Source organism: Paenibacillus sp. W4I10 (genome assembly GCF_030816325.1).
Taxonomy (GTDB): domain Bacteria; phylum Bacillota; class Bacilli; order Paenibacillales; family Paenibacillaceae; genus Paenibacillus; species Paenibacillus amylolyticus_B.
Genome location: NZ_JAUSXX010000001.1, coordinates 6,862,907 through 6,920,577, shown reverse-complemented (window position 1 = coordinate 6,920,577; position 57,671 = coordinate 6,862,907). Strand labels below are relative to the sequence as shown.

Here is a 57,671-nt window from a genome sequence, read left to right as displayed (position 1 = left end):
TGAACATCAGGTTCAGTACATACAACTACTACAGACACCTCGGTTACTTGATTCCGCTGCTTCCACCGCTAATGTTGGCTTCATAGACATAACGCTGTCCGAACAGATATACCAGCACCATCGGAATGGTGAGGAACAGGGAAGCAATCATAACAAGGTTCCATGGCGGCATTTGCCCGCCACCTACCGTAGTCAACAGCTGCACCCCAAGTGCCAGCGGCATTTTCTCCGGATCATTGATATAGATGAGCGGCCCCATGAAGTTCCCCCAGTTATAGGAGAATGAGAAGATCGCAATGGCCGCGAGTATCGGATAAGTCAGTGGCATGATGATTTTCCAGTAGATTCCCGGGTGCCCCATACCATCGATCATGGCGGCTTCATCCAGTGATTTTGGAATACTCATGACGAACTGCCGAATCAGGAATACGTTGAACGCCCCGGCGAAGAAACTCGGTACAATCAGCGGGTAAAATGTATTAATCCAGTCCAGGTGACGGAAGATGATGAACTGCGGTACCATCGTCACCTCACCCGGAATCATCATCGTACTGAGCAACACGATAAACAGGAAACGGCTGCCTTTTGCCTTGATTCGGGCAAAGCCGTAGGATACGATCGAAGCTGATAATACCGATCCGACAATCGTAAAGACGGTAATGATGACCGAGTTTTTGAGATACGTGCCAAGATTGTTATTCGTGAAGATGGTATAAAAGTTCGACCATTGGAACTCCATTGGAACGAAGGTAAAGGCTGATTTGACGGTTGTTGCGTCACTTGCCAGTGCAATGGATATCATGTACAGGAAAGGTGAAGCAAGCAGCACCCCGACCAGAATCAGAAAAATATAGGATATCGTCTTCTCCACAGTCGATGGATTACTCATTGGCTTTTCCCTCCTCGTAGTGCACCCATAGCGCCGATGAACGGAATACAACCAGTGTCAACGCCATGATGATGATGAATAGTACCCAGGCAATCGCCGATGCATATCCCATTTTGTAGAACTGGAACGCATTCTGGAACAAGTAGGGAACGACCATCTGACTTGAATTATCAGGTCCCCCGGCAGTGACGATGAAGACCTGCGCGAAGGTCTGGAGCGCCCCGATCATCCCGGTCACGAGATTGAAGAAAATGACGGGAGTCAGCATTGGGAATGTAATATGGAAGAACGATTGTGTACTTTTCGCACCATCGATGGCAGCGGCCTCGTACAGTTCCTGCGGAATGCCTTTCATCCCTGCAAGCAGCAATACCACGCCGCCACCTACACCCCATAAGGACATGAGAATCAATGCAGGCTTAACCCAGTTGGGATCAAGAAGCCAGGCAGGACCCTCAATACCAAAGATCGCGAGTGCCTGGTTGATCAATCCTTCCGTCGGTGCAAGCAAGTGAATGAAGAGTAATGAACTTGCAACCACCGGAACAACGGAAGGCAGGTAGAACAGAATCCGGAAGAAGGTAATCCCTTTGATCTTCTTGTTCAGGTAATATGCAATCCAGAGCGAGATCGACATGCCCAGCGGAATGGATATCAGCGCATAGAAGAATGTATTGCCGACGGATTTCCAGAAGATCGGATCATCGGTCAGTAACGTTTTGTAATTGTCGATACCGATGAACTCAGGGGACTGGAACAGATCCCAATTCGTGAAGCTCATATAGATGGAAAACAGGATCGGACCCAGAGTCAGCCCCAGAAACCCGATCAGCCAAGGCGAGATGAAGATGTAGAACCATTTCCCGTCCTTTTTTCTCACGTTAAGCCCTCCCATGACGCAGAGAGCAGATGGAACCCGCATTCACGCCGATTCCACCTGTCCTGCTGTCGCTGCTATTTGTGCCTGTTCAGAAAACCCTTTATTTGTAGAGTCTTTCCAGCCCACTCTGAATTTCGGTTACGGTATCATCAAGCGATGCTTTGTTGTTGAAGTACACACCCAGCTTATCGTTAATGAGCTTCATCATTTCGTTCCATTGCGGGTTGAATGGTTCGGCATAGATCGTCGATTCACTGAACGCAGCCATGTTAATTTTTTTGCCACCATATTCAGCATTGAGGAATTCATCACTGGACAGACCCGCTTTGGTTGCAGGAGCATCCTGACCGGCTTTGACCATTGGCATCTGTGCTTCTGGTGTCGTCATTGCTTCAATCACTTTGAATGCCTCTTCCTTGTGTTTGGATGCGTTGGTAATCGTTAACCCGTTGAAGAATGCGTTTGTTTCGCCCCATACCGGAGAAATATCCCAGTTGATGCCTTCGACCTTAGCAAGCGAACCAATGTTCCAGAAACCGGTTGTTTCCATGGCGATCTTGCCTTGTGCAAACAGCGGATCGGCTCCGATATTCCCCATGTCGGCAATCTCAGTTGGCGTTGGTCCCGCACCGTGGGTGAAGGTCAGATCATTCATGAATTGCAATGCTTTCCGCACAGGCTCTGTATTGAAGGTTGGTTTGCCACTCTCATCAAACAGTGAGCCACCGTTCTGGTAGATGAGCTGCATCCACTGCGGCCACCAGCTACCCGGGTAGTAACCCCATTGAACCGTTTTGCCGTTCTCCTTCACCGTCAGCTTCTGAGCAGCCGCCATCAGATCGTCCTGCGTCCAATCTTTGGTTGGGTATTCCACCCCGGCTTTATCAAACAGATCTTTGTTATAAAAGAGGACCATTGCGCCTGCCCGATCCGGCAAACCAAATTGCTTGCCATCATACTTCATCAGGTTTGCAATATCATCGGAATAACGCTCAGACATGTTCACATTGTTCGCCTTAATCATGTCATCCAGCGGTATAATCTGATTCTTGGAGGCGTAGGCCTGATAGTTCTCGGCAATCATCATGATGTCCGGTGCCGTTCCCCCAGCGATCATGGTCTGTACCTTCTGGTCATAATCCCCTGCAACCACGTTCAGCTTCACGTTAATATCGGGATACGTCTGTTTCACAATGTCGAGTCGCTCCTGATAAATTTTCTTCTCATCCTCCGAGCCCCAGATCGTCATGCTCAAATCAACCTTGCCACCGGACTCGCCGGAAGAACCGTTTTTACTCCCGCTGCTACAGGCTGTCAGACCCATTACCATGACCAGCATCAATAACGAAATGACCTTTAGACTTCTTCTCATACGTTACGCCCCCTTGATATAATGAATGGATGACTACACTGAAACCCGTTTCATGAAATGGGTTTCATTAAGCTGAAACATAAAACCCGTTCCACTTTATGAAAGGGGTTTCATTCACGCACTCATTATATTTCACCCTTCGAGGAAATGTCAACGCTTTCTTTTCCAATTACAGGCCCTTTATCTTGCAGCAGGTCCTGTACTTTGACGCACAATCAGCTCCGGTTGCAGAATGATCTGCTTCTTCGGTTTGCCTTGGTTAATCAACTCATGCAGTACATCCACAGCCTGTTTGCCAAGCTGATACGTGTTCTGGGATACGGTTGTCAGTTCCGGTATAACGGCACTGGCGAGCGGTGTATCATCATAACCCACAATGGATATATCCTGTGGAATCGAGAGCCCATGCTCAATCGTCGACTTGATGGCACCAATCGCTGTATTGTCATTGACGCAGATGACTGCGGTTGGCGGATTGTCACGATCCAGCAATTTGGACATCTCCCGTTTGCCGTCGTCGATGGAGAAGCTGCCGAGCAGTTGCCGTTCTTTTGGTATTTCGAGTCCATGCTCCCGAAGTTTCTTCTGCACAGCTCTGACCTTGACCATGGTGGTGGACAACTCTTTCAGGCCGCCAACAAAGGCGATATCGCGATGCCCCAGTTCAAGCAAATGCTCAGCTGCAAGGGCTGCCCCTGCACCTTCATCCGTGTACACCCGGTGGAACCCGCCTTTGGCAATATTGCCATTGACCAGCACGATTGGCATACGTTTGCCCATATCAATCAATTCCTGAGCCATGTCATCCGGACAGACCTGCATGTTGATTCGCCCGCCGAGAAAAATAATCCCGTCTACCCGCTTCTCTCGCAGGATGGACAAATATTCAGATTCCCTGTTGTAGTCGCCTGCGGTATTACACAGAAAGAAGGTATACCCCAATCCGCGAGCCTCATTCTCCGCACCCCAGAACACTTCCGGGAAGAAGGGATTGGTAATGTCCGGCAGAATGATGGCAATGGTACCCGTCTCTTTCTTGATCAGACTGCGCGCCTGCGCATTGGGCTGAAACTGGTGTTTTTCGATGATGGACATAATCTTCTCTCGGGTGCTTGCACGCACAGGTGCCGTATCATTCAGTACCCGGGAGACCGTCGCTACAGATACATTTGCTTCCTTGGCGATGTCGTATATGGTGATCGGTGTCATAGCGGAACCTTCCTTTTTCTCTAATTTTCCCTATTTTCCCTGCTTATCATACCAGATAAGGAATGCCGATGAAATGGGTTTCATTGACGGGCGAATGATTTCACACTGAACCCATAGAAGTTCCCGGTATGACAATCATACGTGAATTATTCGTTGCATTGCGCATTAGCGTCAATATTTTTACAGGACATGTTTGCTTTTCTTTATTTCACCTTCTAATCTGCGTTTATGGTCCATATATTAAATTGTAAGCGAATTCATTGGAGATTAGAGGAGTGTGAACAACGTCATGATCATTCAAGTCAGTCCGCTGGCAGAAGCAAGACTTACTGAAAAGCTGGGAGATCGACCAGGCTATTTCAAATTGTTTTATGATACCGATGGATGCGGTTGTGACGGAATTGCGGTACTTCTGATCTTAAACGAACCGGATAGCGATGATGTTACCGTAGAAGCGGGGTCGCTTCCCTTTGTAATCAACAAACAGCAGCAGATTTACTTCGAACCCTGTCTGCGTCTGCAATCCGAGCACAGTTTCCCTTCATTCCGACTGAGTAGTGATTCCATGATCTATGGCAGTAATGTCAAAGTCCATGATTTACGAGATACCGCAGACGTAGCCCCTCAGCCCACTGGATGGTTTGTACGATAAACGTTGAATCAGCATTATAATTAAACCTCCCAATCCCTGATGCTCCGTGGGACGGGAGGTTTTTTATCCAATTTTAATGAGTTCATTAGGCATTATTTTCGTAAAGATTTCATATTCGTGCAGTGCCTCTGTACCTCTGCCAATCTATTTCCAACCATTTTTCAGGACAAAAGAGGTGGAAATTTGATTAATTAATATGGACTTTAGTTTAATACAAATAATTACAAGCAAACCGTATACTTAGATAACCACATATGAATTTGGGAGATACACAAAATGGAATACCTAATTAAAGATATAAGTCTAGTTATACCAAAAACACGGTTAGACAATGTATCCGTTTAGAAGTGTCGAGGAGGAAAATTGAAACTTATGAAGTTACCCACAATCCTGAACGTAGTCCGCATCTTGTTGAGTATTAAGGTTATATACCTTATTGTTTCTTTCAGTGTATTTCTCTATATTTTCAGTCAAAATCCTGAAGCCTTTGCCGGTTATCAAGTGAACGGCAATGATTTGATTAATTTCTCTAATGAAATTACTGGGAGAATCATATTTTTGATCATTCCTAGTTTGCTTGCTATCATTTGCATCACCAAACGACAATTCAGATCGACTGTTACGTTCCTGAGTATCGCTTTATTTATCGGACTACTGAATGAAGGACTATTAACTGGACTTATTCAACTATTCGCCTTGTTAGTTGTGCTCTTACATCGACCAAGTAAGATATTCTTAAAGCGCCAGGATTCAAATGACACAGAGACACAATATATCGCCAAGAAGAGCCTGACTTAAACGTCTGGCTCTCTTTTGCTTTGGTTTATTCACAAACAAATCCATTAATCGTAATTATCTACCCGACAACTCAATGTAACTAAAATTACTTCACAAGAATTTCAATTGGATTCGTGGTTAAAGAGATATCCGCGGTCATATCCACAATGAGATTTTGTTTCCCTTTTTTGGTTACCATAAATTCATCTTCAACCTCAACCACTTGACCTGATTTAAATTCAGTTACATATCCCACATCCGTATAATTACGCTCCTCGTTACTACCGGAGAAGGAGAAACGAATTATAGGTTTTCCATGGGAAACTTCAACGGGTTTCATACCTCTATATTTCAGAGTTCCTTTTACTTTCATTCTCTCACCAGTACCTAAAACAGTTGGTGTTGTTACTTCGAGAACGAAATCAGATGTTATTACTCATTTTATTAACTTCATATCACCTCTCTTATACTCTAACGAATGATACGTTTCAATTACTCTTCTCTTTCAAAAAACAGTTAGAAAACGTTTCCTTGATTTCTCTGAACTATCGTTTCCCGTTAGTTCAATAACTGGGACTTATTTTATCTCTCTTAAAAAGGCAATTACTAGTTCTGTCCCTCGATATCTTATCAATGTTGTATCGAACGTACTATTACTTTCTTAGAATATATTGTTGTATAATTTAAAGTATGGAAAAATTCTTAACAGATTTAACCAAAATTCAACCAAATGGGTTCAATCCCTTACGGACGTTAGTGGTATAGCTACATAGGTTTAATCCTTTTGTTTGGCTGGCGCGGCAAAAAATGGCCTTCGATCGGGAAATGGCCTGTGATGCGGTCGTCCTTGAAGCGCTGGGTAGCGGGAATCTTTTTCATATGGCATGACACTTCTTATGCTATCTCGTTTTTTTCCAAAGCTCTCATCCACGGATTAATATTTCATTTTTCTTCAACAACAAGAATGAGACGAAACGGAGAGTTACAATGATTACGAAGTTTAAACAAGGTTCATACAAACTGTTTGCCACGGCTATTTTGCTGATATTAGTTTTAAGCGCAGTTTTGGTTACCAACGCCATTGTCGATTCAAATGCTTCTCAAGCAACGGATTCAAAGGAAGAAAATACGGTTTCCTCCTTTCAGATCGACAGAATGATTCCATCGTTCAAATGGTTTCATAATCTGGACCGGGCGCTCGCTTTTTCAACGTTTGACTTTAAAGTGCCTGATTATCTGCCCGAAGGGTATCGCCTAAGAAATGTGGATTTAAATGAGAATTTCAGTAAAGCCAATAAAGCAGACTGGATTGAATTAGCTACGATCACTTTCGTATCGAACTTTGGCCAACAAGACGAACAACACTTTGAAGTACAAGCTTCCAAAGGAAACGGCACTTTGCTGGAGCATCAATTATTGTGGGGGGCTTCATATTCCCAAAAACCAGACCTTGCTCCTTCTTACCAGCAAGTAAACCTGACATTAGGCAGTATGAAGGGTATTATGTACACCACTACAAGGCCCAAGTATAAGAAAAAACCTGAAAAAGCCAAAAGTTTTGTATGGCAGGAAAACGGTGTAACGTATTCGATCAATTATTTTAGCGCTGATCTTACACAAGAAGAGCTGGTGAAAATCGTTCAGTCATTTGCTTTGCCAGAACAAGTTCAATATGTCGATTATAAGGGTGAGGGCAATTCATTCCCTTTATATGATATGACGGATTTGCAGGAAGCAAACCATATTCTTGGCTTTCCAGTGAAATTCCCGTTTGCCATATCAGACTATGGTCTTAAACTTTCCGATTCGATTATGCAGCAAGCTGACGATCAGAACACCGGGTTCTCCATCAGACCGGACACAGACGCCTTGAAGAATAGTTATCGCGTTCCTTACAAATCCCCCATTTATGAAATAAATGACATGATTGATTATTATCAGAGCAAAGAGCCTATTGTGGATGTGAACAAGTTGTCGTTCATGCACAAATTGGTGATTAACGGTATCGAAATATCGGCATATAAAGATAAGGATCATATCTATTGGGAGCCTATCCATTCGGATAACAATCAGTTGAAGTTCAAAACTCAAACGTATTACATGTGGAAGCAAGACGGTATTTATTATGCGGCTTTTTTCCTTGGGGTGGACAAACACCAGGAAGAAAATCTTAAAGCTTTAGTAATCGCTCCTGTCCAATAACCAGGAAAATGAGGTCAACATTATTAGAATTAGATTAGCACTTAAGGAGGATCAATTCGTCCCGTCGGTCATTACGTTGAATTATAAGTATTGGAGCGGAGGTTTTCAGCTACCGGCTGTGCTACGCGTTGCTTGGCTGGGAGGCAATGGCCGCCGAAGCGGCGAAGGAGATGTTATTCCGGATTTGGAGGGACGACTTCACTTTCGATTGTCCATCTTATACACATCCCATCTCGATAATTTCCAATTATAATATATTAATATATTGCCATCATTTCTATCATATTGCTAATTTTTCTTGTAAGGCTAAGTTAACGTTCCCCTTAGCTGAACAAAAACAACCGATCAGGTGAACTGCACCTCCATTGTTAGTCGTGTTTAACAAATGGAGTGCAGTTTACAAATTGATCGGCTACTTTCTGGGGTTTATTGTGCTATCGTATCCCTCTAGTGTAACAAATGACGACTGATATAATTTACTACTCCAGTATCATCGAAAACCGAAGTGCTTCTCAACTTCCATTAACATCTGATCTTTATTGGATTGAGATGTTCTCATAAACCATTTTAATTGATACTGCTCTGCTTGTTGCAGGTAATGATTCGATGCTCTAACCACCGTGTTTAATGTTTCGTCCCGTGCACGTTGTGGATCTGATAAACCAGGAAACAAATCTTCCATGCCTCTCAAATGATCTCGATCTAAATAATCTGCTCGAATGAGGTCATCTTCTGCAAACATATAAATAACTCGGTTGGGGTCAGCAATCTCCCTTAGATAAGCAGGTTCCATAAAAGTATCTACTACGATCGGCTTCTCTTTCCCCATCTGTAACAAATCCAAGATGATAAATTCCACACTCTCGTCAAGCACGGAATTTAACCAGTGACTTCTATCATTCCCTCGTCCTAAAAAGAACCATTCCCAATCAATAAAATGTCGTAATATTGCGGGATGATCCTGCGGATTAGCCTTTTTTTGATAATCGAACGTGTGGTCATCTGAAGAATAATAATTCATATTCCATTTTGAAGAAAGTAACTTTGTCATCGTGCTTTTTCCGCCGCAAGGGCCTCCACATATCCAATAAACATGATCTAAATACTGTCTTAATAGTCGGTATGAAATTTTCATGGTATGAACATCTCCTAGTTTAAGATTATTTTCTTATAAAGGAGAACATCTCTTCTTGTTTGCATTACACGTCCAGGTCGCTGGCATTGCTACACCACCTTTCAATTTCCATTTTCTCACAAATTTAACCAGTTGTGAATCTTAGCTCATTTACAAAAGTCATATTCCTCACTAAATACACACGTTCACCGCAGCATTTTGTACAATATGCTTAAAAATTCGATCTCTTTTAGCCTCTTTATCCAAACTCTTCTTTACGCCCACCGCACTTAATGTTAGATTTTATAACATATAATAACGAAAGCGAGTGGGTTGAAGATGGATCTGCAACAGTTATTGACTATCCCCATTCTATCCAAAGCAAAGGTAATTGCCGGACATCGTGGACTAGATCGTTTGGTGCAATCGATTAATATTATGGACGCACCAGATATTGTACAATTCCTGAAGCCAGGAGATATGCTGCTGACCAACGGTTACATCCTGAAAGACCGACCCGAAGCTCATCTTGGATTCATTACTGACATGCATGCAATTGGTTGTGCAGCGCTTGCGGTCAAGACACAACGCTTCTCTCTTGAATTATCTCCGCAACTGCTTGAGACAGCCGACAGGCTGGGCTTCCCGATCATTGAGCTGTCGGAGATCGACAATACACTCGGTGAAATATTTCAACAATCAATCAGCGCCATCCTACAGAACAAAACCCATGAGCTCCACTATGCCTTATCTATTCACAAACAATTTTCCACGATGGTTATGCAGGGAAAAGGCATCCCCTCCATCGTAGATACGTTGTCTCAGTTGTTATCTTCACCCGTACTGCTGCTTGGCTCCAAGAAGCAGATTACAGCCAGCTCCCATTATGCAGAACAGATGGATGACCAATCTCTCGCCGCACCCTTACTGACATTTATAGATGAGCACCCTTCCTTCCATACCACAATCTCAATCTGTCTGCTTACCGCTGAGAAATATCGACATGCCGAGTTTCATCCCATCTTCACGGATCGGCACGAGGGCTATTTGATCGCACTATACGACAGTTCCGCAAGCTCCAAGCTCTCCACTCTGGCACTGGAACAAGCCGTCAATGTAATCGGTCTGGAGTTAACCAAGAAGCAAGCGGTCAAGGAACGCTCCCGTCGTTACAAAAATGAATATTTCTCCGATCTCATTCAAGGCTTCATTCGTTCAGAACAAGAAGCGCTGCATCGCGGCAAGAAATACGGGCTGCAGGCAAAAGGAAGTTCCGTTCTCATCATCGCCAAGATGGATGAACCTTTAACGAACAAACCCAATCACATTCTCACTCCCTCAGGAGAAGAGCGGTTCATCTCGGAACGAGACGCTAATTACGAGCTGATTAAGCAGGAGTTCACCAAACTGGATCTTTCTTTTGTCATGTTCACCAAGAATGACCAGTTCGGCATACTTGTCTTTTTGTCCGAATCGTCTTGGGATGAACACACCGTTATTCAGCAGCTTGAGTGGACTGCGGGCAATCTGTATATGGAGTCGCAGCTTAGTCTTTCTTTCGGAATAGGCAATCCCTACACGAATGTACTGGATATCGGGCTTTCCTATAAGGAAGCAGTCAAGGCACTTCAATCCGGCTATCAGATGCGAAAGACCCGCTTCGCCCATTCCTATCAAACGATGGATATAAGTCGCCTGCTGCGTATGATTCCCCACGATGAAATGTTGCAGTTCCATCAAGAAACCTTTAAACCCTTCGAAGGCCGAGATCCAAACGAGCGCAGCGAACTTATGAAGACCTTGTCCTCTTTCTATGAGAATCATTGCCAGATCGTCGATACAGCGAAAGAGCTGTTTGTACATCGCAATACAGTGATCTATAGGTTGGAAAAATGCGAGAAACTAACCGGCAGAAACATCAAGGACCCGATGGAGAGCCTGCGCTTTCGACTTGCCTTTGCACTTGAGTCCCTTCTGAAGCTTAATCCACCTCCCAGTGAAGTTAATCATACGTCTCGAGCTTAGAACGTGTCATATATAATGACACGTTCTTTTGTTTTTCTTATCATATCCAATCTTCAATTGTTCATTTTAACTGATTTAATTGTATTTTTATGTTCAAAGTAACTAATGACAACAGAACCCACAGTCTATATGATTAGGAATATATTCATGAATGTCATGTTAATTAACATCAATTCACATCAAGAACCGAACAACCATCAGGCTGTAGGAAAGGGGCTACCTGTCATGGCTATACAGATACAAGGCGTATCCAAATCATTTGTCAGTGCAACCGGAGAAGATATTCAAGTACTCGCTGAGGTTTCGATGCAAATCAAGAAACAGGAGTTCTTCAGTATCGTGGGACCGAGCGGCTGTGGCAAGAGTACGATCTTCAATATTATCGCGGGTCTGCTTAAGCCAACGAACGGCAAGGTTATCGTCTGTGGCGAAGAGATCGATCAGACCACCGGGCATGTCGGCTATATGATGCAGAAGGATCTGCTGCTGCCTTGGAGAAGCATCTTGGACAATGTCACGCTAGGCTTGGAAGTGAAGGGCATGTCCAAAAAGGATCGCGGCGATATTGCCATGGATTATCTGGATCGCTACGGCCTGGCTTCATTCGCAGAAGCCTATCCCTCCACACTATCAGGCGGTATGCGCCAACGTGTAGCCCTCATACGTACCCTCGTTACCCAGCCCGACATTATATTACTGGACGAACCCTTCTCCGCACTTGATTATCAGACCAGACTCATTCTAGAAGATGAAATCTTGTCCATCCTGAAATCCGAGGGCAAGACAGGCGTGCTTATCACACATGACATTGAGGAAGCCATCGCCATCTCCGATCGCATTGCTGTCATGAGTAAAAGACCAACGACTGTAAAACAGGTGTATGACATTGGTCTCGCCTCGCAATACGGTTCAGCACTGAAAGCCCGCTCCGACCAGAAGTTTAAACAGTATTTTGAATCGATCTGGGCAGAGCTTGATATCCAAATGGGGAGGATCAGCTAATGAAGAGCACATCACCTGAAATTACCCTTGCCGGAAAACCTGCTGGAGTTGTGAAGAGCAAACGCAGACAGCCCACCTTCTCCAAAGAATGGCTGATGACGATGCTTTGGCGGTTCATTATTGTAGCGGTCATCCTGGTGATCTGGGAATCCGCTGTTCGTTTGGAGCTGGTTAACGGATTCCTCATGGGATCACCAAGCGCAATTCTGGATGCCGCCATCACGATGGCCAGCTCAGGGCAACTGCTTACAGACGCTTTTGCAACGGTGAATGCCACTGTTATCGGCTTCGTAGCAGGAAGCTTAATCGGCTCGTTGGCAGGATTGCTCATGTGGTATTCCAAATCTGTTGCCCGTGTACTCGATCCCTTCATTGTAGCCATGAACGGTATCCCGAAAATTGCCCTTGCCCCCATGATTATTATCTGGTTCGGTTCAGGCATCTTCTCCAAGATTGCTCTCGCCTCTGTCGCAACGTTTATCGTAGCGCTATTATCCGCCTACCAAGCGACTCATCAGATAGACGAATCCCAGATTAATCTGATGAAATCCTTCGGTGCAAAAAAATCACAAATTTTCCGCAAAATTATCGTTCCTTCCTCTCTGCCATGGATTATCTCAGCTTTCCGGATCAATATCGGTCTGGCACTGGTATCTGTTGTAGGCGGAGAATTCATCTCTTCTGACAAAGGACTCGGACACATGGTATTCGTCGAAGGCAACCTATTTAACCTTCCGGCCGTATGGGTCGGCGTGTTCATGCTAATGCTTGTCGCAATGCTCCTCTATACCTGTGTCGGTTATATTGAATCCCGTCTTCTTCCATGGAACGACAACAAGACCAACAGCAAAACCACATCTGTCTAAACTGACCCGCAACGACTAACTTAACTACAACCATTAAAGGGGCCTGGTGACTAATGCGTACATTCAAAAAGATAGCTATTCTGGCAACGATGACGATGATATTGACCACACTACTCAGTGCATGCGGAAGCAATGCCACAACACCTGCAAGTGGCGGAGGTACATCCAGTAATGAGGGGCAAGATGCTGCGAAGGTGGATAAAATCATGGTGTCCGAGGTGTATCACAATCTGCTCTACCTTCCGCTCTATGTAGCGAATAACCAAGGATTTCTAAAGGAGAATCGCATCGAGTTGTCCTCCATCCGGGCTGCTGGAAGTGGACCAACAGCATTGTCATCGGTCATCTCAGGCGAGTCAGCGTTCTCATTTCATGGTCCTGAGCATGTCGCATTCGCGAATGCAAAGGGCGGCGATGCTCGCTCATTGGTCCTTCTGTCCGGCAGTGCTCCTGTATGGGCGGTTGCACGAGAAGGAGTAACCGTGAACTCAACAGCGGATTTCAAAGGTAAAACCATCGTTGTGGGCTTGGCACCTACAAGCTCGAACAGCTTACTGCGGAAGCTGTTTGCTGATAATAACATCGACATCAACAAGGATGTGACGATCACAGAGGTTCAAAATGGCTCCGAGCTTGGTGCTGTATTAGCAGGCAAAGCTGATATTGCTATCGTTTACGAACCACAACTGGATCAAGGCGTTGCTGAGGGACTGCACATTGTCCATGATTTCACGAAAGATTATCCTGACTTCGCCTTTGCAACGATGAATACAACTGCAAGCTTCATTGAGGAGAATCCTGACCTCACCCAGCGCTTCGTCACCTCCATCGAGCAAGCCCTGGACTATATTCAATCAAATCCTGATGGTGCCAAAGCAGTCGCTGTGAAGGAGTTCCCCAATCTGGACAAAGAAGTCGTGGAACAAGCTGTACAACGTATGATTGACAGCAAGGTATACCCTGCGGAGGGGCTCATCAATGAATCCGCCTTCGGGACGGCAATGGATATGCAGCGCTTCATCGGCAATCTGAAGGAAGACCTCGCATACGAAGATATTATCGATTCAAGCTTCACCAAATAGAGAGAGAAAGGTTGATTACTCTGAATCAAGACGACTATCTCACACACCGCCGTACGGAAAGTGCCAAATATGCGGACGGAGTTATTACGAGCGAGGAGCTTGCCCTATTTACAGCAGACTTGGAGCTGATTCGAAACTTCAAGCTGCCAGAAGAAGTAGGTCCCAATCCCCCGCATAGGAGCGTGCCTCTGCGATGATTACGAAACCACTGAACGAGCTGACGATTGCGGAAGCCGCAACATTGATTAAAAACAAGACGATATCTCCTGTTGAGCTTACAGAGTCCTATTTGAAACGAATTGAGAATGTAGAGCCTGCTGTGCAAGCCTTCGTTACAGTCACTGCGGAACAAGCCTTTCAGGCCGCAAAAGAGTCTGAGCGTAAGCTAATGAATGGCGAATACCTCGGCCCTCTTCATGGCATTCCCTACGGAGCGAAAGACATTATCCATACCGCTGGCATACGGACCTCGGCTGGATCAAGCACCTATCCTGACTTCGTACCCAAGGCAAATGCTACTGTCATTGATAAGTTGCAGGCTGCCGGCGCTATCCTCCTAGGTAAGACAACAACAACGGAGTATGCGTTCCAGGGAGGAGAGCCGCCAACCCGCAACCCGTGGAATCTAGAACATACCCCAGGCGGTTCCAGTTCAGGCTCCGCCGCTGCTGTAGCGGCTGGTATGGCCTCCTTCACTCTCGGAACTCAGACCTTTGGATCTCTGCTCAGACCCGCAGCTTACAACGGATTAACCTGTATGAAGCCAACTTACGGCAGGGTTAGCCGTAACGGTGTCATCACAGCCAGTTGGAGTCTGGATCATATTGGCGCCTTCACTCGATCCGCACAAGATAACGCAATCGTTCTGGAAGCGATGGCCGGGCAGGATGAGCCGGACTCCTTCACACTGCCTCACGGCAAGCCAGACTTAACAAGCGCTCTTGAGCATCCTGTTTCAGGAATGGTGATCGGGCTGCCAAGCAACTTCTTCCAGACCGATGAACCGGCAATCTTGTTAGCGGTAGAGTCGGCACTCGCTGTACTTGAGAAGCTGGGCATGCAATGGAAAAAAGTAGATCTGCCTTCTTATATGGAAGAGACCATTGCTGCTCATCGTACGGTTATGCGGGCAGAAGCTGCCGCCTTCCATCAGGAACGCTTTGCGGAAGCCTCCGATCGCTACGGTCACACGATGCGGGAGCAGCTTGAACTCGGCTTTCAAACGAGTGCTGTTGATTATTTGCAGGCACAGCGCATTCGAACGATATTCCGCAGCGAGATGATGATGCTTTTCGATGAAGTGGATGTGTTATTGACCCCATCCACGCCGTATGTGGCCCCCTATGGCTACAAGACCGGTAGTCCCATTTTCAACGGACCTTTTACCAATACAGGGCTACCTTCCATTACCCTCCCCATCGGGTTTGATACCACCTCAGGGAAGCCATTACCTATCGGCATGCAACTTGCCGGTCCACTCATCCGAGAAGACCGCCTGTTGTCCATCGCTCATCATTATCAGCAGGTTACGAACTGGCATCAGTTAACACCCAATATACACCCTCACTAGGAAAGGAATGATAACTACTATGTCTACCATCATACATGCCAGTACAGCACCCAAGTTCCCACTTCCTTTCTCCCACGCTGTCCGTGCAGGAGATATGGTCTACGTGGCAGGTCAGGTAGGCGTTGATCCACAGACCCTTGAGCCTATCGGCGGCATTAAGGAGCAGACGGAGCAGTGCATCCGCAATATTGAGGTGATCCTGCAAGAAGCCGGACTTACACTGGATCATATCGTGAAGGCAACGACTCATCTGGCACGCGTGGAGGATCAGCCCGAATACAACGAAGTATATGCGCGAATGATTAAGCAGCCCTATCCCGCCCGCATTACTGTATTCAGCGGGTTAGGCCCTTATTTAATTGAGATGGAAGTGCTGGCGTATGCGCCTTCCATTCGAGGAGAGTAACACATCACAAAAGAGCACCTGTAGCCATAAATGGCGACAGGTGCTCACAGCACGCCTTTCACTTCCTTGTTATCACCGTAGATCGGCATCGCAAAGACGGTCCCCAGCGTTCCCAGAGATTCAGAGATCACACCTTCGCTCACATAGTTGTGCCCTTGAAGTGCCTGCTGAAAATAGGTGCGTTTGGCACGTTCCCCACCGACCACTTCGGGATTGTTTGCTGCAACCACAACGTCTTCCCGATCCAGGAGAATTATAACATTGCTGCCCTCCATTCCTGTCAGGCTATCTGCCAATATCCCATTGGCCTTGTTCACCAGTTCGCTATTTTCCGAAAAAACGCGTCATCACTCTGTCCTGCTGTATCTCGAATCTCCAGCAAGTCTTGGAATGTCCGATGTGTTGTGATTAGAAACGTGGACTGCTCCTCCAGACTTAGTGAAGTAAATAAACCTGCTCCAATCCGGTCAGAAGTTGACTGGATCTCATCTTTGCTTTTGTCCAGTGTGATCTCCTCTGCCACTTTGTAACACAGCACAGCCGTCACGGCCAGTACGATGCAGACCAGAATACTGATCATCATTGGCAATTTGAACCGAAAAGACATGTTGGTCAAGCGTTGCCTCGCTTTTGCTAATAACATGAATACATTCACCATCCATCCTTATTCTTGTTGGGTCCAATATAATATGGATTAACTTTATATCGATTGTTATTAAATAAACGTCCAGTGCCGGTAACGCTTTCAAAAATATTTCCCTTATTCTATGGAAGCGGATAACTGTAGGTCAAAGGCCGCTGTTGACGATTGGAGAATGTAGACTTTGGGTTAATACAAAATATGACATCAACATCGGTTAATGTCTGTAATACATATCGTCCCCCGATTCTGACCATCGTATGGATCTCAAGACGAAGCTATAAGCTAACCATAACGTTCATGAGCCTAGCTCTATTGTTTGGCATTGTGTTCTTTCAGAATTCCCTTGTCTTGTTTCACCTTCATGTTGCTCTGTCTGTTGCTCCACAAGCCCAGCAAGGTGTATCTTAAGCAGGAAGGTCCTTCGCGAGATGACAACCAGGAGAATCTGAGGTTATAGGTTCGAAGTAGAAAAGGAGAAGTCGTATGGTAAAAACAGCTTTACCCACACTTTTAAATGTCGTGCGCATTTTATTGAGTGTAAAATTGATCTACGTGATTGTGTCCTTTATCGTGTTCCTCATGGATTTTAACCAGAACATGGAGGCTTATCTTGCTTTTTCACACAAAGGAGATGATCTGGCTTACGCCTCTGGCATAATCGTAGGCAGAATGTTGTTTATGATTGGACCAAGCCTGCTCGCCGTTATATTCATTACCAAGAGAAAGTTCAAGCTCACCGTCACATTTCTAAGTTTGGCGCTACTTGTTGCTATTCCCAATGAAAGTAACCTGTTTATCCTGATTCATCTCTTCGCCCTGCTCATCGTGCTCTTGCACCGTCCAAGCAAGTTGTATCTGAAACGGATGTATACTGGTGGCAATGAGGCAGCGGTTGAACAATCTTAAAGTGCTCGCAAGATATGATCTGGAATATACCGTTGAACGTACAATAGATGATGTTAAAATAAAAACAAGGACTTTCCTCAGAAGTACAGGAAGGTCCTTGTTTATTACATTCACTATATAAGTGAACTTCCAATTACAGTGCCGCTTGATAGATTTGCACGACATCTTCACGCTGCAATTTTTGGAAGAATCCGAACGGACCGAATCGCATCGCTTTATCAGCCATCGCGTCAATCTGACTGTCGTCGATGTCATAGTCAGCCAGACGGCTAGGGGCACCAATAGAAGTCCAGAAATTACGCAGTGCTTCGATGCCTTCTTCAGCCACTTGTTTGTCTGACTTTCCATTAGGATTGATATCAAATACATTAACAGCCAAACGTTTGAATCGATCTACATCCACATCCAGATTATGCTTCATCCAGTGCGGGAACAGAATGGCAAGGCCTCCCCCATGAGGAATGTCATACACGGCCGACACAGCATGTTCAATATTGTGAGATGCCCAGTCTCCAGCAAGCCCCATATTCAGAACATCATTAAGCGCCATTGTTCCGCAGTAGAGAATGGTTTCGCGCAGTTCATAATTTTCCGGATCTTTGATCAGGCGAGGGGCTGTATCGATGACGGTACGAAGAATCGTCTCACAGAATCCAAGCTGAACCGGTGTATTGGTATCCAGATGGAAATAATGTTCAAACACATGCGACATCATGTCCACCATGCCGTATACAGTCTGATCCAGAGGTACGGTAAAGGTGTTTACCGGATCAAGAATCGAGAACGCTGGGAATGAATACTCGCTGAACCATGCCCATTTCTCCTGCGTATCCTGATTCGTAATTACTGAACCGTTGTTCATCTCGGAACCGGTCGCTGCCATTGTCAGAATTGTACCTAGTGGAAGTCCGCCTTGCGGAGTTGCTTCGCGCACAACAACATCCCACATGTCTCCATCGTATTTGGCCCCTACTGCGATAGCTTTAGCGCAATCAAGTACACTGCCACCGCCAACCGCAAGAACCAGATCAATATTATGTGTTCTGCATAGTTCTACACCCTTATGAACCGTAGACAGACGAGGGTTCGGTTCCACACCAGCTAGTTCCGTCACCTCTGCCCCGATTTCATTCAACTGACTGATTACCTGATCGTACAGGCCGCTGCGCTTGATGCTTCCACCACCATATACAAGCAAAATACGCTTTCCGTATTTTGGAACTTCGGTTTGCAGTGCTTGAAGTTGCCCTTTGCCAAAAATCAGCCGGGTCGGATTATAAAACTGAAAAGATCTCATAACGTATGTTCCTCCAAAGAAGTCTGAAATTTTGTGCATCCACCATTATAATTCTCTTTATTCGTAAAAACAAATACAGGTAAGAGGGAGATAACAGATGAGCATGGAGTCTATCACATTACAACAACTAATAAAACAAACCATTCATCAATATGTATCCTCGGATGTTCACATTCGAAGTATCAAAAGTAACCCTGTCGGTACGGGATCTCAAGCCGTTGAATTGCTTCGACATTATATTGAATTCCTTGTAAATGGAGTGAACAGGGATATTTCTCTCGTGACCAAGAAGGCCACGTTTATTGAACGCTCTACCTTGTTCAGATTATTTTTACAAGGAGCAAATGTACCTTATAGTTTAACAAATGAACCTCATAACAAGGATCGCAGCCTGATCTGTATCCAGGATGTGGACTACCAAACCGATTATAGTCATTTGGATATAAATCTGCTTCAGAATAAAGAATTACGAGCATTGGCTTACATACACGGAACGAATATGGGGGCAAAAAAAGAATTGCCCTGGATATCTAATGTGGATCGATCTCATATCGTTGATATGATAGAAACTCGTTGGAGACCTTCTTGGAAAAACGCCATAGAAAGTCCATCATTCATTGAGGAATTTGGCTCAACGCTCATTGGGGAGATTGAAGCTGTAGCAAATAGCATCGTAAATGATCTTGAAACTCTTATCGAGGACGAACATACGCATACGCTGATTCATAATGATCTGAATCCCGGCAATGTATTGGTACACAACAATGAGGACGTTTATTTTATCGATTGGGAGGAATCAAGGTATGGCTCTCTGTTCTTCGATATCCCTCTGCGCTGTGCACATATGAGACAAGTTGAGATCTATCGTGAGACTCTTAGTTCTCAAGGATACGATATTCCACAAAATCAATTTGAAAAGTACTTCTCCTCGGCATCCCGATATCTCGGAATTCGTTATATGAGTTGGAACCTTGGAGTTTGGCAACACTCCCCCCAAGCCAAAGACGACTTAAAAAAGTATATGAAAATGGTGACCGAACCTTTGTACTCCTGATCCCTTCATTTCAGATTGGACGTAAGATAAATTCAGTTTTCCTGAACCCAAACAGCTCCTGCCAGCAAATTGGCAGGAGCTTATACGGCAGGAATTCAGCGTGAACATCGCATGCTTTCTTGAATGACATACACGCATGATATTCCCTCAAATATTAAAGTTTCATTACTTCCCTTTTAACCCAACTCGGTAATCCGCTGTCCAATTCGCGGAAACAGCCCAAAGGCATTCTCGTAGAACACTTTATCATGATGTTGCTCCGGTACAAGTCGGCGGACAAATTCGGCATACAGATCGATGGGCGCAAGCGGCCAGTCGGTGCCAAACAGCATTTTCTCATAATGATCCGAATAGACCAAGGCCCGGCGGAAATGATCCATGAATAAAGGCTCGTTCATGAACCGTTCAAAATGGGGCCGATCCCCTACCACAAGACCAGACAAATCCGCATACACGTTAGGATTCTTCGCCACCACTTCAGCTGCATCCATCACCCATGGATCACCCAAATGACAGATCATAAAGTTCACACCGCGCTGCTGCAAGGCTAATTCATCCACCGTCAACGGATGCGAATATTTGAGTAATCCATTCATGGAGTACGTGTCACCCGTATGAATCACGACAGGCAGGTTGTACTTGGCTGCGAGTTCATAGACCGGGGTATAGATTTTGTCATACACATAGTGATGATAGTATCCGGCATAGAGTTTGATTCCGGCTACCTCGGGGGATTGCAGTCTTGCTTCAATCCGGTCAAGCTCGTCCTGAGCGTTTTTACCGTCTAGCGCATTAGGATTGATGCCCACGCATTCCATGAGGAATGACGGAACATTCTCTTCCAGATCAAGTCCCATCGGGTTAGGGGAACTGGAATCCGGGAACGCTCCCTTCGTCTGCTCCGTAACCCCCATTCCGATACCCATAATGACATCGTTTTTATCAAACTCCGCTTTAAGACCAGCGGCAGAGTAATCCACTTTGGACAGATCAATCGCTGTTCGGTGAAAGCTGTCGATGTCCGACAGATGAATGTGAATATCAATGATCGGCATGTGAAGCCTCCTTTTCATCGGTAGAAGTTACAAAATTTAGTTTGAGAAGGTCCTGCACATCCGCTGAACTTAGCGGGATTGGCCCCAGGACAAGATATGTCGGCTCCGTCCAGACCGTCTCCCCGTGATGAAGTGTCAGATGATGATTCACGTGCAGACCCGTCACCTGATTATTGGCAAAAGCCCAAGCACTCTGGTTCGGGTAACGATGGACCGCATGCAGCATGTTTTCACGCGAAACCGATCCGACTCGCAAAAGGTCTTCCAGTGGCAGGCCCACATCTACTTTGCCTAATGGGAATCGATCTTTGCCCGGTTGTTCGATCCATCCTTCCGCATATACAGATGAAGGCTGGAGGAAACGTTCCTCCGCAAGCGAGTAATCCGTAAGCGTCAGGCCACTTTCGTTTGTCACCGCAAGCAGCGTGCAGAGCACAGGAACACCCGGCAGCATCAGATAATGCTGGTGAATTGTGATTCCCCGATTCGCTTCATGCTTCTCAATCCGGGTGGTCAGTTTAATGCCCTTCCAGACGTTGCCATATTGATCCTTCTGCTCTGTCCAGGAAGCGACTCTCTGTTCCAACTGGCGGCTGAAACCATTCATGCCCGGGATCGCCACTCCCAACCCGCCGTACCATGGATTCCACCATGAGCGTGGAGCCGGTTCAGGGTACGAGCTGTCCAGCCATTCGTCTCCTGCAACTTTCAGAGAGTGTACGACACTGCCGAATTCTGGAGCAACGGCGATCGACAATACGCCATTGTCTACAGTGTATACAGGTCCAGAAGAACCTTCTTCAATCTTCTGCTTCACCTCTGTTCCGGTCTGCGGGAACCAAAGCGCCGTTCGCACCTGAATCCGATCTTCGCCCCGGTATAGCCCACGAACTTTCCAACCACTCACGTGATGGTGGCGGTTCACTTGGTCTGGTGAAAATGTCAGCTTGGCGGAGTTTAGATTCTGTTCCGGATTGAATTCCTTCGCTTTTGCCATAACCTCCGGTTCGCTACCCTGCTGTACATACAGTTCCAGCTTGCCTGCAAGCGGAACCAGTTTATGTTCAGTCAACGTTGCTTGCAGCACATCCGGGGCAAATGGATTCCCTTCACTGAGTGTCAAATCCAGATGACTGTCTAGCAAAGGAATGAACGGGTTACGCTGCTTCCGGGCAAATGCACGGAAATCATGCCATTTGGCGAACGTGTTCAGAGCAAACACCGTTTCCTTGGTTCGTGCTACAGCCCCTGGCTCCAAACGGCCCAGATCATGCTGCAAACCCAGCGTGTATTCCGGACGAAGCAGCTTCAGGGAAGGGTCCCAATAGATCCCGCACGCCCCATACTCTTCTTTGCAGAACAGCCAGTTCTCCGTGATCTGTGAGCTATTCCAATGGTTCGGATCACCTGCATAATCATCGCCCATATCCACGAAGCGCCCCTGATAAGGAAGGATCAACCTGTTACCATAGAACCCGAAGTTATTCATTAGATACAGGTCCTCTTCCCAGGCGGTATCTCGTGTATTTTCCACCTCGTGGTGGAATTCGGCGATTCCATTCGCAGAGAGCTTAACCACAGACTTAATCTGCAGGCCCGGGAAATCCTCCGAGTCATACAGCGCTTCAAGAACCTGACGTTCCCCTTCGGGATAGATATTCACTTCTTTGGCTTGTTTCTTGGATAATTCTTCGGCAAACGGCTTACCCAGCTTCGGATAAGTCCACCAGAACGAATGACGGGAGCCCGGGTATTCAATCCACATATTATTATCTTGCTTACTCATATGAATAGAGAATGCGCCGTTAACGGCCACCCATTGATCCTCAATCTGCCCGCCATATTTCCCTTCGATTCCCTTCATCAGGACAGAAATTTTGCTTGTAAAAGAGATTGCATGGTTCCCCACGGGGACAGCCGTCACTTCTACTTCCTGGAAATATAGACCATATGAACGCAAGGTGAAGGGCACGGGCACAGACAATTTGCCTTTGGCAGGCACCGTAAAGCGTACCGAACGTTCCGCCCATTCGAGGAATTCATCCTCCGGAAGTTCTAGACTGAATTCTGTTTCTGCATCCACATTATTTTCCACATTCAGAACCAACTCCGCCGGGATACCTGGATAGAGCTCCTTTACAGGCAAAACGGTCTTGATCTTGGCCGGAAATTTCGGGGCAATACCTAACCTGAACTCCGCTTTCTTCCCACCGATCAACCATGTGCTGGCAACAACGGGATGGGTTTTATTGTTATTCTGTTCCTCTGTAATCGGATCAAGGTGAAACTCACCTTCCACGGTAATGGTTTCTCCCGGAGCAACTGCTCGTACAACGTCCAGCGCAAATCGAATATTTTTGTTATCCTGACCCTTGATTTCGATCGCCAGTTCTGACGCAGAAGTGTTCTTAATGCGATAGCGAACCATATAGCTGGAACCGAAAACCAGATCATGATCATCGACCTCTGTAGCGATCTCGTAATCCGGTGTTTCGAGGGCAGTCAGCCCGCGACCCGACTTTTCAAACTCAGCCCGCAGGGAGACCTCTCCCTTTTTCCACGTATAGTCAAAGAAATCAAACCCACGCTCCCGTCGGCCATCTGGCTCGACGACGAGTTCACGCGTGCTGTCTGCATACCAATCCAGCTCCTCAAAATAAGGAGCGAGTGCTTCGGTCTGCAAGATGGTGGGAATGAAATTCATCAGATGCACATTCTCATCTTTTTTCTCCCAGAAGAATCCGCATTTCTTGTACATCGGTACAGCCTTCGTATTGCCTGCCCATGTGAACAGATCCAGGCGGGGCCATCCAGCCTCTACGGTCTTACGCACAGCATTCAGAATCAGGTTACGTCCAACCTTATACCCGTGATAGTCTGGGCGTACGTTAAGCAGCGGTACATATAGCGCTCTCTCGTCATATCGATAGTGGGCGAAACTGCAGAAGCCAACCACCTCTTTCTCATGAACGGCTAGAAATGCATGGAGATTGGACGAACTCTCCATCTCCCGACGAACTGTTTCCTCTGTCCTAAGGTTGGTGCCACCTCCCCAGCTTTCGTTACTACGGTTCCACATATCCGCGAGTGCGGCAGCGTAAGAGACATCGTATTCAATAATATGGATCTGATCAATAATCGAAGTTAAGGTCATGTTCTGATCTCCTTCTCTGTATGTATAGGATGGTGAAGAAGCTAGTGATAGTCTTATCATACTATATTTGGAAACATTTTCAGAGTGTTATATTGGTGTTAGATTGTTAGAGGCGATCAGTTATCTTATGTATGGTCTAACATATCCCGTCGTGACGGGCTAAATCGGATATGCATGTGAACTTTGACAAGCTCTATTCGCTATTGTTACTCTTTGTAAAGGAGTGTTTCTTATATTAAAAATAGAAAGATTCGTGGAGGGAAAGCATGACGGAGTGGATCACGCAATTTATACTTTTTTTTAAAGATTTATCGTACGCAGGTCTCGTTCTTGCCTTGTCGTTTGAATTCGTACCTGCTGAACTCGTACTGCCCATGGCGGGATATTGGGTGTATCTTGGAGATATGAAGCTGTGGCTGGCTATACTGGCGGGTACCGTAGGTGGAACGTTTGGACCTCTGACGTTATATGCCCTGGGACGTTACGGCGGCAGACCGATGGTCGAAAAATACGGCAAGTATTTCTTGATTCGCCCCCATCATCTGGACGCTTCCGATACGTTCTTCGAGAAATATGGCAGCGGGGTCGCCTTCTATGGACGTTTTGTACCTGGCATTCGGACCGTGATCTCCATCCCTTGTGGAATGGCGAAGATGAATGTGTTTAAATTCAGTATCTTTACATTCTTGGCCATGCTTCCGATCACCTCATTGTACATCTACTTAGGCTTTAAATTAGGCTCTCAATGGGAGCATGTGGATGAGATTGTTAAGCCTTATATCGTTCCGGCAGCGGTGGTTTTCTTAGGCGCATTTGGATTGTACGTGCTTTTGAAACGTTGGAAAAGAAGAACGGCTCAAAGCGAGTCATAGGCTTGCTGGGAAAATGCAGTCTGTTAGTAGAGTATCTGATATATGTTTAAAAAATCCTTACTCTGCATGGCATGTGGTTACGATTTCTGAAGATACTGCGATAGGTGATATACCGTACTAATCTAACTTGGTTATTCATATGCAAAGCCCCGCCGATCCTAAGAATCTGTGGGGCTCTATCAGTTTATGAAATTTCAAACTAGTTACCTAAGTACATGGTAGATACGTTAAAATGTTGAGTAATCCATTCAGAATCGATTATATTTTTTCACTTTTTCTGGATTTATCGACATTAAGCAAATGAAGAAGGAAGCACTGTTTCTTTAGTTACAGCACCTACTCTGTATGTATAGGTGAATACATATTTCGAGTTTTAATTCCATTTTTCAACATTCGTGATAAAATCAATATAGTTAAAATAAACTCATAAGTTAAATAAGGAGTATTCCAAGATGAAGGCTATTATTATTGACGATGAACTTTTAGCTTTGTCTTATTTAGAGCATCATTTAATGAAGATGGCTAACTTCAGTCTTGAAATTATCGGTAAATTTACAAACCCCTATGACGCCATAGATATAACAAAACATACAAAGGTGGATATTGCTTTTATTGATATTGAATTACCAGAGATGAATGGCATTGAGTTAGCCGAAAGATTGATGGAGCATGAACCTGGTTTGATCGTTGTATTCGTCACGGCCTATCAAGAATACGCTGTAAAAGCCTTCGAAGTGAACGCCGTTGATTATATTTTAAAACCGGTCCGTTTTGATCGATTGTCCAAAACGATGAATCGGATAATCAGTAGCAATACCGTGAGCGTTAATCACGCTGATTCTCTAAAACCACTTAAGATGACGTTGTTCAAACAAGTCATGATTGAAGAGCCGCAGACACCAGGCCACTTTTCATTAATCCAATGGAGAACCACCAGAGCGCAGGAACTTTTTTTGTATCTACTTCAGCACAGAGGGCAGCTAGTTCGCAAATCATTTATCGTGGACTCGCTATGGACTAATGTAGATGTATATAAAGCATATTCACAACTTTACACAACGATTTACCATATTCGCAAAAGCCTCAACCCTTATGGAAAAAGGTTTCAGATCAAGAGTGCGAATGACGGCTACGTATTGGAGCTAGAGAATGTCATCCTGGATGTAGCAGAGTGGGATTCTTCTCCGGTCGTTAAAGATATTTCGGAAAAAAATCTGGAAACCTACCTTAAGAAAATTAACAGCTATACAGGTGATTATCTGCAAGAATACGATTACTGGTGGGCAGAGGGAGAGCGACAAAGACTCAAACAATTATGGCTTAATACAGCTCTATGTGTAGGACAGTGGTATGAAGATCAACAGAAATTTAGCGAAGCTTTGACAACATACTTACAAATCAACCGTCTCAATCCGGCTGAGGAAAAGTCTTCATTTGCTTTGATGAAGCTCTATGACAAGATGGGCGAACCAATAAAGGCTTTAGAGTGTTATCAAAAACTCGTAGCAGTACTAGAAGAGGAGTACGATATGCCCCCGCGAGACGATATTGAACAATGGTTTAGGGGGTTGGAAAAGAAACAGAACCGCTTAAAATCAGCACTTTAAGGCAGTTGTTGTCTTATGCCAATTCCTTAGGAGAGTCTGGTTTTTTTATTAATCCACTATACCGTATGATAAAGGATTGTTAATGTTGCCATCATTCATTCAGATTAAGAAAAACATATTAAAATATAAGCTGACATGGCTTGTCCTAATTTACTTAGCAGCTTTAATCGGAATGAGGCTGTTGTGGTATACGGAGTACTCTCCTCCAAGTCAACCTCACGCAGTACAAGGGGAACTTGATTTATCTAGTTGGCAATTTGATGATAGACAGACGATCACACTAAACGGGCAATGGAACTTTCACCCCGATATCTTTCTTTCTCCCCGTATATCCTTTAGTGACAGGCTTAGTATTGCAAATCCAACAAAGGTTCCCGGCACTTTTAATGATACGAGTCCTGAAGCCAATTTTGGAAGTTATCGACTTCGTGTAACTTTGCCTAAATCTAATACGTCCTATGGCATTCATATTCCTGAAATTAAGACTGCTTATCGCTTATATATTAACGGTAACCTGTTATACGAATCAGGTCACCCTGATGAAACTTCAATTGGAACGATCTCTAAGGTCGTACCGTATACAGGTAACTTTACAGTGGAGCAGTCAAACATTGATATTGTGATTCACGTCAGCAATTTCCACTATCATAACAAAGGCGGAATTATTCAATCCATCAAATTTGGAACTTCCGCTGCAGTCATGAAAGAAAAATATAATAGTGAGAACATGCAGCTGCTAGTCGGCATTATTCTGTTGCTCCACATGTTATATGTCGTTATCCTGCTTTTCGTCGGCCATCGAAAGAAAGAGCTTTTTTATTTTGCCGGAATTATTATATTTGCCTTGATTGTTACGTGGATGGACGATGACAGAATGCTGCTTCAATGGCTTCCTATAAACTTTGAATGGGCAATACGGATGAGAATCATTGGATACTCTGCCCTTTCATACTGTTTAGTATTATGTACAAAGCATCTGCTGTCTGTTAATAGTTTTAAGAAATTGATCATTATCTTCTCTATTTTCTTTTATTCTTATGCAGCTATTAACCTATTCTTCCCTCTTGCCTGGTTAGATTACACATCTAAGATTATTGCCATTTTTATGCTCTCGGCCATATTACTTGTCCCTATTATTTCAAGGCAAGCCGTCAGGACAGGCCAAGAAGCAGCAATTTCAATATTACTTGCCGGAATTGCCGTATCAATCAATATGGTATTCAGTGGATTTTTTAAGTCTAGGTTTGATAATGATCTACCTTTCTACCCCATCGACCTTATTGTGGCTTTTGTTGTTTTTGCCTCTTTCTGGTTTGTACGCTTCACCAAAACGGCAATACGTGCTGAGAAACAAGCCGCAGAGCTCAAAAAGGTGGACAAGCAGAAAGATGAATTTCTTGCCAATACGTCACATGAACTTCGAAATCCGCTACACGCGATCATTAATATAGCTCAATCCATTATCATTCGAAGGAACAGCAGGATGGATACGATGGACCAAGAAGATTTAATGCTGATCACTAAAGTTGGACAACGTATGTCACATCTGCTTGATGACCTGATAGACATCACTCTTCTCAAAGACAGCCGGATCACGCTAAATATAGCGAGTGTTTCTTTATCTGCTGTGTCAAGGGGCATAATCCAGATGCTTAACTATATGACGGTGAATAAAAACGTGCAGCTGGTGAATGAAATTCCCGATTCACTGCCTAACGTGGCAGCAGATGAAAACCGCCTTATTCAAATTATATTTAATTTAGTGCATAATGCTCTGAAATATACTAGTGAAGGCAGTGTTTCCCTTCGTGCAGAAGTCCTGAACAAGACTGTTTATATCCATATTGCGGATACTGGTATCGGTATCAACGAGGAGATGAAGCATAGAATCTTCTCCCCCTATGAACAATCTGATTCGAGTATCACCTCTCAAGGTAGCGGTTTAGGTCTAGGGCTAAGTATATGCAAAAATTTAGTGGAACTTCATGGCGGAACATTGGAGCTGAAATCTGTCCTGGGAAAAGGGTCCATTTTCACTTTTAACCTTCCTCTGGCAGCAACAACAACAACAACAACAACATCTATAGAGGGTTTAAATAAGGGTCACGTCATAGAGGATCATCCCGTTCAGATACAACACACGATGAAAGGAAATAGTGAGGTAGCTGTTTCTTCAGAGAACGGATACAAGATGGAGAGTGTCACTGGGTCTATCCTTATTGTTGATGATGATGCCATCAATTTGAAGGTTATAAAGTCATTGCTGGACCTGAGCAGTTATGACGTTACAACTGTGAACAGTGCTGAGAAGGCACTCAAACAAATTAGCCTTAACCAATGGGATCTGGTTGTTGTGGATGTCATGATGCCCGAGATGTCCGGTTATGAGCTTACCGAGTTGATACGGAAGAAATTCACCATTTTCGAGCTGCCCGTATTGCTGCTTACGGCAAGAATCAGACCTGAGGATATTCATACTGGATTTCTAGCAGGAGCTAATGATTACTTGGCAAAACCGGTTGAAGTGTTAGAGCTACAATCCAGAGTCCGGGCATTAATTCATTTTAAGCAATCTGTTGACGAGCAATTACGCATGGAAGCTGCGTGGCTCCAAGCTCAAATTCAGCCTCACTTTTTATTCAACACGATCAATTCCATCGCTTCACTCAGCCTATTAGATCCGGATCGAATGATTGCCTTGCTTGTAACATTTGGTGATTATCTGAAGGGAAGCTTTAATTCGAGAAATTTGGAGCGTCTGGTTCCCCTTTCCCATGAACTTGATTTGCTACGAGCCTATTTATACATCGAAAAGGAACGGTTTGGAGAGCGTTTGGAAGTCGAATGGAACCTGCCGGATCATCTGGAGGCTAAACTTCCTCCACTCACGATACAGCCTATCGTTGAAAATGCAATTCGTCACGGAATATTGAACCGGGCAAGCGGAGGAAAGCTAACCATAACAGCTAAGAAAGAAGAAAACTGCATCAAATTCATCATACACGACAATGGAGTCGGTATGGATGAGACCAAGCTATCTTCCCTATTAGATGGCAAGAAAAAAGCTGGGACATCCGGGGTGGGAATCATTAATACTGATCGTCGTCTCAAAAAAATATATGGACAAGGCTTAGCGATTCAAAGTACACCTGGTGGGGGAACTACGGTATCCTTCATAGTACCGAACTCAGCACATATGAAAAACTGAAAAGCACTTGTAGATTGGATGATGCTTCCCAACATTTTTGGAAGGCTTATGTTGCTCATACGTCATACTATGCTGATCCCGTTCATTAACGGCTAAACGAAAAATAGAGCAGTTGACAACTTGCAAACTGCTCTATTTGATTTGAATATAATCAAAGAAGATGTTTTTTAACAATCACACCTAAATTATTGTCCTGATCTGCAAACCATAGCTCACGAAATTAAGTCCGTCATCAACTCCTGTAATTTCAAATTCCATTCCATCGACCTGTTCGTATCCACCAGTAGGAAGGCCATTCGAAGAAGAATCGTTATGGTAGGTCGTCTCCGTTAAATTGAAATTTTTTTAAATGCGATGCTATGGAGCGACAAGGGTGTTCGTACAATTCAATTCCTTTATAGGACCTGATTGACAAGCGCTTGGGTCCTGTTTAGCTTCTGAATTGGTTTGGTGTTCGTTAGGTCGTGAGGGTCGATTATTTCTTCCGATTGGGCATGCTTCACGCCTAATACGTCTAGCATGACCCGATCGGAACCTTCCTCTGCATTTAAGTATACTACTGTGATTTTCTCCTCTTGGCCTTCACGGTTTAATCGACCAATGATTTGCTCATGGACCTTAGGCGACCAATCCAACTCTCCGAACAATATAGTCGAGCAGCGATACTGCAAACCGTCCAATCCTGCACCGCTACGTAACGATAATATGAATACATTTGTCTCCCCTTGGACAAACCGCCTAACGGATTCGATCTTCTGCATATCCGACTCACTGCCTGTATACATAGCCGGGCGATAATCTGCTAATTCCTTAAGCCATATCTCATAAACATCGCGATGCCATCCAACAAGAAGCAGGGGGATGCCTGCTTCCAACAACTGTTTCGCATACTGCGCAACACCTGCAGCCTTAGCCACACCCGTTGCCTGTCTCATCAAAAGGTCCAGCTCACGAGCTGCTGGACCACGTTCCAGGTATGTCCCTTGGGAAGCTTTTAAGGCAAGTTGTTTTGCTTGTGCTTTCACCGATTTTAACTTTGATAAATCGGGCTCGACCACCTCGACGATCTGGTTGACGGGGGGCAACTGTTGGCCAACTTCTCTTTTCGTCCGCCGGAGCATGACATTATGCTCCCGAAGGAAGCTACCTAGTACAACCGGGTCATGAACTTTCCGATCATTGCTGCACCATTCCCGCATAAACTCTGAATAGGTTCCCAATAGGTCGGGGTCGAGGAATTGTAAGACATTCCAAATCTCAGTACCGTAGTTGTAAATCGGTGTTGCCGAAAGACCCAACCGGAATTCTGCTGCATCGGACAAAATTTTCGCGGCCTCTCCTTTATTACTTGTAAGACCGGTTCGAAGTTCTTGGATTTCGTCATAAATGACACATTGGAAGTGGCCGTCTGCAAAGAAGTTCTTCCAACCGGCAAGCTGGCTATACTTGAACAAATAAACATCTGCAACGGGAAGCGAATATGGTCGTGTTCTTTCAATGTTATGAACAATAAGCTCTGTGAAGGATTCAATCTTCTCTTTCCATTGGTCTTGGAGATGAGCCTGAACGACAACGGCAGCGGGATGTGTATCCGGTTCTAACAACATGCCAGCCGCTGTGTACGTCTTTCCGAGGCCGAGATCATCACCGAGGAGCAGAGAACGGCGTTCCAAGCACAGATCGATAGCCTGTAATTGATAGTGGCGAATCTTTTGTCCAGGTTTGAGGCCTGGGCGTAAGATGGGGTCATAATCAGGAGTGAGTATCTGTTCCATGTACGCTTTCTTCTCGAAGAACTTATCGTGGCCACGCAATAGCTTAACCCTGTCTTCAGAAGTTATCTCCATCGGAAAACGCTGAGTAAACCAGACCAGATCCGCGCATATATTCGATCTGTTCGAAAACAAAAATGTGTCCGCTTGTTTCATTGCAACGCGTGGAAACAGCTGCTTCATGCGAATTACAACATGCGGGTGAACTTCGCTTAACTTCCATTTTCCGTTCACTAGCTCCAGTTTTCCATACATCGTTCCATTCACCCCCACCTTCCGATGAATCATTTTATGCTGGCACTGTGTTCGTCAATCTCGATCTATCCCTTAATGCGTCGGATTCCTTGCACGATCTGTTCTCTCTCAATTTCCCTCAACGAATAGAGTACAGGTGCTGTAGGAATCTCAAACTTCAGATGGGAATGAGGGATTTCCGTCAATAAGGTTCCAATAGGTTGTTGGCTTTTTTTATTACGTACAACATTCCAAAATAACCTGGACCTATTTTCCTCTGTTCCCCACTTTTCTAGCGAATTTCGAAATAGTAAACATTTGCCGATAACGAAATCATGATCATCGAGTGATTCCATTGCTTCAAAGCCGGCGTCCTCAAGACGATCAAAAAGTAGAGGCATCAGCTTGTCTAAATACAACCCATAGGCAGCATCCTCTATCTCATGAAAAGCGACCATTAGTTGATCGTGCATAGAATCATACAAGGGCTTCCATGCCGTTTCAATATACCGATTGCCCACCTGGCTAACCTCCTCGATTGTCATCTCGTAATGGAATACTGGATTAAAGGTCATTTTTATTCCTCCTTGATTTGTATTACCTTCATCATACAACATGTAAGCCAATTGGAAGGTTTTTTAGGAAAGTACAAGTAAAATCAACATAAGGATAGAGTAAACGTTATAATAGTTCCAATGTTATTATTATTAGAAAGGCGGAATAACATGGGAATGCGACCAAAAAAACTGGCGAATAAATTTATGATAAGCGCTAGCACGTTGCGAAACTACGAAGCGAAGGGGTTAATCCCTCCTGCTGAGCGTTCTGACAATGGTTATCGCATGTATACGGAAAGGCATGAAGCCTATCTGGCATGTATTCAAGCCATGGCCCCTGCATTCGGGATGGAGGTGACGACCGAGGTACTACATGGTCTCCAAAGAAATGAGTTGGATGACGCATTGTGGGTCGTAAGGGAGAGGGAGGTCAAACTGCATCAGGAAAAAGCAAGTTTGGAACAACTCGTAGAGGAGTTGAATTCGTATGCCGACGGAGGTAAAGTTTTCGACTTGAACCAGCGCTTCCGCATCCACGAGGTCTCTAGACGGACGGGGGTCCCTAAATCAGCGATTCGATACTGGGAGAAAAGTGGCCTGTTCACTACTGAACGTAACTGTGATAACAAATACCGTCTGTATAATGAAGCGCACCTGCTTAAAATTAAGATGATCCAGATATTGCAAAGCTCTGTTTATTCCGAGGAGACTGTACACTTAAAGCAATCAATTGCACTGTTAGAATTCCAAAACATCGAGCAGGTGATCAAGCTTGCAGAACAAATCCGAACTTACCTGAACAAAACGATTAAACTGCAGGTAAGAGGTCTCTACTTCCTACATCGATTGATACGATCATTAGACTTTTAAAATATAACCGAAGCTCATGGTTGTTTGGCCATTCTCTCCGCGGAAATGCCTCCGGAACGCCGACCAATCAACCAACGCATGCAGACGAATCGATCCAATCGGAGAAATGAACTGTACATCGGCAAAATTCAAATGCTCCGTATTTTCGATATAGAGGACTTGTCCCCCTTCGTCGACCGTTTCGCGTATCCGTTCAAGCTCCAACTTTTTATCTCCCGTTACTTGATCCTCCCACTCTCTTGTTGAGCCATACGGGTAAGCTCTGCATCTGTGTAGACCCGGTTATCCATCACTATTCTTAAATCCTCGAAATAACTTTCAGAGTTCGATTGGATGAGCTCGAATTGGTCAAGACCAAACGTTTTCACGCAATTTATACTCTTTTTTAAAGATTTATAGTACGCAGGTCTGGTCATTGCCTTGTCGTTTGAATTTGTACCCGCTGAACTCGTGCTGCCCATGACGGGATATTGGGTGTATCTTGGAGATATGAAGCTTTGGCTCTCAATGGGAGCATGTGGACGAGATTGTTAAGCCTTATATCGTTCCGGCAGCGGTGATTTTCTTAGGCGCTTTTGGATTGTATCTGTTTTTGGAACGTTGGAAAAGAAGAACGGCTTTAAACAAGTCATAGGAGCGAGTTGAAGTACGGATATAAAAAAAGATGGATAGTTTGAGACTACGTTTGTTGGTCATATACTTGTGAGAATAGATATAAAGCCCCGCCGATCTTAAGGATCAGCGGGGCTTTATGGATTGTTGAATATCGAATCGTAGAGATTCTTCCCTTTTTTGAGACTTTTACTTATTCAATAATATATGTCGTTGCTGCGCCAGCCGGAAAAGGATCTTGTGCTGCTTCCCGGACTCGGACCGAATCTCCTGTTTGGAAAGGAACCGCTTTTTCGCTGATTAATGGAATCCATTCTCCATCATTCTTGGAGTATTCAAGTATGGATGAAGATGCCATAATTGATTTATTTGCATTCCAAACCTGAACTTTCGATGTAAATGTGAAGCTTTTGGGTGGTGCAGCCTCCAGATATTGTCCGCCTCTCTCACGAACGAGAACGGTTAGATCTCCAGGAAATTGTTGTGGATTTTCTTCGTTGTACGTTGTCCACGTTACCCCGTCATTCACAGAATACTCCAATGCAGAGGACATAGCGTCTGCATAGAACGTATTGTTGGCATCATCGTGACCAACATACATGTATACATTATCTGAGAAACTGACTGTTACCGATTTTCCAGCGGGAACCTGATTGGCAGGATCTGCTTTAACTCGTACTCGTACGAATACATCACCTGGAAAGACAGGAGGATTCACCTCGTCATATGTTATCCAGGATTGACCTTTATCCAACGAAAACTCCATACTTGCATCCGCATCGATCAAAATATTTCTTTTATCATCAATTTTAACTGCGGGTTGCTCAGGAGCAGTAGGCAACGTATCTTTGATCGCAACATATATGGGCGCTGTTTCAGATCCATCTTGAAGCACAGCCCGAACAAGCAACTGAGTGGCTCCTTCAGGAATAGACGTTCCGTTAGGTAATGTGTAGCTATTCCCATCCTCTTTTTCTATTGTTGCGATGCTTGAAAGGCCTAGCCCTGAATCCCCCCAGAGTAACTCATAAGAAACGACGGAGCTATCATCTGTACCCGGTGTCCAATGAATATCTCCCCCAATAGACCCGGCAGTCGTGTCGGTATCCACAAAAGAAATAGAAGTTGGTAAAGACGAAGCCTTGGCGTATGCAACTTCATAAGTAGTACGAATCTCTTCAAGACTAGTGAATTTGTTATCAGGCAGAAGTCTTCGTTCATCAATAATCGTTTGGGCAACTTCTGATCGTCCAACCTGATTCATGTTGCTGTATGCCGTGGCATCAATATTTAATGTGGCAGCAGATTTCTTCAGGTAAGATTCCATAAGAGAAATTGTTGTCGCACTATTGATGTTTCGAATTACACTGGCTTCCGCGCTGGATGGTGCAGGATATTGCTGGTTGACCGTCTGAATAATCTGTTTGACATCACTGAATGTGGTATACTGGCCAGCTTTTTCAGCTAGGGCCTTCTGATAATGTTGTCCATTAAATTCGATCAATCCCAGCTCTTGTTTTAATGGAGATGGATACACTCCAAGAATACGCATAACCGCTTCTGATTTAGTAAGATCGATTGTAGTACCTGTTTCTATGGATAACTGCTTGGTGATCAATGAGACCACTTCGGGACCTGAGTAACTTCCATGTCCGCCAAATGAACGGGAACCACTTCCATCTGTGTTTTTAATCGTTAAAGCATCTTTTACATACGTCCAATCCAACCGATAGGACGTTCCATCTCCCAATGTTACCGGGTCAAAATTCAGATTCATAATAGGCATATCGGGAATGGTTAGATCCCAGTTAATTGAATTAATCTCAATAAATCCATAGCCATAGTTTCGAAGATGCCCATCCTTAATGATAGCAGACGGATTGGTTGTACTTGTCGCCGGAGGAGACAGTACACCAGTGAACTGGATTCTAATCTGACTTAAGTTTGAATTATCATAAGGAAGAACACTAATGTCATTCGCAATATAATTCATAACGGAATGGATAAGCATCGGCTGTGTTTCCTGACCCGTTTCTCCATTTTTGAAAATGGCATACATGCTGTATGCTTTGGTCGGTTCCAGGCCTTCTATTTTATAGGTTACAGGTTGGTTAGCGGTTATAGAAAACACACCATGTGTTGAAGGCAGGTTATCAGGAAGTATTCCACTCTTCACTTGTTCAGCTGTAGGACGTACATTATCACCTGAACGAACAGCCATGTAATAGACCGTACCCGTTTTGTTCGTGGTCATCAAACCATCAGCCGAAGTTTCTGTGCGGTTTTGATAACTCTTGTAAGTGTACGGATACCATGCTATTGGGTTCGGATTCGTTGGTGTTGGTGTTGGTGTTGTACCCGGATTGGAAGGTGTTCCTCCTCCAGAGTTCCCCGCATTACCACCGCTATTGGGAGAATTGCTGCCTCCTGTACTCGGAAGTACGTAAGCCGGATTGGTTACGCCGTTGATTGAAGCGATTTGTGTTTTAACTCTATCATAGTTCGCAATGACGCTCTCGGGTGCAACCCCTTCTGGCAGCACTAAGCGTTGAACGGAAGCGTTAGCTGGAAGTGACACTTGGCTGGCCATGTTCGTGATCGTTACGGAACCTATTACCCCGGTACCTTGTAGCGCAATTGTACCCGTTCCTTTAATGGTCAACGATTCGATATGACCCGTTCCAGAGATGCTTGTTTCTTCACTGCTTGCATTAACTTCCAAGTTACGGATATGGGCATACAATGAAGCGTTCTGAACACCTTCTCCTATAATTACAGTTTCGTATGTGACAGATTCATCTCCCCATAGTCCAGAGAGTTTGGAATCAATATGGACTTCTTTAACAACCGTTTTGTTAACGGCTTCAACACGAACATCTTCCTTGCTAATATTCATTCCCTGGAGTGACGACTGGTCAAATACAACCGTGTTATCATCCCCACCCTTAACATGAGTTGTACCTTTTACACTAATCTGCTCCGCGTAAAAATCATTTTCGAGTTCCTTCGTAATCTCCAAATCACCGCTAATCTTGATGTTCTTGATCGTTATGTAATCAGCTGCAACTTTTAAATTCCCTTCAATAACTGCTTGTCCACCATCTAATATTGCATTCCCTGAGAACTCTTCTTTACCAGATTGCGCTGCCTGACCTGGCGTAACCAATTTAAGTTCCAACACCTTGGTAATTTGACCATCTGCCGTTTCAACGCGAACTTCTGCACTAGCAAGTACGGCTGCATTATTTTCCGAGAAGAGCGGCTTTAATGCGTCAACGACACTATACTGAGTAGCTCCAATCGTCACTGTGCCATTTTTGATTTGTGTAATCGTTTGAAGTTTATTGCTTGCAACCGTAGAGTCCATTCTTACTAAAATAGCTGCCAGTTCCTGCCGAAGCACCGATTTCTGTGGATGGAAGCTACCATTACTTCCTGTCATCAAACCTGATGACACAACATATGAGACGGAATTTTTAGCCCAAGCGGAGATCTTTTGATTATCTTTAAATAATGAAAGCTCTTCTTCTTCTGCAGCAGTATCTGCTTCTGTGGCTCTTGCCACAATAGAGGCTAATTCTTCTCGTGTAATTACAGCTTTAGGACGGAAGGTTCCATTATGATCACCATTCATCCATCCGGCTTTTTGTACCGCATCAATCGCACTTGCACTCCATGAACCAGGAGCTACATCTGAAAAGGTAGACCTTGCATTGTCACTCAGTTGAAGGCCCATGAGTTTGGCAAGCGCAACTGCAGCTTCTTGACGAGTGACCTCCTGTACAGGGTGGAAATAACCATCCCGATCGCCATTCATGAACATCTTCTCTTGAGCTTCGAGAATAAGTGCCTTCGCCCAGGGTGATGCTTCTTCAACATCTTTGAAAGGAAGAACGGATGCTGCCGATACGTTAGACTGCATTGCTGTGCTTAGCGTCAGGGCTATTGTTGCTAAAGCCGCTACGCCCATTTTTTTTGACATATCTATATTGCCTCCTAAACAATTAAGTCTTTTCTCCTGATTTTGTATAATAATGAACCAAAAGACCTATACATCATAATATGTAATTGGGTTTATAACAATAATGAATTGCCAAAATATTCAGATTTATAAGGAAAATAGTGCTATTTTGTAACATTTTGACGAATAGTTGAGCCTATATCGTACCAATTACTCCGTTGTTCCCTTTCTACACATAACCAATCTGTTGTGAAGCATAAAAAAAACTCCTTCCCATGCCATAATTGGATGAGAAAGAGTAATCAATGGAACAACTTCATTTATCCTAAATTCTAAATCAATTCCTGCCTTCTTTTCAAATACACATACAACACTACGCCAGATGCCGCACAGATCACCGCACATAATCCAATGAAGCCATACCCCGCCTGAAGCCCGCGCAGCAGTCCCAACTGAGTCGTTGAACCGTACATATTCTTCACGCCTTCAATAACCCAGCCAATCACATAGTTACCGATGACACTGCCAACCCCCATCAAGGTAACCGTGAACGTAATCGCCGTGTCACTGCCGTTCGGATATCTGCGTGCGATAAACGCCATAACGGTTGGATAGATCATCGCTATACCTGCACCCGAGATGGCAAAGAAGATGGCGAGACCCTCTCCTCCGGCAAGCGCAATAAACGTACAAACGGCCGAGAACGCAGAGAAGATTATCAGTGACAGTACAAATCCGATCCGGTCCGTTAGAGGACCCAGCAGCAGACGACCTAGCGAGAACGTAAGGAAGAATGCTGACAGTAGCCCCGAAGCTTTCACCGTGTCCCACGTGTAGGCTTTCTCCAGAAAGTTAACGAGCCAACCCCCAACCGCTAGTTCCGATACCACGCCAAAAGAAAGTATGAGCACCATCAGCCAGATGGCTGGATCACGTGTTAACGTCTTAAGCGAGGTCCGATCTTCATGCGGAAGATCATCCCCCGGAAATTTGCTGCGCAGCGCCGCAATGATTGGCAGCAGACAGAGTGACAACATCACGAGATACATGCCGCGCCAGTCCAGTACATGTCCGAACACGCTCAACGACATCACCCCTGTCGCCAGCAAAGGCGCCACTGTTGAACTTAACCCATAGAAGAAATGGGACAGGTTCATCATCGTACCTGTGTTTTTCACAAAGATCCGTGCACCCAGAATCGCCAAAGCAATCTCCAGCATGCCGTTTCCGATGTACATGAAGAAGTATGAAGAAGCAAAGAGCGGATAGTTATGAGACATGTAAATGAACACACCAGATAGGATCATCGATGCAAATGAAATAATGCTGACGGCCTTGATGCCCCATTTGCGTACCAGAATAGCCGTGAACGAGCAGGCGATCAAGTACCCCAGTGCATTCAGGGACAATAACGTCCCGAGCTGTTTCTCATCCAGATTGAAGTCGAATTGAATGCGCGGAATAGCCGGCCCCTTAATATTTTCCGATATGCCAAATACGATAAATCCCAGAAAGATCGTTGCCAGTTGCATGGCGTACAGCTTGTTGGACTTTCGTTTGTTGCCTTGTGTACCTGCTTGCTGATTCAAAATAAGTTCCTCCATTGTGTTCGGAAAAATGGTTACACTTGATAACTACGATTGCAGTACCATCTTCAGACCGCTGTTATTCCTGTATTTTTTTGAAACTTTCCTAGAGGTGAAAATACAGTGATAAAGGCGTTCTTCAGATTGGTTCTGCCCTCTCCGTTATCGTGTCAATGATTTGTACATTTGAAATAGGAAACATGATTAAGCTTTACCACTGTTTCTCAACCACCTGAATGCGGTAGGTCAGGCTCTCCAGCGTCACCGCGACCAGCCCCGTAACATATTCGCTCCGAGTGTCTCTTTGGATGATCAACTCCGGCATATGCTCCTGTGGGATCAGGTGATCCAGACAGCCTTGTAACAGGTCATCCCGCATAGCGGGGTCCATTGTATCTCCAGTAACGACAATCGCTGCCGGGTTAATAATCGCAATGATGGAGATCAGCGTCTTTGTGACGAGTTCCTGCAACCCTTCCGTCGTTTTCAACATGCGCAGTTGCTCTTCTCGTGACACACCAAAAGGTAAAAAGGACACCTCGCCCCCAAATTGCGTGTTCCCCGTCAACGGACGACCGTCAATGATAAAGCCTGCACCCGGAAAATGGTTCTCCGGAAACGTCACCACCGCGAAGTTCTTCTCTTCCTCAAATTGCTGCTGGTTATACAGCCCGTAGACGGTCAGGTTCATGTCGTTACCAATGACCACTTCCACGTCTTCATATTGCTCCTTAAGCCTTGGCCCGAGCGGCTGATACATCAGCTCCGGTACATCGCAAATTCCAATCACGCCGTTGTGCGCCACCCCAGGTATGCCAATACCAATCGCCTGCACATTGTGGTGTTGTTCGATCAGGTTCGCAATCAGATCCTCTACCACCGCGACATTAATCTCATCCAAAAAGAGTGTTTGTTCGTCAGCCATCTCTCCGTTCAGATTGGCATATGTATGTGTGATCGAGTGAATGCCGCCCTCTGTCCGAATAATCAGACACAGCACACTGGCGTACTCCGCATTAAACTGATACCGACTCGCAGGTCTTCCCCCACTCGATTCATTTGGGCCCAGATCGATAATTTCACCCGTTTGGAGTAATTCGTTAAGGATCGTGCCGCATGTCGCAACGCTGAGTTTGGTCAGGTTCGCGATGGAAGCCTTGGTGCCTACACCCATGGATCTGAGTGTGTTCTTTACCAATTCAACGTTAATGCGCTTAACCTGGTGGGTGTTGTGTGATGTAGGTAACATCGTTAGTTATATGCCTCCTTTCGTTCATTTCGAACCATTCAATGAATGTTTTTAAAAGTATTTTAATAATTGAAGTGTAGGGCGATTTGGGAGGAAAGTCAATGCTTATTTGGGAACGAAAAACGTTTGGAAGGGAAGGCAAAAAGACAGTGCAAGATCATCTTATATGATCCTGCGCTGTCCTTTAATTAAGGTGACTTTATGTAGACTGGCTCATTTGATTTGCCAAGATGCTCTTCTCCAGTCGGACTTTAAATAACTTTCGGTTCAAATCCTGTTCCATGGCATGTAGGTGATATGCAGCCTGTTTCACCGTGTCCATGTGCAGCACCCCTGCTCGCTTGGCGATAATGTCTATGGCGTCCAATATGAGTTTGTTGCATGTGACCAGTTGATCGACGTAATCGTCTTCTTGTTTGATGAGTTTTGCGTACTGCGAAGCCAAGTCTCCGCTGTTGGTACTTGTCATGTCACCACCCCTAAAATCGGTACGCATAAGAGTACCAGATATACAAAAAGTATATGGTACGCTCATGCGTAACGTCAAGACCATATGGAAAATTTAGGAGTGATACTCATGGCTAAGAAAGTCGTCGTCAATATTCATAAACTCACGGAGAAACATAACATTTCACTGCGCGAGTTGGCACGTTTGTCTGATATCCGCCACGCCGCTTTGAGTGAGTTGCAGTCTGGGAAACGTGAGAATATCAATTTTGCTCACATTGAACGGATTGCTGAGGCGTTGGGTATTGATGATATAAGGGAAATTATTGAGATTCAAAACATTGTGTAATACTTAATACTTACCATAACCCAGTTTCCTTTTGAATTGTGTTGCTTAGATATACGTAGCCATGCGCCAGATCTTTGATAAATAAAGACATACCTTTAGCATTTCTCGTAGTGCTAAGGACTTTTTCAAACTGATAGGTCGCGATAATGGGAAATATATTATTTATAAACCACTCTTCGAAAGATGCCTCCAGATTTTCTTTCTCGAAGGCTACTTCGAATTCTGTCTTTTTACACTTAACCTTTATCCTTTGGTGTCACAATCTATAGGTATATTAAGCAAATATTTATGAAAATTTCAGAATATCATTTTTTTTCTTTTCTCGTCCTGTTTGCCCCTTTTTGTTTTCTATTTAGGTCAACCTTATTTTCCACCTTAATATTTCTAATCATTTCTTTCCAATTTTGAATAATATTTTTTTTAGAATCATTTGACCAAGGTAAAAGAACCATTGCCCATTCTTGACCAAATATTGAAATTGACATTAGCAAAATAAGTACAGCTATATAAATTGCCATAGATTCATCATGTACAATTAAATACACTATAAGAGGAAGGAATCGGGCAACTATATTAAGAGAAATAAAAAGAAAAATTAATTTGACCCAACTTTGCTTATAAGCTCTCTTACTACCTAATTCCGTATCAAATCCAAGCAATTTTGCTAAGAACATCGTTAGTAAACTCCACAAAAAAATAACCCAATTATATTGATTAATAAATGGCATCCCCTGATCCTTATATTCAATAAAGAATACTACTGGTGCTGATGCAAAAGATAAAATTTGAAAAAAGACAGCCATTACTAAACGAGTTTTTCTAAAATGATTGTACTGTGATCTCTGAAGGTCATGATATAACATCATATTAATATTCATATAAAAAACCAATAAAAAAACACTAATTAATATAATACTACTTACATTTTCAAAACCCTTAGTAAGAATAAATAGTAATGGCACAAAAGTCACGAAATATTCTAAAGTAATGACCGTACTGCTGTGCAATGCTTCTTCTTTAGTTAATCCATTTTGCAATGAAGCACTATTTGAAATTCTTATTATTTCACTTATTACTACCAATGCTGTAAAGGTTGAATTTGCAGTCACAACTGCTAACCATATGTCTTCATTATGAAATATTACTGCATATTTCATTGTTGGATAGCCTAATTGCAAAGCAATTAAAATAGCTATAATGTAAATCAAAAGAAAACTTAATGTAACACTAGTTTTTATTTTTCTGAAATCTGTTCCAAATATATTGTTGAATAATGCTTGCCCCAGTTTTTTGCCAAAAACAAGATTCATCATTTCACTAATATTATTCATGTTAAATGCAAAGGATGTTGAATTAGTTAATTTATCTAGAGGTGAGATTAATCTGTTTAGGCTAATGAAAACACAAAAACCGATTATAAAAATCAGAAAAGGACTAAAAAAAATTTTAATGCCATTAAATTGTTCTATCATTAAAACCAGAAATGCTAGTAAACTATTCGAAATAACTACTGGTAAAAAATGTTTCAAATACTCACTTTTCATTTTCTTATTAATCAGAAATGAGCTTCCCAACAATAAACTCATAATCACCAAAAATGCCAGACCTCTCAAAAACTCCTGAGTCCAATCTAATTTTAGCCCACCATTGTTGGCGATGATTAAAGAAACCGTTAAGAAAATGATAAGTGTAGATTTTTCTATACGTTTTGATTTCACTATCTTTAAAATTTTCAACGAGAAGTCAAGAGTTATTGTCATAACTAACCATATAGCTAGAACAGTGAAAAAAACGTTAAAATTATCATATGATGGTATTGCCGCTATGATTGGGCCAAATAATGCACCCATATATTTATATTTTTCTATAATTTGAAAATCTGATAAGAAGAGAACAAGCAAGATTATAATAAGAAAGAAAAGTTTCTCAAGTGTATTTGAAGAAGCTCCTACAAATATAATGCTAAGTGCAGAAACACAGGCGTATAGTAAGTTTTCAATCATTTTTTCGTTTCCTGAACTAAAAAATCCAATTTTTGTCAGTATTAGAGAAATAATTCGGAAAATAATTGGTATCACAATAAGCAGAATGGACCAAAATTTTAATTGTGAGAGAATTACAAATGGTACAACAGCGATAAGATAAAATATCACTGCTAATATAGCCCCTCTAGTTCCCCATCTTATAATTCTAATTGGATGGTTGTACATAAGCAGAAAAATAGGTAAACATATGGAAGCCAAAATATAAGAATACTGCAAAATAACCACCCTGTTAAAATCCCCTCTCTATAATTTAGACAGTATACAAGTTGTGTAAATTAATTATGAAATCTTCACCTTTTTACGAAGTATGTATTATCGAGGCTTTGATTCAAATCTCTCTCTAACTAGGCCTATACCCTATTGGAATCGAATTTTTATACCTGCTTCCTAGATTAAATTTTTCAAAAACAAATTAATCCTAAAAACTGCTGAAAGAACCGCACGTAGAATGGAAACATAAATTCCATTTTCGAAAAATTAAAATAATGAAAATTGAGATGTCTGATGGAAATAAACTCTAAGCATCTCTAAAACTATTCCAATTAGTTATAGTTAGACTTGCTGTTTTTCATGAACCTTGTGAGTTAAACCACTTGTTAATAAAGCCCTTTTGAAAAATGCTGAAAAACTCCCATTGCTATGATCGCGTAATTATTTATTTACGGATAACAAGCCAAAAAACTTTTGTTAATTCTATTAGCATTTCAAAAAATTACTCCCTCCCCTTTTTTCAATCTTCGGCTGTTTGTTCCATTCCTAAATATAGGTGCATTATACCTTTTTTTTGATATGTTAGTAAGCTTGTATTTATTGAGATAGTTCGTTTCAACTCTCACAAGAGACTGTAGTCCTCAAGAAAGGGAAAAGAACCTCTATAATTGAACCCTAGTTAACTTTGACTTTAAACGTTTAGTTAAATTATTTAAAAAAAAAGGAAAAAATGGTGACTTATTATTTTGTCACCGAAATGTTAAAGATTATTTTCGAATGACTGTTAAAGGACAAAAGTTAGAAGGTGCTTAGTTTACACATCGTTGCGAGATGGGATTACCGAAAGTTAGTGTACACTTGGATTCAAAGATACTGGACAAAGCCGGAAGAAAAACGGAAAGAATCAAATGACAAGCAGGATGAAGATTACGGTAGAATTTAAAATTTGAATAGGACGCAAGGTTGAGATGGAGTTCCTTACACTAATAACATTAAGAAGCGTATTAATAGTGCCGAAGGTAGTATATCTAATTATCCCCCATTGACACCCCCTCAAAAAGGTCTATTCTAATAACGAATCACCTATTCACTATTAAGGAGACGTTCCCGATGGTGCAAGCCAAGAAAGACGAAGTCAGGAAAGAGATTGAATATGCGGCGCTCAAGGTCTTTTTTGAAAAAGGCTATGTGGATGCCAAGATGAGCGATATCGCGGATGAGATCAATATTTCCGTGGGCAATATCTATACTTATTTTAAAAACAAGAAAGAGTTATTCTACGCCGTCGTGCCGCCGGATCTGGTGGATTATCTGAAAAATGTGCTGGTGGAGACGATTCACTTTGATAATCAGACCCTGTTCGAGGAAACGGAAAGCGAGCGAAAATCGGCACTGTTGCAGGAACAGGTGGATGTATTACGTAAATACCGGAATCAGATTGTAATCATCTTTGAAAAGAATAAAGGAACGATCTACACCAACGCCAAGAATGAACTTGTCGAGCTGATGATCGAAACCAAGAAGGCCTATCTCAAGAATCAATATAAACGGTATGAGATTGGTACCGAGGAGAACTTGATCTTGTTGAATATCCTCGCACACAACGTGATCGACATGAACCTGGATCTATTGAAGCGGGATATGAGTGAGGACAGCCGGAAGCAAATATTCGAAGCACTGTATGTTTACAGACTGTACGGTATGAAGAGTCTCAACGAATAACACTCCATCTCATCATTTATACCGGGTAGACAAAGCGTGCAGATCATACCAACTTCACTTGGTTTGCACGCAAAAAAACTCCATCATAGATCAGCATATTTTTTTAACCTAAAAATGAATTAATTATTCATTATTGGAAAAAGCATCTGTGATACCCTAACCACTCACCACCTCACCCACCATTCTAAGGAGGAACTCAACATGAACACCGCTTACGCATTAAAAAACGTCAATCTAATCCACGGCGACTCAAGCCGCAATCTGCAAAAAAACATGACGATTCTCGTCAATGAACAAGGTCTTATTCAGGATATCGGCCGAGATCATGAGTTACGCATCCCTAGTCACTACACAACGATCGACCTCTCCGGCAAATACGTAATGCCTGGCCTGATTAATGCTCACGTGCACCTCTTTGCAGATGGTAAACCATTCAGCCTGTCTGCCAGCGAAGGTATGTTAAAGTTCGCATATGATCGAATCCTGAACACGAAATTCGGCAGAAACGTTTTGATAAAACGAATGAAACGTAACGCGCTGACCGCTCTCCATGCGGGTGTGACGACGATGCGCAGTGTGGGAGAATTCTTTTATACCGACGTCCAGCTGCGGGATGAGATTAATAACGGCGACTTTGTCGGCCCTAATCTGCTTGTCTCCGGGTTTTTCCTAAGTGTAACGGGGGGACATGGTGCTCCATTCCTGGCTCTGGTGGGCGATTCGCCGTGGGAAGCACGAAGAAATGTACGCATCAATGTGAAACACGGTGTGGATCTGATCAAAATCTGTGTGACGGGTGGCGTGACGGATGCGAAGATGGTGGGCGAAGCTGGACTTTTACAGATGACAGTGGAGGAAGTTGCAGCGATCTGCGATGAAGCGCATAAGATTGGTCTGCGGGTGGCAGCGCATGTGGAAAGCACGGAAGGCGTAATAGTTGCGTTACAAGGTGGCGTCGATACGATTGAGCACGGTTCGGAGATGGATGACGAAATCATTCGTTTATACAAAAATAATCCCAATGCCCTGAATGGCTACACCGCACTCATCCCCACCCTGCAAGCCGCCTATCCATCCGCTTCACTGGATACCAGCGTAACGAAGGTAAGTGCAACGGTAAAAGAGAACTCCAGACTCGTCTACGATTCCATGCTCAAAGGTGTGAAACAAGCGATCGAAAACGACATCACCATTGGTATCGGTACTGATGCCGCCATGTCTTACGTGACTCACTATGATATGTGGAGAGAGATGGACCACTACATGAGACAGGCCAACCTGAACAACAAACAGGCCATCGACATGGTGACCCGAACCAATGCAAAGATCCTGGGCGTTGATGATGTAACAGGGACGGTGGATATCGGGAAACATGCCGATCTGATTATCATGGAGCAGAATCCGCTGGAACATATCGAGGCCTTGTCAGACATCGCTATGGTCATGGTCAAAGGAAATCTAATTCAAACACCATCTGTCACCAGAATCAAAGAAGTCGACGATGTTCTAAACTCAGTTTGGTGAGTTCAGAATTGTAAACATAGAGTCGATCAGTAATACGTAATATTGGCTTCAATTAAATATGCTTTATCTTTAGGCTTCAATAATTGTGGCATTATGCTTTGAGGAGGCGGAATATCTTCAACAGGTTCTCCATCCAAAAATAATTCAAGTGCTTCTTTCGCCATCAATAATGCTTCTTCAACTGAATCGCCACAGGTGATACATCCAGGAAGATCAGGAAATGTAACATTAATTCCATCTTCAGCAAAATTAAAAATTGCGTAGTATTGGTAAGTTCGAATCATACGGGACACCTCCTGTTATCTAAATTTTTATCAAAAACAGCAAAAAGCCTTTCGAATTATATCTGAAAGGCTTTCACTCGTTTTAACTCTTAATTTCCCTCAAATATATTGTTATAAGATTAATCATTCAATCCTTTGCCCTCCAGGATCGGTTGCATGTATTTCTCGATTCGTGATACTTTCGTCTTGGATTGCTTTGGTTGTGAGAAATAATAGAGATATGCTCGCTGCCGTCCGGGTGTCAGTGCTTCAAATGCATCTCGGAAAGCAGGGTTTTCATCGAATTGCTGTCGAAGTTCCTCAGGAACGCTATATTCAGCAGTTTTTTTCATTTCCACCTGCAATCCTGCCTGTTCCACTTCAATCGCTTGCTGGATATAGGCTTTGATTATAGCCTCCTGCTCCACAATCTGCTCCAGACTGGTGAAGCGAAGCTGGCGCTCTGCCTGTACATTCTCCGTTTGCTGGACCAAAATGCCATGTGTATCCTTCAGCAGAGCACCTTTGAAGAACAGAATGGCTACGTACTCTTTGAATCCATGGATTAAAACGATGTTTTTCCCATCCAGCATGTAACACGGATGCATCCACTTCATATCCTCTGTCAGTTCAAAATCCCGAATAATCTCTCTCAGCTTTTTGGACTCTTCCTTCCACGTTTTGAGTTTCTTTAGATAGCCGTCAACTTTGCGATTTCCACTTGTTTCTGTCATGGAGAAGTACCTCTCTTTATCTCATGTTCTTATAGGTTCAATTGTACTGGTTTTCAGTGGATTGTACAGCATTGCTTACAGAGCTTTTATTGACTTTTCCAATTGAATTTAAACCTTAATAACAACAAAGACCATCCTGTTAGATGCCCTATAATCTAATCCAATCTCATCTAATAAGTTTCAATCGACAGTTTACAATACCCATAGTAAAATAATGGAATGTCTATTGCCATAATTCCAACATACGAAAGGATGACTTAAATGAGAGAGTACACAGTTGTTCCAGGTCCCAAAAATGTTCAAGTAAACCGAGGTGATACTCAGGCTGCTGTTAATTTATTTGCTGATATCATCAATCACAAAGCACAATCCGGATGGATCTATCAATCCATGGAGTCGTTAGCTGTCACCGAGAAGCCCGGTTGTCTCCAGCAGCCCGTTACAACGCATCATTATATGCTGATTTTCTACAGAGAGATTTAATAATAGTACAACAATCATGAGAAACTCAGAATCTGAGGAACTGATATATAATAACATGCCATCCGAAGAAGAACTTATTAGACTCTTACATACACATCATGAAGAAAACGACCCTCGAAGCAGCTTCTATATAAGAACTCATGTTATTCCAGAAATCGATTGGTTGAAGTCTTTGCTTAACGTTACACTTGCATTATTCGCAGGGATATTCATCTCTATGATCTGTTTCTATCTCTTGAATCTATTCACCCCAGTATATGCTTTGCTAAGTGCCCAGATTGTTTTCATAGCAAGTATGTTATTCATCGTTCTACGACGTGTTAAAGAGATCCTAATATGGAGTATTAGAATTTATCAACGCTTTGCCCCTATTGAGGTGAGGAACAAGTGTCGTTTTGAACCAAGCTGTTCTGTGTATATGATTCAAGCTATTGAGAAATACGGGGCGATTAAAGGTCTTTCCTTGGGCATCCATCGTCTTCGCAAATGTAATATCAACGGTGGAGGATATGATTATCCATAAAGCAAAAAGGTCCATAGACAATCTATGGGCCTTTTGGTTTGGTTAACTTTTATAGCTTAAGCTAATATCCAGTAGTGACTGTGTCTCTTCTTCCAACATGGAGGAAGCTATCATCTTGAAGTCTTCAGCTCCAATTTCAAAATGGCCTTTTCGAAATGGAAACCCCCAATTGCGATTGCCGCGTGTAAAAGTGAGTTGGTCTAACAACGTTGCGATCTTTACTTCTCGACACGGAAGATAACGAAGATCTCGGCGAAAGGGTACAAAGGATTCCGACATCTGATATTGGTATATCCTATCATCGTTAATTTGACCAATAGCGGTAAAAGCCTGAAGTGGCTGCCCTGTTGATATGTCTGTGCGTGGAGAATAGTATATCAGCCAATCACCAGCGGACATTTGTCGCAACAGCGCTGACTTGCCATGGCACAACTGCGCAAACCCTCCCTCTACGGCTACATTCACATGAGAAGCAGATACAACACCTATCCAATATCTGCTGTCCTGATTTGGTTTCATAGATACATCCCATTCCCTTCTCTCGTTTACATTTCCAGATTCGATATCAATCGATCCAATTGTAAGAAATGATGTCTGTAGTGCATCTCTATCAACAAAAACCACTCCTGAGCGTTTAGAGCGCCAAGCCTTGGATGATGTATTTTGTTATTTACCGATGTTTGGTGTAGAAGAGGTTCTGTACTCCTCATCCGTTCCACTACCTCGTGAAGCCCATCGATCAAGGACTCCATGCTCTCGGGTGGTTGCGGGGTGTACTGCGGAGAAGCAGGTACTTTAACGGGAACGGGCGGGAATTGTCCTAATTCAAACACTTGCCTACCCAGTTCTGTTTTTTCCTCACCCAAGTTTAAAGTCGAATCCTCACTGCTCAAACACTTCTCAATATTATGCAGATGCAAGAAAAGCGCTGATTGAATCAAATGTACATACATCTGTCCAATGGACCATTCTTCTTCACTCTGTTTTTTATATAAGCTACCCATATCCAATTTTTTCAGTTCTGCCAAATATCGTTCTACTGCCGTTTCAAATGATGTCAATACTTCCGTTGTACTTCTCATCCTTCAACCCACTCCTCTTGATCTGTGATATATCAAAGTATAAAAAAACACTACTGACAGGTGTATGTCAGTAGTGTTTTAAGATGTTTTTGGCTACTTCCTTCATTCGGAAGCGCAAAGATTCCGGCTCCAAGACCTCGATATCTCCACCCCAGCCAAGTAAATAATGCAATATTTCCTCCGGATAGCGGACACGAAAATGAAAAATGACACCTTCCTCTTGCTCCTCAAATGCATCCATATAAAAATGCAGGGCCTCCATAACTTTGTCAGCAATTTCAGGTTTTGCTCTGATTAATACTTGTTCGTTACGGTCGTCAGGAGGTCGATAACTGTTTAGATCAAAATCCGGTGGCAAAAGGAATTGATCCTCCAGCACGGAAAGTTCAGTCATCCGTGACAAACGAAAATGACGAATGTCTTGTCGCATATCACAACGTGCAATTAACATCCAATTCTCCTGAACCAGTGAGAGGCCATAGGGTGAAACCTCACGCATGTTATACCGATTTCCATCCGTTCCTGGCATTTTTTTCAGATACATAAAACTGATTTTACGTTGATCCAGAATGGCATTACGTATCTGATTAAGGTATGTTTTCACCCGTGCTCGGGTTAAAGGTTCAACCGTATGAAGCAATCGCATCGTTTCCCGTACACGTGTGGATTCATTACGAACGGATTCAGGTAAAATCGCTTCAATTTTTCGTTGAGCCGACTTAGCCTCCATTGCGTATTCTGTATCCAATCTCTGTTCGATAAAATCAGCTCCCATGAGCAGGGATACGGCTTCTTCTGCGGTGAAGCTTACCGGGGGGAGAAAATATCCTTCCATCAGGGAATACCCATGACCCGGGGCTCCCATTATCGGAACGCCAGCTTCACTTAATGCCTGGATATCTCGATATATCGTACGTACACTTGTCTCGAATTGAGCAGCTAAATCTTCTGCTCTTAACATCTTTCTTCGCTGCAATTCAAGCGTAATCGCAAGCTGCCGCTCCGTTTTGTTCATGTTCCAAGCCCCCACCGTTTCATCATCCAGACCTAACTTATTCTATCATAGTAACTTGCCCTTTCGTCTCTTGAATTAAAGCTATGGAACGTCTTACATGCCACCCGAAGATGAAAATGATTTAATTCAAAAAACTGATACCCAAAAGGATATCAGTTTTTTATCTACTTTATATCTGCTGTTTTATATACGGTTAATTCTCTTTGTTACTTCTTACACGTACAGGGCGAGCAACAAGTTATAGATCATCGTCGCAGCTTCCGCTCGGGTCGTTTCACTTCCTGCACGAACGGTATGGTCCGTATATCCGCTCACAATCTTGACCTGCACCGCTGCATCCAATGCTTCTTGTGCCCAAGATGGGGTCTGCGATGCATCGGTGAAACTTGGTTTAACGGATGTATTACCAGACATTCCGGCTTGTGCATCTGAACTTACTTTCAGCGCATTCGCCATCATGACTGCCATCTCGGCACGAGTAATCGTCCGATCGGGCTTAAATGTATTATCACCGTAGCCTTTCACGATTCCGACTTGCACGGCTGCGGCAATATCACCTTTCGCCCAGTCTGGCAGATTACCTTGATCTGCAAACGTTGTATCCGACTCTACAGACTTCAGTGCCAGCGCCTTACTGAGCAACGTAACAAACTCTGCCCGTGTGATCTTCTTGGATGGTTGGAATGTACCATCTGTGTAACCTTGAATCACGTTCATGCCTAACAAACGATCTGCATAGTCGGAAGCCCAGTGTCCATCCAGGTCAGATAGATTCACCGGTGTGTAACTGGACACAACAAATGTACCCAGATGATTCACATTGGCCGTTATGCTTCCTGCTGCATTTGTCTTGCCACCGATAAATACCCAGCTCTGACGAGCTTCATTATAATAGTAGATTGCAGGTTGGGTGCCATTCGGCAGATTTGCCGAATCCACATTCAAGCTCAATGCCGCCTGTTCATTCAACGTTCTTCCGCCACTGCGGCTAATCTGTACAGCTTGTCCAAGTACATTCAGGGAAGCTGTATTCTGCAACTTGTCCTTGGCCACCACGGACACTTGCAGCGTATCCTTGGAACCGATTGCTCCCGCTGGAGCGTTGAATTGTACGATGCCTTTCAAACCGGTTTGGACAGGCTGATTCGCTTCCACCTCAACCTTCACTTCAGTGGATGAGTCTGATCCCGTTTCAGGGTTCGTTGGTGTGGTTGGAACGGTAGGCGTTGTTGGGACACTTGGTGTACTTCCCCCTGAATTCCCACCAGAGTTGCCTCCATTACCTCCACCTGAACCTCCGCCACTGTTGCCTGAGCGGGCTTGTACAGTCACGGTACGGATAACTTCCTGTGCTTCATTACCAGCGATATCCTTCACGTTATACCGAAGGGTGTAGATCCCTGCTGCTTGTGTGTTCACCGTGCCATCCACCTGCACGGAACCACGAATGCCGACATTATCAGAAGCCTGTGCCCCAGGCTCATTGTATGTGTCTCCCACATTCAACGTCATCTGGCTGCTACCTTGCAGGGTGATGACGGGAATCTCACGGTCTATTTTAATGACCAGAGGTAAAGTATACGTTTGTTCCAGATCATCTGTTGCTCGGAATAAAAGGTTATGCTCTCCCGGCTCCGTTACCTCCATAGGTGTATTCTCTGTATACGGTTCATACGTCTGCCCTCCATCCCGGGACAACTCGATAATCGCGGAAGTAGCAGGTGCGTATACTGCGCTGGTTACACTAACGGTTACAGACTGATTCGTCCATGTATCCGTGTGAAACGGCTGGCCGTCAGCGGTTGTCATGTTACTTTTTAACACCAGCGCCTGATTATTCGTGCCTTCCACAATGACAGTGAACGTTTTGGGTTGAGATTCCGTGCCACGCTGCACGGTTGCCGTCAGTTCCAATCGCTCATTATTGTCCGGTTGCGTTAGCAGCTTGCCTTCGTTATTCATTAGTTCCGGGTTGGAGCTGGACCAACTAATGGTTGCACCATGCTTCCCTTCAACAGGAAGGGTAAGATCAGAATGGACCGCGCTCAGATCGCCCAGATCAATTGCTTGAAGTGTATCGCTTACCGCCTGTGCATCACTGTAAGGTGTGGCACTCACAAAGATTGGGTTGGAGTAGAACCACAGATCGCGATAGTTGCTATCGTTAATTTGATTAAAACGGGTTGTTGCATCGACTGTCGTATTTTTCGGATCAAGCTGGGGTTCACCATTGACAGTCTCACCGGTCACGTTCATGCCCAGATTCGTACCACGCAGGCGGAAATACTTGTCCTGGTCTGTAGCTTTGATCTTGTACGTGATGACATTATAGCCTTCGGCATCTGTCGTCCAATCGTTGGATGTAAAGGTAGCCAGTACTTTGGTAGAGTCGTTGGTGTCTTTGGTATATGCGGCTGTACCCTTCTGGGCCTTGGCTGTCACATCCCCAGCGATGAGATCGACGTGATCCACCACGGGTACTTGTCCAGCGGAAGTGCCGCTGTTGATTGGAGTTTCATAGTTGTTGCTCGTGGTTGGACTCTTAAAACGAATCTTCAACTCTACTTCATCGCCTTGGGTCACATTAAGGTCTCCACCCATCTCAACCTGAGCACCCGCTCCGGAAGCCGTGAAATCAAGTGCGTTGATAAGGTCACCAAATACGGAAAATGATTTCCCCGAACGCAGTCCATCCAAAACAGCCTGCATACCTGTACCCTCAACCCAGGAATACGTCTTGGCATATTCGCCCGGAAAATAACCACTGGAATTCGTGCCAATCGTCTTGAAGTGGTAATCCGAATTGCCATAGTTCCAGAAGTGACGTCCTTCTCCAAGCAATGCATCCCATAGTCCGCCAACCTTGGCGACCATATAGTCTACACCGCCGTATGTACGATATTTGTATCCATCATCAGCGGTCGGATTAGCTACATTGTAACTTGTGTTGTACCCTCCACGATCCGGTTCCATCTGATTGCCCAGCATGCCTTCGATACCGAATACCACTTGTGGAGCCAGATCGTTGAAATCACGGAAGTCCGCGATGGTATATTTGTTTTTGCCCCGTGAAGGGTGGTTGATCATCGCATAACTTGTCATTGGATAGTTGGTCGCGAGCCAATTGATGGCGGTTAAGGCATCCTGATGCGTCGTGTAGGCACGGCCTCCGTCCTGATCCCAATTCGCTACGTCTGCCGCATTAAACAGGTTCGCTGCGCGATTCGTGAAACGATACTCGAATTCCTTGGCAGCGTTCAGCGCTTCGGTTGAGTTCGGCTCATCCGTAAGAATCCCCACCCCGACGTGTTCATGTGTAGGCATGTCCCATTCGAAACCGGAGAAGATCGTTTTACCTGCGTATTTGCCTGCATCCTGAAGGGCCTTGATCTGCGGTACCTGATATTCATTCATTCCTTGGGACATGGGAATCGGTCCACCCGAAATGTCGTTCCCGTTGTGATCTCGCTTGGATAACCGCAAATGATCCGTCAGCGCGATCCAGTCCAGCCCATATTTGGTTAAACCCGCGTCTAGCACGTTCTCCAGTGAAACCTGTGCATCATCGGACTCAAATGTATGTACATGCAAATCTCCCGTTTGCCAAGAACCTGTTGCCAGGCTGTTGGTCGGTGTGTTCTCTCCGGCATCTGCATACGTTATCGCAGCAGGGAAAGCTCCCATGACCATCCCTGTAGCCAAGGGTATAAGTGTAAGCATAGCGAGTATCTTCTTGCCTTTATTAGTGAACAAAATCGTCCCACCACCCGTTCTGAGTTGTTGTGTCGGGAGTAAATATAAGAGACTTTTGGGGGCAAGGTCAACGGCCTGAAAGCATGTATTTAAAATTTTACATATACCTGCATTCTTTCATATTCCCTTAAAGGTTTTTCTAACTTATCCTAACGAAGTTATACTCTATACTGCTCCATATTGGGGGAGTGAATCTAGGAATAACGCTGCAAATAGGAGGTGATACAAAATTCAGAGATTGTTCACGATTCAGGAAAGTTCCACCACTGCTGTGGATCATTAGGAGGAGAACTGGCGTAGGCAGAATGATGAAGTGGAGAAAATAATGGTTTTTGTAAAAAAATCAGGGTTACGCATACGCTGAGTATAGAAAAAAGCACCCACGAACCACAGGCATGATATGCCCTGAAGCCGCAGGTACTTTGGGTTGAGCGGGATTTTGTATCCACCTTTACATCTTTACTTTTGTGAACTGGGGACGAGTTGTTTGTGAAATCCGACCGATCTCCACTTTATATTTAAACTGGAAAAATACGATACATAAACCGATAATGTTGAAGATGGCTAACAACGCAAAGATCATTATTCATTGAAGGAGTTGCACACTTTTGAAAAGATTCTATCTAGGTTTTGGATTAACGATCATCGTTATCATTGTACTATTATCAAGCTCTACTCCAACAGAAGCAGCATCGAAGAAAGTAAATTTAAAATTGTCCGATGGAGGGACGTACTATGGTGAAGTTTTAAACGGAAAACCTCATGGTAAAGGAACCGCGAGATGGGAAGAAACCGAAGTTTACTCTGGAGATTGGGTGAGTGGTAAGCGGCAAGGAAAAGGCAAATATACATATACATTAGTTAAAGGTGGAGGTGTCCCCTTTGAGGATTACAATGAATCTAATATGGGCCATGGAACAGGTGAATTCACTACAAAAACCTACACCGGATCGTGGATTAATGATACATATCATGGTAAAGGAAAAGAAATTACGCAATGGTTAGAAGTACAGTATCTTACTTCTGATGGTAAGGTTTACCCTATACTTGACAGCTACATCAACACCATTAACAATGGAACATTCAATCGAGGCAAGATGTCTCTGGGATATTACGCAATCCACTCTTCAGATACTGTCTCACTAGGATATACCGATCATACGACTACGATTGCTCTAAAAAATGATTATTTCAACGAAAAGTTAACCGGGGATAAGGACTTTTTTGACACGATTATCGATTATAAAAAGAAACACGGTTCTTCTGAAAAATATATTGGGATTAAACCATCCGAATTCTCCAAAGGTACATTAACTAATGGCAAATTCACGGGGGTTACGCATCTAATCGATTATAGTAATTCAGTTAGTTATGCTAAACAAGTCATAATGAACGATAACGTATTAAAGGAGAATCACATAACATCTGCCGTCTTTGATAAAAATCGCAAGAAAACCATTAATGAATTCCTGCAAGCTATTAAGCCCTATTCAGTCAAAATCAATACCATCTCTGACGAGATTATGTCATTAAAAGACATTAACTATGAGGGAATGACTCCCTAGGTAGTGGAGGTCACAAAATGAGCAAAAAGCGATGGATTGTGAGCATAGTCATTTTGATTATCATACTTTTCATGAGCGAATTGATGATGTTGTCCTCAGGAAAGGTTGGAGTTCTCAACATAACGCGGAGAGTTATTTCAGGTGCACCTCATGTTATCGTTCAAGGGCAGACACTGTCTTACCAAGGTAAGGTTCATTGGGAGGATATGCAAAGTAGTATCGAAGAATATTCCGTAAGCGATGAAGGAACGGTCTTGTATAAAGCACTAGGCACCCCTGTCCCACCACCTTGGATATATGTGAGAAACGGAAACCATCAGGGTTTCCGATATAAAATCCCGCAGCTTCCCTGGAAACTATAAAATGATCCGGGAATTTCACGAGCGGACATCACCAGTTGTCCGCTTTTGCTATTAATTTATAGTCTCACTCGCTCAATGGTGACATGTCCTATGGTTCGGGTATCAAATACACTCCACACTATTGTTCCTCTCACATACCTTCCAATCCGTTAAATTGCCTTAGCATGGCGGTGAAACGTTCCAGTTCCTTATCATCCCATCTGGATATACGGTCATAAAAAGCTGACTCCTTCTCCTCGAGCGCAGCAACCGTCGATTGTTGACCAAGTTCCGTAAGAGACAGTAACACCCCGCGCCGATCCTTGGGGTCTTGCTCTTTGCTAACATATCCCGACTTTTCAAGCTGTTTGATTAATCGGCTGACCGAGCTGCGGTCCATTGCATTCGCTTCTGCCAAAGCCGCGGCGCTTGTTGGACCATAGGAGTAGAGCCACCGTACCAGTTGAAAAGCGGCAGGTTGCAGGTTCGCATCAAAACGCTCGGCAGACCGAACGTTAAGCGCATGGGAAGCACTGATCAGTGCATGAATCTGCTCGCCCAGCGCTAGCTCCAGGGTTGCTCTATCTTTGGTTTGGACTGGATTTTTACTCATTATTGTTAACTCCCTCTCCCTGTAACATGAAAGTAGACTCTCCGAAATATAGTTGACAAATATCAATTAATATTTATAGTTGATTTATGTCCATTATATAATTCCGAATCTATTCGTGTCAAAAGGAGATCTTCTCATGAAAAATAATCATCCCATTATTGTAATTACTGGAGCAACAAGCGGTTTAGGGCAGCTTGCAGCCATGGAACTCGCCAAACGCGGGGCACATCTTATACTCACAGCCCGAAGCAAGGAACGCGCTGAGGCTACCAGGTACAAAATCAAGAAAATCATGCCTTCTGCCAAAATCGAATTTTTC

At 43.9% G+C, this 57,671-nt stretch carries 49 protein-coding genes and 3 pseudogenes (1 of these 52 cut by a window edge); 26 read left to right on the top strand and 26 right to left on the bottom strand.

Annotated features, from left to right (window positions below):
• Positions 1-43: 43 nt before the first annotated feature.
• From QF049_RS31055 to QF049_RS31040, 4 genes are all read right to left on the bottom strand, one after another.
• Entirely contained in the window at positions 44-889 is an 846-nt protein-coding gene (locus QF049_RS31055) for a carbohydrate ABC transporter permease (RefSeq protein WP_017687022.1), read from the bottom strand.
• The gene (locus QF049_RS31050) at positions 882-1,769 is read right to left on the bottom strand and encodes a carbohydrate ABC transporter permease (protein ID WP_307542940.1); all 888 of its coding nucleotides are present in this window, start codon (positions 1,767-1,769) and stop codon (positions 882-884) included. The genes QF049_RS31055 and QF049_RS31050 overlap by 8 nt, the downstream gene beginning before the upstream one ends.
• A 100-nt stretch (positions 1,770-1,869) precedes the next feature.
• Complete coding sequence (locus QF049_RS31045) at positions 1,870-3,141, bottom strand: ABC transporter substrate-binding protein (RefSeq protein ID WP_307542938.1); 1,272 nt, start codon at positions 3,139-3,141, stop codon at positions 1,870-1,872.
• 180 nt (positions 3,142-3,321) lie between these two features.
• On the bottom strand, positions 3,322-4,350 hold the full coding sequence (locus QF049_RS31040) for a LacI family DNA-binding transcriptional regulator (protein WP_105599944.1): 1,029 nt from the start codon (positions 4,348-4,350) through the stop codon (positions 3,322-3,324).
• Between the two features lie 277 nt (positions 4,351-4,627).
• Between QF049_RS31040 and QF049_RS31035 the strand changes: the two genes are divergently transcribed.
• Together QF049_RS31035 and QF049_RS31030 are read left to right on the top strand one after the other, a co-directional pair.
• A complete protein-coding gene (locus QF049_RS31035) occupies positions 4,628-5,002 on the top strand; it encodes an iron-sulfur cluster biosynthesis family protein (RefSeq protein ID WP_223868931.1) in 375 nt (124 codons plus the stop codon).
• A 372-nt stretch (positions 5,003-5,374) separates the two neighbouring features.
• Positions 5,375-5,800, top strand: a complete 426-nt coding sequence (locus QF049_RS31030) for a hypothetical protein (protein ID WP_146117046.1) — start codon at positions 5,375-5,377, stop codon at positions 5,798-5,800.
• A gap of 85 nt (positions 5,801-5,885) precedes the next feature.
• On the opposite strand, the gene QF049_RS31025 is transcribed toward QF049_RS31030, so the two are convergent.
• Positions 5,886-6,119, bottom strand: coding sequence for a hypothetical protein (locus tag QF049_RS31025; protein ID WP_307542933.1), 234 nt, complete (start codon positions 6,117-6,119; stop codon positions 5,886-5,888).
• Between the two features lie 437 nt (positions 6,120-6,556).
• Here QF049_RS31025 and QF049_RS31460 point away from each other — a divergent pair.
• The 3 genes and pseudogenes from QF049_RS31460 to QF049_RS31015 all read left to right on the top strand — a co-directional run.
• Positions 6,557-6,667: pseudogene (locus QF049_RS31460) on the top strand (M56 family metallopeptidase); the annotation flags it as partial.
• Between the two features lie 99 nt (positions 6,668-6,766).
• Entirely contained in the window at positions 6,767-7,981 is a 1,215-nt protein-coding gene (locus QF049_RS31020; RefSeq protein WP_307542931.1) for a peptidase M56, read from the top strand.
• A gap of 76 nt (positions 7,982-8,057) precedes the next feature.
• Complete coding sequence (locus QF049_RS31015; RefSeq protein ID WP_307542929.1) at positions 8,058-8,234, top strand: hypothetical protein; 177 nt, start codon at positions 8,058-8,060, stop codon at positions 8,232-8,234.
• Between the two features lie 237 nt (positions 8,235-8,471).
• Here the strand turns inward: QF049_RS31015 and QF049_RS31010 are convergent, their stop codons facing one another.
• The gene (locus QF049_RS31010; protein ID WP_307542926.1) at positions 8,472-9,116 is read right to left on the bottom strand and encodes a hypothetical protein; all 645 of its coding nucleotides are present in this window, start codon (positions 9,114-9,116) and stop codon (positions 8,472-8,474) included.
• 336 nt (positions 9,117-9,452) lie between these two features.
• Here QF049_RS31010 and QF049_RS31005 point away from each other — a divergent pair, with 336 nt between their 5' ends.
• From QF049_RS31005 to QF049_RS30975, 7 genes are all read left to right on the top strand, one after another.
• The gene (locus QF049_RS31005) at positions 9,453-11,120 is read left to right on the top strand and encodes a PucR family transcriptional regulator (protein WP_307542924.1); all 1,668 of its coding nucleotides are present in this window, start codon (positions 9,453-9,455) and stop codon (positions 11,118-11,120) included.
• 225 nt (positions 11,121-11,345) lie between these two features.
• Positions 11,346-12,122 carry an ABC transporter ATP-binding protein gene (locus QF049_RS31000; protein WP_145323717.1) on the top strand — a complete coding sequence of 259 codons (777 nt, stop codon included), beginning with the start codon at positions 11,346-11,348 and terminating at the stop codon, positions 12,120-12,122.
• The gene (locus tag QF049_RS30995; protein ID WP_307542922.1) at positions 12,122-12,988 is read left to right on the top strand and encodes an ABC transporter permease; all 867 of its coding nucleotides are present in this window, start codon (positions 12,122-12,124) and stop codon (positions 12,986-12,988) included. The genes QF049_RS31000 and QF049_RS30995 overlap by 1 nt, the downstream gene beginning before the upstream one ends.
• A 53-nt stretch (positions 12,989-13,041) precedes the next feature.
• The gene (locus tag QF049_RS30990; protein WP_307542920.1) at positions 13,042-14,070 is read left to right on the top strand and encodes an ABC transporter substrate-binding protein; all 1,029 of its coding nucleotides are present in this window, start codon (positions 13,042-13,044) and stop codon (positions 14,068-14,070) included.
• Positions 14,071-14,081: 11 nt separating this feature from the next.
• Complete coding sequence (locus QF049_RS30985) at positions 14,082-14,267, top strand: hypothetical protein (protein ID WP_036674348.1); 186 nt, start codon at positions 14,082-14,084, stop codon at positions 14,265-14,267.
• Positions 14,264-15,640 carry an amidase gene (locus QF049_RS30980; protein WP_307542918.1) on the top strand — a complete coding sequence of 459 codons (1,377 nt, stop codon included), beginning with the start codon at positions 14,264-14,266 and terminating at the stop codon, positions 15,638-15,640. The genes QF049_RS30985 and QF049_RS30980 overlap by 4 nt, the downstream gene beginning before the upstream one ends.
• Positions 15,641-15,659: 19 nt before the next feature.
• Complete coding sequence (locus QF049_RS30975; RefSeq protein WP_091013442.1) at positions 15,660-16,046, top strand: RidA family protein; 387 nt, start codon at positions 15,660-15,662, stop codon at positions 16,044-16,046.
• Positions 16,047-16,090: 44 nt separating this feature from the next.
• Here the strand turns inward: QF049_RS30975 and QF049_RS30970 are convergent, their stop codons facing one another.
• Complete coding sequence (locus tag QF049_RS30970) at positions 16,091-16,363, bottom strand: PDC sensor domain-containing protein (RefSeq protein WP_307542913.1); 273 nt, start codon at positions 16,361-16,363, stop codon at positions 16,091-16,093.
• A complete protein-coding gene (locus tag QF049_RS30965; RefSeq protein ID WP_307542911.1) occupies positions 16,360-16,689 on the bottom strand; it encodes a hypothetical protein in 330 nt (109 codons plus the stop codon). Before QF049_RS30965 ends, QF049_RS30970 begins: the two co-directional genes overlap by 4 nt.
• Positions 16,690-17,172: 483 nt before the next feature.
• On the opposite strand from QF049_RS30965, the gene QF049_RS30960 reads away from it, so the two are divergent.
• Entirely contained in the window at positions 17,173-17,595 is a 423-nt protein-coding gene (locus tag QF049_RS30960; protein ID WP_307542909.1) for a hypothetical protein, read from the top strand.
• 133 nt (positions 17,596-17,728) lie between these two features.
• Here QF049_RS30960 and QF049_RS30955 read toward each other — a convergent pair whose 3' ends face one another.
• Positions 17,729-18,892, bottom strand: a complete 1,164-nt coding sequence (locus QF049_RS30955) for an iron-containing alcohol dehydrogenase (RefSeq protein ID WP_307542908.1) — start codon at positions 18,890-18,892, stop codon at positions 17,729-17,731.
• Positions 18,893-18,989: 97 nt separating this feature from the next.
• Between QF049_RS30955 and QF049_RS30950 the strand changes: the two genes are divergently transcribed.
• A complete protein-coding gene (locus QF049_RS30950; protein ID WP_307542906.1) occupies positions 18,990-19,946 on the top strand; it encodes a phosphotransferase family protein in 957 nt (318 codons plus the stop codon).
• A gap of 176 nt (positions 19,947-20,122) precedes the next feature.
• On the opposite strand, the gene QF049_RS30945 is transcribed toward QF049_RS30950, so the two are convergent.
• Both QF049_RS30945 and QF049_RS30940 read right to left on the bottom strand, forming a co-directional pair.
• Positions 20,123-21,001 (bottom strand): amidohydrolase family protein, encoded by an 879-nt coding sequence (locus QF049_RS30945; protein ID WP_307542904.1) that lies wholly within the window; start codon positions 20,999-21,001, stop codon positions 20,123-20,125.
• Positions 20,988-24,155, bottom strand: coding sequence for a GNAT family N-acetyltransferase (locus QF049_RS30940; RefSeq protein ID WP_307542902.1), 3,168 nt, complete (start codon positions 24,153-24,155; stop codon positions 20,988-20,990). Before QF049_RS30940 ends, QF049_RS30945 begins: the two co-directional genes overlap by 14 nt.
• 266 nt (positions 24,156-24,421) lie before the next feature.
• Between QF049_RS30940 and QF049_RS30935 the strand changes: the two genes are divergently transcribed.
• From QF049_RS30935 to QF049_RS30925, 3 genes are all read left to right on the top strand, one after another.
• A complete protein-coding gene (locus QF049_RS30935) occupies positions 24,422-25,027 on the top strand; it encodes a DedA family protein (protein ID WP_307542900.1) in 606 nt (201 codons plus the stop codon).
• Between the two features lie 452 nt (positions 25,028-25,479).
• A complete protein-coding gene (locus QF049_RS30930; RefSeq protein WP_307542897.1) occupies positions 25,480-26,634 on the top strand; it encodes a response regulator in 1,155 nt (384 codons plus the stop codon).
• Between the two features lie 82 nt (positions 26,635-26,716).
• Positions 26,717-29,842, top strand: coding sequence for an ATP-binding protein (locus tag QF049_RS30925; RefSeq protein WP_307542895.1), 3,126 nt, complete (start codon positions 26,717-26,719; stop codon positions 29,840-29,842).
• A gap of 395 nt (positions 29,843-30,237) precedes the next feature.
• Here the strand turns inward: QF049_RS30925 and QF049_RS30920 are convergent, their stop codons facing one another.
• Positions 30,238-31,902, bottom strand: a complete 1,665-nt coding sequence (locus QF049_RS30920; RefSeq protein ID WP_307542893.1) for an SNF2-related protein — start codon at positions 31,900-31,902, stop codon at positions 30,238-30,240.
• 32 nt (positions 31,903-31,934) lie between these two features.
• On the bottom strand, positions 31,935-32,423 hold the full coding sequence (locus QF049_RS30915; protein ID WP_307542892.1) for a DUF6022 family protein: 489 nt from the start codon (positions 32,421-32,423) through the stop codon (positions 31,935-31,937).
• A 120-nt stretch (positions 32,424-32,543) separates the two neighbouring features.
• On the opposite strand from QF049_RS30915, the gene QF049_RS30910 reads away from it, so the two are divergent.
• Positions 32,544-33,275, top strand: a complete 732-nt coding sequence (locus QF049_RS30910) for a MerR family transcriptional regulator (protein WP_307542890.1) — start codon at positions 32,544-32,546, stop codon at positions 33,273-33,275.
• Between the two features lie 96 nt (positions 33,276-33,371).
• Here QF049_RS30910 and QF049_RS30905 read toward each other — a convergent pair.
• Positions 33,372-33,601 (bottom strand): annotated as a pseudogene (locus QF049_RS30905) (alpha/beta hydrolase family protein); the annotation flags it as partial.
• Positions 33,602-33,683: 82 nt separating this feature from the next.
• Here QF049_RS30905 and QF049_RS30900 point away from each other — a divergent pair.
• Positions 33,684-33,785, top strand: a pseudogene (locus QF049_RS30900) (DedA family protein); the annotation flags it as partial.
• Positions 33,786-34,080: 295 nt separating this feature from the next.
• On the opposite strand, the gene QF049_RS30895 reads toward QF049_RS30900, so the two are convergent.
• From QF049_RS30895 to QF049_RS30880, 4 genes are all read right to left on the bottom strand, one after another.
• Complete coding sequence (locus QF049_RS30895; RefSeq protein ID WP_307542888.1) at positions 34,081-37,869, bottom strand: DUF4073 domain-containing protein; 3,789 nt, start codon at positions 37,867-37,869, stop codon at positions 34,081-34,083.
• A gap of 311 nt (positions 37,870-38,180) precedes the next feature.
• Positions 38,181-39,452 (bottom strand): MFS transporter, encoded by a 1,272-nt coding sequence (locus QF049_RS30890; protein WP_307542887.1) that lies wholly within the window; start codon positions 39,450-39,452, stop codon positions 38,181-38,183.
• Positions 39,453-39,645: 193 nt separating this feature from the next.
• Entirely contained in the window at positions 39,646-40,683 is a 1,038-nt protein-coding gene (locus QF049_RS30885; RefSeq protein WP_307542885.1) for an ROK family protein, read from the bottom strand.
• Between the two features lie 199 nt (positions 40,684-40,882).
• A complete protein-coding gene (locus tag QF049_RS30880; protein WP_307542883.1) occupies positions 40,883-41,152 on the bottom strand; it encodes a hypothetical protein in 270 nt (89 codons plus the stop codon).
• A 108-nt stretch (positions 41,153-41,260) separates the two neighbouring features.
• Between QF049_RS30880 and QF049_RS30875 the strand changes: the two genes are divergently transcribed.
• On the top strand, positions 41,261-41,479 hold the full coding sequence (locus QF049_RS30875; RefSeq protein ID WP_307542882.1) for a helix-turn-helix domain-containing protein: 219 nt from the start codon (positions 41,261-41,263) through the stop codon (positions 41,477-41,479).
• Between the two features lie 305 nt (positions 41,480-41,784).
• Here QF049_RS30875 and QF049_RS30870 read toward each other — a convergent pair whose 3' ends face one another.
• On the bottom strand, positions 41,785-43,749 hold the full coding sequence (locus QF049_RS30870) for a hypothetical protein (protein WP_307542880.1): 1,965 nt from the start codon (positions 43,747-43,749) through the stop codon (positions 41,785-41,787).
• Positions 43,750-44,844: 1,095 nt separating this feature from the next.
• Here QF049_RS30870 and QF049_RS30865 point away from each other — a divergent pair.
• Together QF049_RS30865 and QF049_RS30860 are read left to right on the top strand one after the other, a co-directional pair.
• Entirely contained in the window at positions 44,845-45,456 is a 612-nt protein-coding gene (locus tag QF049_RS30865) for a TetR/AcrR family transcriptional regulator (protein ID WP_307542877.1), read from the top strand.
• A gap of 201 nt (positions 45,457-45,657) precedes the next feature.
• Positions 45,658-46,980 carry an amidohydrolase family protein gene (locus QF049_RS30860; protein WP_307542875.1) on the top strand — a complete coding sequence of 441 codons (1,323 nt, stop codon included), beginning with the start codon at positions 45,658-45,660 and terminating at the stop codon, positions 46,978-46,980.
• A gap of 26 nt (positions 46,981-47,006) precedes the next feature.
• On the opposite strand, the gene QF049_RS30855 is transcribed toward QF049_RS30860, so the two are convergent.
• On the bottom strand, positions 47,007-47,264 hold the full coding sequence (locus QF049_RS30855) for a type II toxin-antitoxin system HicB family antitoxin (protein ID WP_307542873.1): 258 nt from the start codon (positions 47,262-47,264) through the stop codon (positions 47,007-47,009).
• Positions 47,265-47,383: 119 nt separating this feature from the next.
• Positions 47,384-47,977, bottom strand: a complete 594-nt coding sequence (locus tag QF049_RS30850) for a YdeI/OmpD-associated family protein (protein ID WP_307542872.1) — start codon at positions 47,975-47,977, stop codon at positions 47,384-47,386.
• A 261-nt stretch (positions 47,978-48,238) separates the two neighbouring features.
• On the opposite strand from QF049_RS30850, the gene QF049_RS30845 reads away from it, so the two are divergent.
• Positions 48,239-48,460, top strand: coding sequence for a hypothetical protein (locus tag QF049_RS30845; RefSeq protein WP_100529170.1), 222 nt, complete (start codon positions 48,239-48,241; stop codon positions 48,458-48,460).
• Positions 48,461-48,476: 16 nt separating this feature from the next.
• Positions 48,477-48,983 carry a membrane protein insertion efficiency factor YidD gene (gene yidD / locus QF049_RS30840; protein WP_307542868.1) on the top strand — a complete coding sequence of 169 codons (507 nt, stop codon included), beginning with the start codon at positions 48,477-48,479 and terminating at the stop codon, positions 48,981-48,983.
• Between the two features lie 42 nt (positions 48,984-49,025).
• Here the strand turns inward: yidD and QF049_RS30835 are convergent, their stop codons facing one another.
• The 4 genes from QF049_RS30835 to QF049_RS30820 all read right to left on the bottom strand — a co-directional run bounded on the left by QF049_RS30835 (position 49,026) and on the right by QF049_RS30820 (position 54,833).
• A complete protein-coding gene (locus tag QF049_RS30835) occupies positions 49,026-49,502 on the bottom strand; it encodes an EVE domain-containing protein (RefSeq protein WP_307542867.1) in 477 nt (158 codons plus the stop codon).
• 26 nt (positions 49,503-49,528) lie between these two features.
• Positions 49,529-50,065 (bottom strand): DinB family protein, encoded by a 537-nt coding sequence (locus tag QF049_RS30830; RefSeq protein WP_307542865.1) that lies wholly within the window; start codon positions 50,063-50,065, stop codon positions 49,529-49,531.
• A 67-nt stretch (positions 50,066-50,132) separates the two neighbouring features.
• On the bottom strand, positions 50,133-51,080 hold the full coding sequence (locus tag QF049_RS30825) for a helix-turn-helix transcriptional regulator (RefSeq protein WP_307542863.1): 948 nt from the start codon (positions 51,078-51,080) through the stop codon (positions 50,133-50,135).
• A gap of 213 nt (positions 51,081-51,293) precedes the next feature.
• On the bottom strand, positions 51,294-54,833 hold the full coding sequence (locus QF049_RS30820; protein WP_307542862.1) for an S-layer homology domain-containing protein: 3,540 nt from the start codon (positions 54,831-54,833) through the stop codon (positions 51,294-51,296).
• A 608-nt stretch (positions 54,834-55,441) separates the two neighbouring features.
• On the opposite strand from QF049_RS30820, the gene QF049_RS30815 reads away from it, so the two are divergent.
• The gene (locus QF049_RS30815; RefSeq protein WP_307542860.1) at positions 55,442-56,398 is read left to right on the top strand and encodes an MORN repeat-containing protein; all 957 of its coding nucleotides are present in this window, start codon (positions 55,442-55,444) and stop codon (positions 56,396-56,398) included.
• A gap of 492 nt (positions 56,399-56,890) precedes the next feature.
• Here the strand turns inward: QF049_RS30815 and QF049_RS30810 are convergent, their stop codons facing one another.
• Entirely contained in the window at positions 56,891-57,352 is a 462-nt protein-coding gene (locus tag QF049_RS30810; protein ID WP_307542858.1) for a MarR family winged helix-turn-helix transcriptional regulator, read from the bottom strand.
• A 136-nt stretch (positions 57,353-57,488) separates the two neighbouring features.
• Here QF049_RS30810 and QF049_RS30805 point away from each other — a divergent pair, with 136 nt between their 5' ends.
• Positions 57,489-57,671, top strand: the 5' end (the start) of a protein-coding gene (locus tag QF049_RS30805) for an SDR family NAD(P)-dependent oxidoreductase (protein ID WP_307542856.1). The gene runs 696 nt beyond the window's last position; 183 of the gene's 879 nt are visible here — the first part of the coding sequence; the start codon lies at positions 57,489-57,491; its stop codon lies beyond the right edge, outside the window.

Bases quoted from the DNA above. Each gene is read 5' to 3' on its own strand.
- QF049_RS31055 (WP_017687022.1), bottom strand. From the start codon at position 889: ATGAGTAATCCATCGACTGTGGAGAAGACGATATCCTATATTTTTCTG.
- QF049_RS31045 (WP_307542938.1), bottom strand. From the start codon at position 3,141: ATGAGAAGAAGTCTAAAGGTCATTTCGTTATTGATGCTGGTCATGGTA.
- QF049_RS31040 (WP_105599944.1), bottom strand. From the start codon at position 4,350: ATGACACCGATCACCATATACGACATCGCCAAGGAAGCAAATGTATCT.
- QF049_RS31030 (WP_146117046.1), top strand. From the start codon at position 5,375: ATGAAGTTACCCACAATCCTGAACGTAGTCCGCATCTTGTTGAGTATT.
- QF049_RS31025 (WP_307542933.1), bottom strand. From the start codon at position 6,119: ATGAAACCCGTTGAAGTTTCCCATGGAAAACCTATAATTCGTTTCTCC.
- QF049_RS31020 (WP_307542931.1), top strand. From the start codon at position 6,767: ATGATTACGAAGTTTAAACAAGGTTCATACAAACTGTTTGCCACGGCT.
- QF049_RS31010 (WP_307542926.1), bottom strand. From the start codon at position 9,116: ATGAAAATTTCATACCGACTATTAAGACAGTATTTAGATCATGTTTAT.
- QF049_RS31000 (WP_145323717.1), top strand. From the start codon at position 11,346: ATGGCTATACAGATACAAGGCGTATCCAAATCATTTGTCAGTGCAACC.
- QF049_RS30995 (WP_307542922.1), top strand. From the start codon at position 12,122: ATGAAGAGCACATCACCTGAAATTACCCTTGCCGGAAAACCTGCTGGA.
- QF049_RS30990 (WP_307542920.1), top strand. From the start codon at position 13,042: ATGCGTACATTCAAAAAGATAGCTATTCTGGCAACGATGACGATGATA.
- QF049_RS30980 (WP_307542918.1), top strand. From the start codon at position 14,264: ATGATTACGAAACCACTGAACGAGCTGACGATTGCGGAAGCCGCAACA.
- QF049_RS30975 (WP_091013442.1), top strand. From the start codon at position 15,660: ATGTCTACCATCATACATGCCAGTACAGCACCCAAGTTCCCACTTCCT.
- QF049_RS30965 (WP_307542911.1), bottom strand. From the start codon at position 16,689: ATGTTATTAGCAAAAGCGAGGCAACGCTTGACCAACATGTCTTTTCGG.
- QF049_RS30960 (WP_307542909.1), top strand. From the start codon at position 17,173: ATGGTAAAAACAGCTTTACCCACACTTTTAAATGTCGTGCGCATTTTA.
- QF049_RS30955 (WP_307542908.1), bottom strand. From the start codon at position 18,892: ATGAGATCTTTTCAGTTTTATAATCCGACCCGGCTGATTTTTGGCAAA.
- QF049_RS30950 (WP_307542906.1), top strand. From the start codon at position 18,990: ATGAGCATGGAGTCTATCACATTACAACAACTAATAAAACAAACCATT.
- QF049_RS30945 (WP_307542904.1), bottom strand. From the start codon at position 21,001: ATGCCGATCATTGATATTCACATTCATCTGTCGGACATCGACAGCTTT.
- QF049_RS30940 (WP_307542902.1), bottom strand. From the start codon at position 24,155: ATGACCTTAACTTCGATTATTGATCAGATCCATATTATTGAATACGAT.
- QF049_RS30935 (WP_307542900.1), top strand. From the start codon at position 24,422: ATGACGGAGTGGATCACGCAATTTATACTTTTTTTTAAAGATTTATCG.
- QF049_RS30930 (WP_307542897.1), top strand. From the start codon at position 25,480: ATGAAGGCTATTATTATTGACGATGAACTTTTAGCTTTGTCTTATTTA.
- QF049_RS30925 (WP_307542895.1), top strand. From the start codon at position 26,717: ATGTTGCCATCATTCATTCAGATTAAGAAAAACATATTAAAATATAAG.
- QF049_RS30920 (WP_307542893.1), bottom strand. From the start codon at position 31,902: ATGATTCATCGGAAGGTGGGGGTGAATGGAACGATGTATGGAAAACTG.
- QF049_RS30915 (WP_307542892.1), bottom strand. From the start codon at position 32,423: ATGACCTTTAATCCAGTATTCCATTACGAGATGACAATCGAGGAGGTT.
- QF049_RS30910 (WP_307542890.1), top strand. From the start codon at position 32,544: ATGTTATTATTATTAGAAAGGCGGAATAACATGGGAATGCGACCAAAA.
- QF049_RS30895 (WP_307542888.1), bottom strand. From the start codon at position 37,869: ATGTCAAAAAAAATGGGCGTAGCGGCTTTAGCAACAATAGCCCTGACG.
- QF049_RS30890 (WP_307542887.1), bottom strand. From the start codon at position 39,452: ATGGAGGAACTTATTTTGAATCAGCAAGCAGGTACACAAGGCAACAAA.
- QF049_RS30885 (WP_307542885.1), bottom strand. From the start codon at position 40,683: ATGTTACCTACATCACACAACACCCACCAGGTTAAGCGCATTAACGTT.
- QF049_RS30880 (WP_307542883.1), bottom strand. From the start codon at position 41,152: ATGACAAGTACCAACAGCGGAGACTTGGCTTCGCAGTACGCAAAACTC.
- QF049_RS30875 (WP_307542882.1), top strand. From the start codon at position 41,261: ATGGCTAAGAAAGTCGTCGTCAATATTCATAAACTCACGGAGAAACAT.
- QF049_RS30865 (WP_307542877.1), top strand. From the start codon at position 44,845: ATGGTGCAAGCCAAGAAAGACGAAGTCAGGAAAGAGATTGAATATGCG.
- QF049_RS30860 (WP_307542875.1), top strand. From the start codon at position 45,658: ATGAACACCGCTTACGCATTAAAAAACGTCAATCTAATCCACGGCGAC.
- QF049_RS30855 (WP_307542873.1), bottom strand. From the start codon at position 47,264: ATGATTCGAACTTACCAATACTACGCAATTTTTAATTTTGCTGAAGAT.
- QF049_RS30850 (WP_307542872.1), bottom strand. From the start codon at position 47,977: ATGACAGAAACAAGTGGAAATCGCAAAGTTGACGGCTATCTAAAGAAA.
- QF049_RS30845 (WP_100529170.1), top strand. From the start codon at position 48,239: ATGAGAGAGTACACAGTTGTTCCAGGTCCCAAAAATGTTCAAGTAAAC.
- yidD (WP_307542868.1), top strand. From the start codon at position 48,477: ATGAGAAACTCAGAATCTGAGGAACTGATATATAATAACATGCCATCC.
- QF049_RS30835 (WP_307542867.1), bottom strand. From the start codon at position 49,502: ATGAAACCAAATCAGGACAGCAGATATTGGATAGGTGTTGTATCTGCT.
- QF049_RS30830 (WP_307542865.1), bottom strand. From the start codon at position 50,065: ATGAGAAGTACAACGGAAGTATTGACATCATTTGAAACGGCAGTAGAA.
- QF049_RS30825 (WP_307542863.1), bottom strand. From the start codon at position 51,080: ATGAACAAAACGGAGCGGCAGCTTGCGATTACGCTTGAATTGCAGCGA.
- QF049_RS30810 (WP_307542858.1), bottom strand. From the start codon at position 57,352: ATGAGTAAAAATCCAGTCCAAACCAAAGATAGAGCAACCCTGGAGCTA.